Below are 57671 nucleotides of genomic sequence, written 5' to 3' on the forward strand. Positions count from 1 at the left end.
TTTGGATGTTCTCTGATGGATGCCAGAAGAAGTTCTTTCAGTTCCAGCATTTTGGGAATATTTTTCCAGTTAAACATGCATCTCATAAGAACCAGAATTGCAAGCGGATATTCTTTTAAAACGGAAACCGGACATCTGTTCAAAACTTCCAGAACCTCTTCCGGTTTTAGAGAAGCAAGTAAGATTCCGGCATCTTTTTGCACCACCCGGAGAATAGCTGCAAAATTCTGATTTCGCCGGTATGCTGACAAGGCATGGATATAGGCACCATATTTTTCATACCATGCACCATATCTTTCATAATAGAAAGCCTGTCTGGAATCATCCAGTGTTCTGAACGCACGAAACGCGCACTCTTTCATCATATGGTGAAAGCGGTAAGTCTGCCCGTCATTCAGGCAGGTGACAAAAGCATTCTGCCTGGTGAGCGTTTTCAGGATCTGGTGTACGTCTTCTCTTTTTGTAATAAATTCTGCCATCTCTTCCGTGAATTCATCTGCAAGCCCCATGGCACTTAAAAATTCTTTTCTGTCTTCTGGCAAAGGATTCAGCATGGAAGCGGAAAACATCTGGTAAATATCAGATGTTTTTCCTGGCAATTCTCCTGATTTTGAAAAAGAACACAAATTTAGGTAAACAGCTGCGAACCATCCTTCGCTGGATTTCAGAAGCTGCTCAAGCTGGCTGTCTGTCAGGCTAGTTCCGCAGCGGCGAATATAGGCTGACAGCTCCCCAGCGTTTAGACGCAGATCGTCTATTTCTATTCTGTGAAGTCTTCCTCCAAGTCTTACAATCCAGTCATCACTGATAAAATGATTTCGGCTTGCTACGATCAGATGCACATTTTCCGGAATCCTCCCTGCCATTCTGCACAGGAAAGTGGCCGCCCGGTCATCTTTTAACAGATGAAAGTCATCTATAAAAATATAACAATTTTCACATTTTTCCAGTTGATAGCATAGAATTTCCGTCAAGAATCCAGCGGAAGCTTCATCTTCCGGGCAATCGTAGTTTTCCAGAAAGTTAAGACCTGCGAAGGAAAATGCATTTTGCACACTTTTCCAGAAGATGGAAAGGTTTTGGGAGTAAATACTGATCCGGATCAGCAAAGCCTGACTGTCTTTCGCCAGTCTGGACAGATACCAGTTTACGGCGGTTGTCTTCCCATATCCCATAGGGGCTGTTATGGCAGTCAGTGCGCTGTTGGAAACAGGCTGCAGGGATTTTTGTAAACGGTCTGATATGTAAATGGAATTCAGGCTGATTTTTTCTTTAGGCATTTCATACCCTCACTCTCTTGTTTTATAAGTATATTGCTGTTTACACCGTTTCCGGAGTATGATTTATAGGAATAATTTTTCAAACACGCTCTAATGATTATTCTATATTTAATTATAGTGGAAAAACCAGGAAATTCCAATGGATTCTTTTGCTTATGTTTGACTTGTTCTTTTTCTTCCGCTATACTAAAATGTGTTTAAAAAATGCTTTCTGCAAGATGTGTTTCACTGTTTTCGTGAAATTTACGCAGTAAATCTGACACTCATATCATTCTATTTCAGTACTAAGGAGATTTTTCTATGGATTCAGATAGATTATCAGCTCTGCCTCAGGCTTTTCTTCATCGGATGAAGGATATGCTTGGGGATGATTTTGAACCTTTTCTGGCAGCTTATGAACAGCCGCGTACTTATGGGCTCCGGGTAAACACGGCAAAGATTTCCTGTGAGGAGTTTGAACAGATCGTGCCCTTTGAAGTGAAAAAAATCCCATGGGTTTCGAATGGTTATTTTTACAATGAGGATGTAAGGCCATCCCGGTGTGCTCTTTATCAGGCTGGACTTTATTATCTTCAGGAACCAAGTGCCATGACCCCCGCTTCCCGTATTCCGGTGGAGCCAGGGGAATATGTGCTGGATATGTGTGCAGCTCCTGGAGGAAAAGCAACTGCAGTTGGTTCCGCCCTAAAGGGTGAAGGACTTCTGGTTGCAAATGATATCAGCACTACCAGGGCAAGAGCACTGCTTCGAAACCTGGAACTGTTTGGGATTCCCAATCTTTTTGTTTCCAATGAAAAGCCTGAAAAAATGGTAAAGAATTTTCCGGAATTTTTCCATAAGATCATTCTGGATGCACCTTGTTCCGGAGAGGGGATGTTCCGTAAGGAGGAAGCTCTTGCCAAAGACTGGACTCCTGAGAAGTCTGAGGAGCTTTCCAGAATTCAGAAACAGCTTTGTCTGAATGCGGCAGACATGCTGCAGCCGGGAGGACAGATGCTTTATTCTACTTGTACCTTTGCACCTTGTGAGGATGAGCAGATCATTTCCTGGCTTCTCAGGGAACGGCCGGAGCTGTCTCTGATTTCCATGGAGGATTATGAGGGCTTTTCCACCGGAAATCCTGAATGGGGAGATGGGAATCCACAACTGAAAAAATGTGTGCGCATTTTTCCCCATAAAATGCAGGGGGAGGGGCATTTTCTAGCCCTCTTGCAAAAGGAGGGAACGGCTGGACCTTCCGCTGGTACTTCTAAGACCAGTCGTCTGGCTGCAGATGTCCGGAAGTATATGGAAGAATTTTTCAGAGAAATCGGGTTGAAAACTTTAGACGGCCAGGAGTTTGACTGGAACCGGGTGGAGGTCCGGGCAGATAAAGTTTATTATCTGCCGTCTGTTTCCTATAATTTCAGAGGACTTACGTTTATTCGGAACGGACTTTATCTGGGAGATCTGAAGAAAAACCGGTTTGAACCGGCTCAGCCGCTTGCACTGGCTTTCCGGAAAAATGAAGCTGAAGCTGTGATTTCCCTTTCTGTGGATGATCCAAGACTGGAGCGGTATCTGAAAGGGGAAACTCTTACAATTGAGCCTGAGGAGGCTGCTCATTCTAAAGGATGGCATTTGCTTTGTGTGGAAGGGTATCCCCTTGGGTTTGGAAAACTTGTGAATGGGACATTGAAAAATAAGTATCCAGCGGGGTGGAGAGTGTAAGTTTGTCAAATTTTCGCTTTCCCTTCCGCCTGCGACGTGCGTGGATGTGGCGTGCCTGGTCTGAGGGCTTTGCGGAGGTTCCGAGAAAATCTTAGAGGACAGGATTTTGCGTTGAAGACATGAGAGGACACTGTCTGAGCTCCGAAGGAGCGAGTTTGGCCTCTCATGTCTTCGCTTTTAGCAAAATCCTGTCCTCTTAGATTTTCCGGGTTCTTCGCACAGTTCTCAGATCAGGCACGCCACATCCACGCACCTTCTGCGAACACAAGCAATCATCCTAACAATATCTCTTTTTTCAACGTAAAGGAATAAATATACTTCTCTTTCACCCTGCGCCCAGTCATTCTATGAAGTGCCTGAGCATAATCCTCCAGCTGAGTGTGATACAGATCAACCAGCTTCTGCTCTTCCCCCCTGCGCACACGATCCGTCTTGTAATCAACCAGCACGATCTCATCCCCTTCCAGAAAATAAGCGTCTATGATTCCCTGCACAAGCACACGTTCCTTGGGATCCCATGCCTCATCTATTTCAGCAGCACTTCTGGAAATGACAAAAGGCTGTTCCCTGAAAAGAAGCCCCGATAATGCAGCGACTTTCATTCTCTGCCCCAGTGCCCCATTCACAAAAGACTGAATATCTGAAATTCTGATACATTCTGCTTCTGCCTCAGACATTTTTTTGCTCTGAACCAATGCGTTGATCTGCTCTTTCAGCTGCTGTGCACTATCCGTTTTATTGTACTCAAGACATTCCATCACACGATGGTAAGCAGTACCTCTTGCCGAACCTGTGAACGCCTCTTCCGTTTCCTTCTTTTCCTCAATAAATCTTGGAACCAGCGGAACAATGTCCGGTTCGAAATATACAGCTTCTTCAATATCCGTATCTTCATGGTAACTCTTCTTTTTCAGATCCGATACGCTGACCTTCACCGGAATATCTTTACGATATTCATAAGGATATACAAATCCAAAACGCTTTTCCAGTTCCGCTTTGATTTCAGGATCCACGATTTTCTCACAATCCCAGTTATCCAGAATATCGTCTTCCATCTGCCCGACAGCCTGTTCCACCACTTCAGCCTCCGTTAAAGTCCGCGCTGTGATCCTTTTCACCTGAAACTCTGCCGGATCATCATAAAGCAGATTATCATGGGATGGCAGCAATCCAAACTCCTCAAAAAGTTCATCCATGCAGCGGTGCCTTGCAAGCGCAGGAAGCACATAATCCCAGTAAGTTTTTCCATTCAGTCTCGTTTCTGCCGGAAGAAGTTCCTGTTCATTTTCGCGGAATCTGTATAAAGAAAGCAGCCTTTTTTCCAGATTTCCTATTGTTCCGGTCATGATCAGTTTCTCCTTGGCACGCGTCAGGGCAACGTAAAGTACTCGGATTTCCTCCCCCAGAGTCTCTTCCAGAAGCTTACGGCGGATCACCTGCTTATACAGTGTTGACACAATCATCCGCCGGTCTGGCAAAATGGCGTCAGCGCCAAGACCGTAATCCGGATGAATCAGAAGTCTGGCGTTCAGATCCTGCATATTGAACTGTTTTCCCATACCGGCAAGGATTACAATCGGAAACTCGAGTCCCTTGCTCTTGTGGATCGTCATGATTTCCACGGAACCTTCTCCTGCGCCAGAAAGATTTACTTCGCCATAATCAACTTCATATTTTTGCAAATGTTCAATATATCGGACAAAATTAAATAAGCCTCTGTAACTGGTCTTCTCATAATCCATTGCCTTTTCCACCAGCATAGCGAGGTTGGCGCTCCGCTGTGCACCATTTGGCAGAGCTTTCGCATAATTACCATAGCCGGTTCTGCGGAGAATCTCAAGAATCAGCTCATGCACAGGAGTGTACACCGCAAGATCACGCATTTCATTCAGCAGGACTATAAAACCATGTAATTTGTTGTAAAGAGTTCTTTCCTGCCCCTCATATTCTTCCAGGAAATTCAACACGCTGTCATACAGCATCCCCTTCGGATGTTCTTCCCGCAAAACGGCAAGCTCCTGGGTAGTACATCCCACCAGCGGCGACCTCAGCACACCCGTCAAAGGAATATCCTGAAGAGGATTATCGCAGACCTGCAGATAATTCAGAATCGTAACCACCTCAAGTGCGGAAAAATATCCCGTCTTTGAAGCGGCATACACAGGAATTCCGTGGGCAGAAAGCACCTCTGTAAAGGTTTCTGACCAGCCGGAGGCGGTGCGAAGAAGGATTACAATATCTCCGTATTTCGCAGGACGATATTCTTTGGTTTCTTTATCAAGTACCAGCTCTTTTCCCACAATTTCCTTAATTCTGTGGGAAATAGCAAGAGCCTCCAGTTCCCGGGCATCCTTTCCTTCCATCAGATCCTCCAGTTCTTCAGAATCCTTTTCTACCAGAAGAACTTCTGCAGGAAGAAAGCTTTCCTTGTTTCCTTCCGGAAACACAGCTCCAGGATAAAGAGCTGCGGCTTTATCGTAGGCAATTCCACCAAGATCTGTTCCCATAATCTGACGAAAAATAAAGTTTGCACTATCCAACACCTGGGACCGGCTGCGGAAGTTTTTATGAAGATCGATTCGCTGTTCCGTACTGTCCGTTAAACTGTACTGTTCATACTTTTCCATAAAAAGCTCCGGTCTGGCAAGGCGGAACCGGTAAATGCTCTGCTTCACATCACCTACCATGAATATATTTTTTCTTCCATCTGCCCAGCCGGAAACACAGTTGGTGATCATTTCCTGTACCAGGTTACTGTCCTGGTACTCATCCACCATGACCTCGTCATATTTCAGGGAAAGTTCACGTGCTGCCGGACTCATGTGATAAATGTACTTGCTCTCTCCAGTCCAATCACCGTCGTTTTCGCCATTTTCTTCCGCTGCATGAACCCTTTGAATCAGGATTTCCAGTGCAAAATGCTCCATGTCCGTAAAGTCCAGAATATTTTTTTCCCGCTTCTTCTCTCCATACATACGGATAAATTCCCTGGTAAGCTCCACCAGCATTTCTACAGGCTCCCGGCAGGTTTCCAGAAGCACTGGAAGTTCCTCCTCCTTTACGGAAAAATACCGTGTTCCAATATCCTTTAAAATATCCTTTGCATTTTCCCGAAGAGATTTTACCTGCTCTTTCAGCGTATCATCTACAGGATCTTTTGGTTTCTTTCTGGAAAGAGCGGCAAAAGCCGGTTTGCCAAGAAGCTCTCCTGCTCCGTCAAAATCACCGGCGGCGGCTTTCTCTTCTGCTGCACGAATGAGGATGAGATCACTTTGCAGTGCTTCATCATACAGGTATGGTCCTCCTGGCGCATTGCAAAAGCTTCTTGCCTGGGTAATCAGTTCCTTTGCCTGGCAAAGATCCTCCGTAATGTTTTTCCATAACAAATTCATCCATTCTGATGATTTTACAGACTCTAAATCCGTATTTCTATAACTATCTATGCATTCTTCCAGCCAGGTATCCGGATATGGATTGCTCATGGCAGCATTATACAGAGAATAAATCAGTTCTTTGATTCCATCATCTGTTTTGCCTGATGCGTAGCATTCGATAAAATACTTAAACTTTTTGTCATCTTTTATGTAATAGTTCTCCAGAAGCTCCTTCATCACGTCCTCTTTCAGAAGCTTCAATTCTCCCTCTTCTCCTGTCCGATAACCAGGATCCAGACCAATAAGATGGAAATAATTGCGGATCACATAAGCACAGAAGCCATCTATCGTGGTGATCTGCGCCGTATGGATCAAGGTAGTCTGGCGCTGCAGATGCTCATTGTCCGGATTCTCACAGAGAGCATCCTCCAGGGCATTTGCAATTCGTTCCCGCATTTCCCCTGCTGCTGCTCTTGTGAACGTCATGATCAGAAGCCTGTCAATGTCAACGGGATGCTCCGGATCCATCACCTTTTTTAGAATTCGCTGCACAAGCACCGCAGTCTTTCCGGAACCAGCTGCTGCACTTACCAGAATATTCCGGTTTCTTAAATTGATAACCTGCTCCTGCTCTTTCGTCCAGTTCACTGCCATTATTCATCCACCTCCTTCACAAAAGCATCCCACAGCTCTTCATCTGTAAAGTTTTTCAGCCTGCGGAATTCATAGCCTGGAATATCCATGTCAAAACCGCATACGCCGCTGTAAGGACAGTAGGTACAGGCATTTTTCTTTCCCATCATATAAGGGGAAACCTGGGCATCTCCGGTCATAATGGACTGTCTGATATGAGAAATCTTTGTTTTTACATAACGGTTTAAAATATCAAACTGCTCTTTTGAGGCTACAGAAGAATTTTTCCGGAAGCTTCCGTCTTTGTTAAAGGATACTGGAATTGACACAAGGGAACTGTCCATCTTTTGTACCAGTTCTTTATCTTTCAGAACCAGTCCGTTCATCTTTAGTTCCTTCAGCACCTTTTCCTGGACAGTCTCTATATCTGCATCTATTTTTTCCTGAATCATAGGATCCTTGATATTGTAATAAAATACCCCTGCAGGAATCACCTCTTTATCCTTATGCTTGTTTTGCTCTACGGTAAGGGCACCGTCCATGTAGATCATCAGCTGCAGCTGCAGACCATGATACAAAGAAACCAGATCAAAAGAAGTATTCCCGGTCTTATAATCAATGACCCGGACATACAGCTTCCCATCATCTGTCTCCATAGTATCCACGCGATCGATCCGACCGCCCTGAAAAACAACTTCCACACCTTCCGGCTCAAATTCCCCGGATTTCAGCTGTTTCTGAATTGCCCACACAGTTCTTCGTACCATTCGCTTGGTGCGCTGAATCATATATTCATTGCGTGCACTGCTTTTTAGAATGGTATTGCCATAATCTGCACTTATTTCATCTACCAGGCGGTCTGCCAGCGCATCCCGCTCTTCCTCAGAAAGCTCTGCCAGAGAAAGCTTTTCTTTGTTCACTTCCTTTATCAGAGACTCCAGCACCTTGTGCATAATATTTCCCATATCCATGGCGCGGAATTCATATTCTGCACGCTCCGTAAGTTTAAGACCATACTGGAGGAAATGGGCAAAAGCACAGGCAGAATAACGCTCCAGCCTGGTGGCACTGTAGGGCGACACCTCTCCATAGAGAACCTTTGCCACACTTTCGCTGATAATATCAGCAGGCTTTCTGGTTCTGGAAGCCTCCACCAGCTTTTGGGCTAAAGTCCTATATTTAGGACTTCTAAGATACCAGCTGTAAAGCTCGCTGTACAAAGGACTTCCCTGTCCCACAGCGCCCTCTCCAAGACCTTTCAGGAAGCATTCCAGACTGGTTCCCGGAAGCTCCATGGCGTTCAGGCTGAATTCCTCATCACCTGCATTTTTCACCTCCAGTCCGGGATATAGAGCCTGTATACTGTGGATCAGATATGCAGGACTTATAGGTTCTCCTTTTCCATTTGATAAACTGTAGGAAAGGCACAAATGCTCACTTGGCTTTGTCAGATTCAGGTACAGGTAAAAGCGCTGGGTGTTCATCAGCTCTTTCGGACCTGGTGCAAGCTCCATTCCCTCATCTGCAAAGAATTCTCTGTCCATCTGGGTCAAAATTCCGCCAGAGTCTGTATTTTTCGGAATATTCCCCTCGTTTACACCTACAAAAAACAATGCCTTTATTTCTTTCAGACGGGTTCTTTCCATATCTCCAACAAGGACCTGATCCATACTGGGCGGGATCAGCGCAACCTTTGACTTGGCAAAACCAGTTTCCAGAAGCTGGACAAATTCCGTTCTTGTAATTTCTTCCTCTCCAAGGATCTCTACCATGCGGTCAAGAAGTTCCATAACAATTCCGTATATCTGGGCGTATTCTTTTTCCAGAGCTTTTTCTCCTTTTTCTTTAAAGAAAAGCTCCTGTTTCTTTAGTTTTTTCTGTATTTCACAGCTTGCGATAAACTGATATAAACTATAACAATATTCACATACTTTTCTCTTTCCACTGGAAAATCCCTGAGCCAGGATCTCAGCCTCCCTCACAAATATTTCCCGGTATTCGTTCAGAACCTGAATATCCTCCGGATCCATGGTCCGGTAAACTCTCACCCACTTCTCGGACCACTTTTTGTAACCGTGAATTCCAAGGGCAAGCACATAATTCTCCAGCATATCCACCTGTTCCCTTCCAAGGCCGGACATATCGCAGCGCAGATATCGGAAAACACTTTCGTAGGAAAAACCCTTTGTAACCATTTCAAGAGCAGCACGAATATATTCTATAAATGGGTTCATCAGAATGGTGTGCTTCTCATCCAGGAAATACGGGATCCGGGATTCCTCGAATACCTGAGATGCAATACTTTTGTACGCCTCCAGATTTCCGGTAATCACAGCGATTTCTCCGTATTTCATATTTTTTTCACGGACCAGACGGCGTATTCTCCTGGCTGTCTCTTCCAGTTCTTTTACAGGGGATTCTGCTGCAAATATGCAGATTTCTTCCTGTTTCTTCTCATAGGCAGATCTTCTGTAGCGGAAAAGATGCTTCTCCAGGAAGTCAAGGGAGGTGGAATTTCCAAAGCGGCCCTTTCTCTCATCCTTCAGAAGAACGGGATCATCCAGATTGCTGGTCAGACCGGACAATGTGTGGATCATTTTCCTGCTCATATAGAATAACTGATGTGGTTTTCCCATCTGTAAGGGATTTTCTCTGGCATCCATGGTGACAGTTACCAGAACCTTATCGCAGACATTTAAAAGTTCCCGGATCACGTTCATCTGCACCGGAGTAAAACCGGTGAAGCCATCCAGAAGGAGTACAGATTTTTTCAGTTTATCAGAAAAAGGAATAGCTTTTTTCAAAGCGTCCATCACGCCTTCGCCAGTCATATAATGACCTTCCAGATACTGAAGAAAGGCCTGATAAAGGACACCCACATCCTGCATTTTCATATGAAGAAGAGAGTCTTCCCCTGTTTTTCCCAGCATGTCCTGCAGTTCTTCTTCCCGGATATCATACTGCATAAATTCTGAAATCAGAGATTTCACTTCGTCCAGATAGCCCGGTTTGTTCATCTGGCTGCCAAGATAGGGCAGATTTTTTCGATGCTGCTGCACCAGCTTCTGAAGAACCATACTTTTTCCAGTGTCATCCAGAAGCACTTCCATGGCACCGCCTGTCTCCTCGAAAATACGATAGGCAAGGCGCTGAAAGCTGAGCACGTCGATATTCAGGATTCCCTTTCCGGGGTGCATTTCGACTACGTTTTTCTGTGTCTGCATGGTGAACTGTTCCGGGACGATAATATAGTACAGGTGCTGTGGATTTTCCATAGATTCCCGGATGATCTGTTCACATGCATAATGCGTCTTGCCAATACCGGAGCTGCCGATGATGAATTGTAGGGACACGTTTTTTCCTCCTTCTGCCAATTGTATGGAATAAAAAAAGCCTGTATCTGATAAAAAAAAATTCTGCTTTATATTCTATCATATTTTCCATGCTTTGATAATAGGATAGAATAAGAAGATTAAAGCCTGGTTTTTGCGGCCAGGATTATTTTTTTCATTATCAGTGCGATACAGGAGGCGCAGTCCATGAGTTCGAAAACCAGGATCATCGTGTTACATATGAAGGAAGTGGTATATACCATCGCCTTTCTGATTCTTGCTGTTCTTCTGGGAATCCTGATCTACTTTATGTTCGGGCCTGGAAAAAGCCAGACCACTTCTGCTGCTGGAGAGGGGCTTTATACGCCTGGCGTTTACCGCAGTTCCCTTACTTTGAATAAAAATACTTTTGACGTGGAGGTTACAGTAGATCAAAACAATATCCAGTCTATTGAGCTGGTAAATTTAAGTGAAAGCACCACTGCCATGTTTCCGCTGGTAAAGCCTTCCCTGGAATCACTGGCCAGCCAGATTGTTGACAGCCAGTCCCTGGACGACCTGAAATATTCCACGGACAGAAAATATACGTCACAGCTGCTTATTTCTGCCATTGAAGATGCATTAAAAAAGGCGGAGAACCATGTAAGTTCTCCGCCGTCTGAGCAATAAACAAACCTAATTATTTCCTACCTTTACAGCTGTATGCTACGCGAAATACAGCTGCAAAATGCATAAAAAGCGTACCGCACAATAGTTTTATACTTCAAGCTTCTCCAGAGCTTCCATCCATACCGCTGCGCTTGCATCACTTGGCATACGCAGGTCACCTCTTGGAGACAGTGCCACACTACCTACCTTCGGGCCGTCAGGAAGACAGGAGCGTTTGAACTGCTGGGCAAAAAATCTGCGGTAGAAGATTTTCAGCCATTTCAGAATCGTAGCCTTGTCATAGGTACCCTCAAAGGTACAGCAGGCAATGCGATAGATCTTATCCGGTTCAAAGCCTGCACGAAGCATATAATACAGATAAAAATCATGAAGTTCATAAGGACCAACCAGATCTTCTGTTTTCTGTGCGATCTTGCCGTCCTTAGGTGGCAGAAGCTCCGGACTTACCGGAGTATCCAGAATATCCAGAAGAACTTCTTCCAGCTCTTTCTCTCCGCAGGTATCTGCATAATAGCGGACAAGATGTCTTACAAGCGTTTTGGGAACAGAGGCATTTACACCATACATGGACATATGGTCTCCATTATAGGTTGCCCATCCAAGAGCAAGCTCGGAAAGGTCACCGGTTCCCACAAGAAGTGCTCCCTCCTGGTTTGCCATATCCATAAGAATCTGCGTACGCTCTCTGGCCTGACAGTTCTCATAGGTTACATCATGAACGGAATCATCGTGACCGATATCACGGAAATGGATATTTACCGCCTCTTTAATATTGACCTCCGTCAGAGCAGCACCAAGGCACTGGCTTAATTTGCAAGCATTCTGGTAAGTTCTGTCTGTGGTACCAAAGCATGGCATGGTAATGCAGCGGATATTCTCAGATGGCAGTCCCATCAGCTGGAAAGTACGTGCAATTACAAGCAATGCCAGTGTAGAATCAAGTCCCCCGGAAAGTCCGACCATTGCCTTTTGGCAGTGGATGTGGCTCATTCGCTTCTTAAGTCCCATAGCCTGAATGTTCAGAATCTCCTCACAGCGCATATCACGCTCTTCTTTTACAGAAGGTACGAAAGGATAGGGGGCAAACTTCCTGGTAAGAAAGGTCTCTTCCACTTCCACATCAAAAGGTACGATCTGGCAGTCAGCATCATCAGATGCCGGATAGGTGGAAAGTCTTCTTCTCTCATCTGCCAGTCTCTGCACATCAATTTCTCCGTAAATCACAGTGTTCTGGAAGCGCTTCGCCTCTGCCAGCATGGTGCCATTCTCTGCGATCAGGTTCTGTCCGCCAAATACCAGATCCTGGGAGGATTCACCCTCTCCTGCTGTGGCGTAAATATAGCCGCACACCAGTCTGGCAGACTGACCCTTCACCAGATCACGGCGGTAGGAATCCTTGCCAACCATCTCATCACTGGCTGAAAGATTGACGATAATATGGGCACCGCCCTGTGCCAGATTTACACTAGGCGGAAGTGGAACCCACAGATCCTCGCAGATCTCCGCGCCAACTGTCAGCTCCGGCAGTCCTTCACATGAGAAAATCAGATTGCTGGCAAAAGGTACGCTTTCCTCCCCAACTGTCACATCTGTCCACACATCTGCCCCGGAAGCAAAGTGTCTCTGCTCATAGAATTCATTATAGTTTGGAATATGAGTCTTAGGTACAAATCCAAGAATATTTCCGTGGTTCAATACTGCTGCCACATTGTAGAGCTTGCCGTTCATCCGCATAGGAAGTCCCACAAAGATCAGCGCATCCACATCCGCAGTCTCCTCTGCAATAGTCAGAAGGCTCTCCCATGCACTGTCCAGCAGTCTTCTCTGAAGGAAAAGATCCTGGCAGGTATAGCCTGTGATGCAAAGTTCCGGCAGTACCATCAGCTTTGCATGCTGTGTCTCCATTTCACGGATTACTTCCAGAATTGCCCTGGTATTGGCCTTACAATCAGCAACTGTAACCTGCGGCGTTCCTGCCGCTACTTTAATAAATCCCTGATTCATATCCTAGTCCTCTCTTATCCTACCATTTTCACGCCTTAGAGTGTGTTTGAAAAAGGCTTTCTGCAAGATGTGCGTCACAATTTGTGGGAGATTTCGCTCGGATGAGGGCGCCGTAGCGGGCTACGGCAACCGAATTCGGGTGAAATATACCGCAATCTGCATGCTCTATGACGGAAAATAGTGATTCTGTCTCAATTCAGCTTATTTGCAGCATCTTCTCAGAATTTCTTTCAGCTCTTCTACTGTGAAATTGTAGTTGGTATTACAGAAATGGCAGTTCATCTCGATTGGCTTGCCTTCCTGGATCATTTCGTTTAATTCTTTTCTGCCGATGCTGATCAACGCTTTCGCTACTCGCTCCTTGGAGCAGTTGCAGTGGAAACGGGTGTCCATTTTCTCGTTAATCTGCATTTCAAAGCCTTCCAGCACTTTCTCCAGCAGACTCTCCGGGGTATGTCCCTCCTCTAACAGGTTGGTGACAGAATTGATCTTCTGTACGTTCTGTTCTAACCTGGAAATCACTTCTTCCTCTGCAAATGGCATCAGCTGTACAATAAATCCACCAGCCTGACGTACTGTATTATTCTTATTCATCAGGACTCCAAGTCCAACTGCGGACGGTACCTGCTCACTTGTCGCAAAATAATAGGTCAGGTCTTCTGCGATCTCACAGGTCTGAAGCATAACCTGTCCGCTGTATGGCTCTTTTAGCCCCATATCCTTAATCACAGTCAGGAATCCAGGACCAACTGCTCCTGCAACGTCCAGCTTACCTTTGGAATTTGCTGGAATGCAGACATCTGGATTTCCTACATAGCCCTTTACATTTCCCTGGGAATCGGCAGTTACCGTAATTCCCTGAAGGGGACCGCCGGCCTTGATCTGAAGGGTCAGAACATCTTTTTCCCCCTTCATCATGGAGCCCATCATGGCTCCTGCAGTCAGAAGTCTTCCAAGCGCTGCCGTAGCCACCGGACTTGTATTATGGTGCTCTCTTGCAGTCTCCACCATCTCAGTGGTCACTGCCGCAAATGCACGGATCTGGTCGTTAGCTGCAGTCGCGCGGATGATATAATCATTCATGTGTATTCTCCAATCTATACTGTTATAATGTTAATCGTAATCCTATAGCTATTTATCTTATTATTATATTATCATTTACCATGTTCCCTTACTACAAAGGTAAGCCTGCCGCTATCTTCCTTCGGTGGCTCCAGTGTATAAGCATCATACACTGCCAGAAGCTCCATCCCCGCTTTTCCAGTAAGTTCCTTGATCTTCTCCAAAGAATAGGCTCTCTGATAGTGAACCTCCTCATCCTTCTCATAAAGTCCGTCCTCTCTTGGAATAAACAGAGCCAGCTCATATGTATTAATCCCGGTCTCCTCATCATAACTGTTCTCCCAGATAAAGCTTCCCTCATCCCGGTTCTCAGCAATCGTAGTATTCCCGATCATAGTCTGATACTTATAAACCGTATTCATATCAAACAGAAAAATCCCCTGAGGATCCAGATAATTATTTACCAGGGCAAACACATGCTCCAGCTCCTCTTCCTCTGTTATGTAATTCAGACTGTCACACACGCTTACCACAGCCCGTACGGTTCCATAAAGTTCAAACTCCTGCATATCCTGAAGAAGATACAGGATGTCATGCCCGGACTCTACCCGCTTCTCCATGGCCTCTGCCAGCATTTCCCCGGAATTATCCACTCCGATCATGTCATAGCCAGCCTCTGCCAGTATCTCAGTCATGGTTCCCGTGCCGCAGCCAAGATCCAGCACAAGTCCGTCTGTGATTCCCTGCGCTGCAAGCTGCTGCTTCAGCCATTTGCCCCAGGTCTGGTAGTCCACATTGTCCTGGAACATATCATATACTCTGGCAAATTCGCCATAAGCCTGAAAATTATCCATATTCCCTCCAACTGTCACGGACACAGCCATCCATCCCGGGTAGCTGTGTCCGTGTAAGTCAACATTCTGCTTTTTCTGTTATTACTCTACAGGCATATAATATACGTCTGCACCTTCTCCATGCCAGTAATAATCCACATCATTCTGATCGTAAACGTCCTCATTATTTACAAAACGATAGGTATTTCCATCAAAGTCAACCCAGTTTCCATTTCCATCCGGAGTAATTACAAGGGGATGGCCATCGGAGTTACGGTAAATAGTTCTGGTCTGGTTGGTGTCTGTAAGCTGCTCCTGGGTAAATCCGCCGGAGTTTGTGATTGTTCCATCACTGCTTCCATCACCTGAGGACGCAGAATCAGTACCTGCACTCTGTGTTCCGTCAGTGGAACCATCTGTACTTCCCTCAGTGCTTCCGTCTGCACTGTCAGAAGACTGTACCGGTGCAGCAGCTTTCAAAGAAGACTCTCCTGCAATTCCGAAGGAATCAACTGCAGCCTTAACTCCTGCATAAGAAGCCTCATCCACAACAGATCCGCAAATATTGTAATACTCATCAGAGCTCTTATAAATTTTATGGATCGCATAAACATATCCGCCGCTCTTGGAAGCATCTGTGTACTTCACAGTGTAAGAATAAACGCCTACTCCCTCCACATCACTGGCGGTATAATCCTGGATCTCAAAATCAGTACCTTCTGCAAGGTCAGAAGCCTGCTCTAATGCCACAGCCAGATCCTGCGTATCCGGAAGCATAGCAGAAGACATGTCCTCTTCTCCCTGTCCATGAAGGATCAGGATCTTACCCTGCTCCGGGGATTCGAAGCTGAGCATATCTGCCTCATCCGCCTTATTGGACCAGGTAGCATCTGGAAGCTTAATGGAGACAGCCCCATTGCTTGATGTATAGGTGCTGTCCTGTACGTCTGGCGCGATGGTTGGCTCCGGAGTTGGTGTAGCGGTTGCTTCCGGAGCAGGTGTCTCAGTTACCACTACCTGTTCTTCCGGCTCGTCTCCGCCAAAACTGCAGCCTGTAGCAGCTGCAGAAACAATTGCTGATATCGTTAAGATTGCTAAAATCTTTTTGTTCTTCATAGTATCCTCCTTATTTCTTTTCATAAGTAAATTTTGTAAATCTACATTATTCTATTTCATTAACAAAACGAAAATATTTCTCGTTTATAAAAATCTCCCGAGCTGTATTTTACAATTTTATTACAATCCTGTCAATGGATTTCCCACTACAGAATCTAAATTTGCTGTGAAAATATTATAAACTTTCGTGACGAACTTTATACATTTTTTCAAAGAGTGTTGGTAAAATACTGTCTGCAAAATGTACGTTGTATTTGACAGCATATTTTACTAACCTGAATTTCTTTTTTATTTTACGCTCTGTTTGTCATACTTTTGTAATATTTATTTTCCATATTCGTACATATGCAATTTATGAAGCGCTCTGGTAGCTGCAATATAACGTCCCTGTTTTGCAATCGGGCTATGATCTGCTGCAGGGAACAGGGAAAATACCTGGTCAAATTCCAGACCTTTTGCAAGATAAAACGTAGTAACTGTAAGGCCTTTGCAGAAGCTGGTACTGTCACGATGCAGGTACGAGAAACGATTTTCCATATCAAACCCTGTATTTTCCAGTTTTTCTTTCAGAATGCGGGCGGCTTCTTTTGCCTCAGATTCCGTGCGAAGGATCAACGCAGCTGTCTCAAACTGTTCTGCTCCCAGCTGAAGCTTATTCACAAGCTCATCCAGAGCCGCTTCCATTGCCTGCTGTTTTTTCCCTTTAAAAAATAATTCTTCCACCGGATCGCCATGACGATCAAACAGATCCATATCTGTAATCCCTGCAAGCTGATTCGCATAAGAAGCAATCTCCACAGTGTTTCGGTAGCTTTTGTTCATGACGATCCTGCGGATCTCTTTTCCGAAAATTTTCGGTAAAAATCCCAGGACATCCTGAGCCTCATCTTCCATAGTCTGGGCTTTGTCCCCCAGAATGGTCATGCGGCAGGGGAACATCATTTTAAGGATCAGATACTGAAGCCTTGAATAATCCTGCATTTCGTCTACTACCAGGTGCTTGATACCATTGTGACTGGTCTGGCGAAGAAGGCGGTACTTCATGTAAAGTACCGGATAGACGTCCTCGTACCGAAGCTTTCGCTCCTGAAGCTGTACATGGGGAAGTCCCGGATAGCCGCAGCTTTCCAGAAAACGGCTGTAGATCACATAGAGATCCTGTGTCTCATACATATTCATGAATTTCTCCATTACAATGGCACGTTCTTCCTCATCCATATCATTATCCCGAAGCGTCTCTACCTCATCAATGAAATTCTCTGCAACTGCCTCCATACGTGATAACAGAGGGATATCCTGAAATTTAAAGTAAAAAAGATCAATGATCTCCTCTTCCTTTTTCGTAAAGCTCTTATATTCCACATCCTGAAAATCCATCAGCTCATCTTCTAAGGAGGTGAGATACCCCTCCATCTGATTCAAAAATCCCCTGGACTGTTTTTCCTTATATAAGGAAGGCATATCCGGGAAATTCAGACTGCGCTCAATCTGGTCATAACGGTCTTCGCAGTCAGATACCGTATCTTTCAGCTGTCTGTAGGCAAAAAGATCAAAGCTCATTTCTTTAATATTTTCCTCTCCCAGTTCCGGAAGTATATGGGAAATATAATCAGAAAAAATGCTGTTGGGAGACAGGATCAGGATATTGGAGGATTTCAAGTTCTTGCGGTCGTGATACAAAAGATAGGCAATTCTGTGCAAAGCAATGGAGGTCTTGCCGCTTCCGGCTGCGCCCTGGATTACCATGATCTTATCCCTGTTGTTTCGGATGATGGCATTCTGCTCCTTCTGGATGGTGCGGACAATATTTTTCAGCGCAGTGCTGCCTCCGCTGCCAAGCTCTGCCATAAGAATCTCGTCATCAATCTTCACATCACTTTCAAACTGGTAAATCATACGGCCATTTCGAATCTTGTACTGCCACTTAGAAGCAATTTCACCGCAGATGGTTCCCAGCGGTGCCTGGTAAGACGCCGGACCTTTATCATAGTCGTAGAAAAGCCCGCTGACAGGAGCACGCCAGTCATAGATCAGCGGCGTATGCCCTGCCTCTTCTGCGAAATTTCCGATTCCAATATAAAAAATCTCCGGCTCCTCATCCCCTTCAAATACGAAATCCACTCTTCCAAAGAAAGGGGAATCCAGCATTTTACGAAATCTTTTTCGCAAATGGATCTGCTGCTCGTTGGCGTTGATCTGGTGAAGAAGTGCCTGCTGGTTATCGAAATTTTCGTAACCATACTGGTCCATCTCCGTATAGTTCTCCCAGTAATACTCATGCATTCCTTCGATATCCTTCTGTCCTTCCAGAATGGACTGGCTGATATGGGCGATCCTGGTTTCTAATTTATCTGTAACGTATGCAAGAAAAGCTGCTCCGTCTTTATTATCAATTGTCATTGGGGGTATACTCCTTTAACATTCGCGTTGCAGCCCTTTCTACCAGTCTTGTAAAAAGACACCTAGGGCTGCTGCAATAAATGAGTTTTTTCGTTGTCATGACTTTGTCCCTGCCTTCCTTTCCGGCAGAAACTTTGCTCCATTATACATTATCTGCGGGTAAAAGTACAGACAGCAAATCCCTGGATTTTTTCTCTCTGAAGACAAAAAAAACAGCAGTTTTTCCGTATATTTTCCGAAAAAGCTGCTGTATTTTTTTATCTGTTTCACTTACTTTTATGCAGTCTGCATCTTATCAAACTGGCTGTTGTAAAGATCTGCGTAGAAGCCTTTCTTTGCAAGCAGCTCTTCATGGCTGCCCTGCTCGATAATGTCGCCATCCTTCATAACCAGGATCAGATCTGCATCCCTGATGGTGGAAAGTCTGTGAGCGATGACAAAGCTGGTTCTGCCTTTCATCAGGTTATCCATAGCTTTCTGGATCTGTACCTCGGTTCTGGTATCAACGGAGGAAGTAGCCTCATCCAGGATCAGGATCTTATTGTCTGCAAGAATGGCTCTTGCGATTGTCAGGAGCTGCTTCTGTCCCTGGGAAACATTGCTGGTCTCCTCATCCAGAACCATGTTATAGCCTCCCGGCTGCTGCATGATAAAGTTGTGGATATGAGCAGCCTTTGCTGCTGCGATCACTTCCTCATCGGTAGCATCCAGCCGTCCATAGCGGATGTTTTCCATAATGGTTCCGGAAAACAGCCAGGTGTCCTGAAGCACCATTCCAAACATTTCATGAAGCTCGCTTCTGTTGAAATCTTTTACATCATGGCCATCTACTTTAATAGAACCACTGTTTACATCATAGAAACGCATAAGCAGCTTAACCATGGTGGTTTTTCCTGCACCGGTAGGCCCTACAATCGCAATTTTCTGACCATCTTTGACCTTTGCCGAAAAATCGTGGACAATGATCTTTTCCGGATTGTAACCGAAGCTTACATGATCAAATTCTACATTTCCGCTGAGCCCGTCAATAGAAACAGCATTCTCTTTGGTGGTCTCCTCTTCCTCCTCATCCAAGAACTCAAACACACGCTCGGAAGCGGCTGCTGAGGACTGAAGCAGGTTGGTTACCTGTGCGATCTGCTGGATGGGCTGGGTAAAGTTACGGATGTACTGGAAGAAGGACTGAATATCACCTACTTCAATAGAACCCTTGATCGTGAACCATCCTCCAAGAAGGGCTACCATAACATATCCAAGGTTTCCAACAAACTGCATGACCGGCATCATGATTCCGGAGAAAAACTGGGATTTCCATGCTGATTCGTAAAGCTTCTGGTTGTCTTTTTCAAATTCTGCAACTACGTCTTCTTCTTTATTAAATACCTTCACTACATTGTGTCCACCGTAGTTCTCTTCAATCTGGCCATTTACCTCACCCAGATACTTCTGCTGTGCCTGGAAATATTTCTGGGAGTGCTTCATAACGAAATTGATGATAAGCATGGACAGCGGAAGGATCAGAAGGGCAGCCAGAGTCATCCACACATTGATGGACAACATCATCACAAACACACCGATCAGGGTGGTAACTGATGTGATCAGCTGGGTAATACTCTGGTTCAGGCTCATCTGAAGGGTATCCACATCGTTCGTTACGCGGGAAAGGATTTCTCCGTTTGTCCGGCTCTCATAGTAGTTCATTGGGAGGCGGCTGAATTTCTTTGAAATATCTTTACGTAAATTGTAGGTGACATCGTTGGAAATTCCGGTCATCACATAACCCTGGATAAAGGAGAAGCAGGCACTTGCCAGATACAGTCCTAATGTCCATAACAAAATATAGCCGATTTTTTCAAAATCAATGCTTCCGGTGCCGTTTACCTTGGCTACCAGACCGTTAAAAAGCTCTGTTGTTGCCTTTCCAAGGATCTTTGGTCCTACAATGTTAAAAATGGTTCCTGCAATTGCAAACAGAAACATGAGAACGAAACGGAATTTGTAGCGTTCCATGTATTTCAAAAGTCGTTTCATTGCTCCTTTAAAGTCTTTTGCCTTTTCCCCGGAGTTCATTGCACGGCTCCGATGACCACCCATCATAGGGCCTCTGGCTTTGTTTTCACTCATGCTAATTCCTCCTCTGAAAGCTGTGACATGGCGATCTGGCGGTAAACCTCGCAGTTCTTCATCAATTCCTTGTGGGTGCCGATGCCTGCCATATTTCCGTCATCCAGCACAATGATCTGATCTGCATTCAGGATAGTGCTGATTCGCTGTGCTACGATAATCGTGGTAATATCCTTTGTCTTTTCCTTCAGAGCCTTGCGAAGCTTGCTGTCAGTCTTGAAATCAAGTGCGGAAAAGCTGTCGTCAAAGATCAGGATTTCCGGCTTTTTGGCAATCGCTCTTGCAATGGAAAGACGCTGCTTCTGGCCACCGGATACATTATTTCCTCCCTGGGAAATAGGTGCTTTGTAGCCTTCCGGTTTCGCTTCAATAAAGTCATCGGACTGGGCAATCTGAGCTGCCAGTTTTACATCTTCCTCTGGCATATCCGGCTTACCGTAACGAATGTTGGAATCGATGGTTCCAGAGAACAGGACTCCCTTCTGAGGTACATAGCCCAGACGGTCACGAAGCTCATGCTGTGTCATATTTCGTACATCCACACCATCTACTTTGACACAGCCCTTCGTTGCATCATAAAATCTGGGGATCAGGTTGACCAGTGTACTCTTACCGCTTCCGGTACTTCCGATGATAGCAACCGTCTGGCCTTTTTCTGCCTTAAAGGTAATATCGTTGATGACATTTTCCCCGGCTTCCGGATAAGCGAAGCTTACATGGTCAAATTCGACCGTTCCTTTTTCCTGCTTATCTGGCATTACCGGTTCCTCCGGATCATTTACAGATGGCTCCATTTCCAGGACCTCACAGATTCGGCCGGCTGCCACGTTTGCCCTTGGGAGCATAATGGAGATTGCTGTGATCATCAGGAAGGACATAATAATCTGCATTGCGTACTGGATAAATGCCATCATATTTCCTACCTGCATAGTTCCATTGTCAACGCCATGTGCACCGAAATAGATAATCGCTACAGATACACCGTTCATGATCAGCATCATGATCGGCATCATAAATGTCATACAGCGGTTTACAAACAGGTTTGTCTTTGTCAGATCCATATTTGCTTTTTCAAAACGCTCTTCCTCATGCTTCTCACGGCTGAACGCGCGGATAACCGGGATTCCGGTAAGGATTTCCCTGGTTACCAGGTTCAGACGGTCAATGAGAGTCTGCAGCCTGGTGAATTTCGGCATTGCAATCTGGAACAGTACAAAAATAACAATCAAAATGATAGCTACTGCGGCTCCAAGGATCCAGGTCATGGAGGAATCGGTCTGGAGAACCTTGAGCACGCCTCCGATGCCAAGGATGGGCGCATACAGAACGATTCTGAACATCATGGTCATAACCTGCTGCACCTGCTGCACATCGTTGGTACTTCGCGTGATCAGGGATGCAGTGGAAAATTTATGATATTCGTTGCTGGAGAAATGAATGACCTTGCGGTATACATTATCTCGCAGATCATGTCCAAGGGCTGCTGCCACTCTTGCTGAAAGGAAAGTAACACTTACAGCGGCCAGCATGATCACCAGCGCCATCAGGACCATCTGGATTCCGGATGTCCGGATGTAATTCATCTGAATTGCATCCAGATCCTCGCCCATAGCTTCGTATTCTGCTTTCACACCACTGACAGCGGCCTGTGTAAGAATAGATTCCGGCATGTCGGAAAGCTTCTCATCTGCAGCCTCCAGCATCTGTTTTTTTGCATCCTCCGGCATTGCTGACAAAACCTGCATTGGGTCCGTTCCTTCCGATACCTGCATCTGGGAAAGCATTTTCTGGCTCTCTTCACTGCCAGAGGTAAAAGAGGTGTACATCATCAGAGGTTTGCACAGAAGATCGTTTAATTCCTCACGTTTATCCCCTGTAATGCCATCTTTCAGTTCATATGTGTCTCCATCCAGGACATAAGAGTCCTGAACTTCTTTCTGTGTGTCTTCGTCCATAAAAATCTGCAGATTTTCCATTGTGCTCTGACGCATTTTTTCCGGAACACCATCTGGTATTCCCCCCTGCTGGATCCCTACGTTAATTACCTTGGAGGTGTAATCCGGCAAGGACAGATCACAGTATGCCTGCAAAAACAGCAGTCCAATGATCAGGACGATATAGCCTGCTGATTTTTTCAGATACTTCATTAATTTAATCATGCTTGGGTTGTCCTTTCTACATTTTTTCAAAACATCCGGGCTTTTCTGCCTTTTGCTTTGTTTTTCAGTTTCCTGTGCTACTTTTTATTATGGCAAAAATGTCCCATGCACATTTCTTCCGGTGAAAACTCTGGTGCTGGCATTGCCGCAATATTTTCCTTGATCTGTATGCAGAATCGTTTCATCAGACATAACTCACTTTCGGAAAATCCGTTCAGAACCTGTTTTTCTCCTTCCTTTGCCATGCGCATACCTTCATTAATTATTGCTTTTCCTTCTTCTGTAAGATAAATCCGGCTTATGCGTTGATCTTTTTCATCCTGTTTTCGAACTATAATACCGATTTTTTCCAGGCGTTGGATACTTACGGTAACAGTAGGCGGCTTCACGCCTAACTGGCTGGCCAGTTCTTTCTGGCTACATCCGTCTTCTTTCCACAGAACAGCCAGAATCGGCATTTGTCTTGGATGGATTCCCAGACTTTTAAGTTTACCAAAGCATTTTTCCATATACATGCGGCTGATTTCCATAATCAGACGTTGAATGCTTTTCTCATTGTTGTTTTCCAAATTCTCACCTCACTTGCTGTCTGAAACTGAGATACAAGCTTTGGAGTGTGTATTACAGTTTCAAGTTCCTGTTCAGCTTTCTCATATTAGTTAGCCGACTAATTTTATAGTTTACACTTTTCCACAAGAAACGCAAGTGTTTTTTGTGCAGTTTATATTTTTTTTAGATTTGTGTCTTAAATTTATTGAATTTAAAATATGTATTTATTTTGTCGGCTAATTATTATGTATAAGACCACATTATCTGTTGTCCGGAATTTTCATGGTAAAAAGAATCCTGCTTGCAGGATTCTCCATTTGCGGCGGGTCGCCTGGAGCGACAACACCCCTTCCGCCGCAGTGCAATCCTGCCCGGCAGGCTTTTTATGTAATGCGTAACAGGAATTTCCTGTTACAAAAAAATACCGCCTGCCAAGCGGTTTTCACAGCTTTGACAAGCGGTATTAAATTATTGAATATTGTGATTTCAAATAAACTGGTTGGTCTCTTCGTCGTAGTGGTAGTCGATGGAATCCATCTTATCCAACAGGGATTCCCTGTTCAGTCCGCGGCAGGTGCACAGGGCTTCCAGAGAATCGTAATAATCTCGAAGCTGGGTATTTACATAACTAAGCAGAATCATAGGATCTTTTGGTATCATAAGACTGGGACTCCTTTTCTTTTACTTCACTTTAACCACATACTCTCCATTCTCCACATCCAATACCAGTGTATCGCCGGTATGGACTTCGCCTGAAAGAATTTTCCTGGCGGTCAGTGTCTCTACGTACTTCTGAAGATAACGCTTCAGAGGTCTTGCTCCATAGACAGGATCGTAACCATTGTCAATGACATCCTTCTTGGCTGCATCTGTCAGCTCCAGGGAAAGCTCCTGGTCGGCAAGACGGTCATTCAGCTCTTTTACCATCAGATCAACGATACTACCAATATTATCTTTTGTCAACGGCTTAAACAGAATGATCTCATCAAGACGGTTCAGGAATTCCGGACGGAAATGTCCGCGCAGATCATCCATAACCTCTTTCTGGGCTTCTTCCTTGATCTCACCATTTTCATCAATACCATCCAGCAGATAAGGAGATCCGATATTGGAGGTCATGATCAGGATCGTATTCTTGAAGTCTACAGTACGTCCCTGGGAATCGGTAATACGGCCATCATCCAGTACCTGCAGAAGTACATTGAATACATCCGGATGTGCCTTCTCAATCTCATCGAAAAGTACAACGCTGTACGGTTTCCGACGAACGGCTTCTGTCAGCTGTCCGCCCTCCTCGTATCCAACATATCCCGGAGGAGCTCCGATTAGTCTGGATACAGAGTATTTCTCCATGTACTCGCTCATGTCGATACGAACCATATTCTGCTCATCATCGAAAAGAGTCTGTGCAAGGGTTTTGGCAAGCTCTGTTTTACCAACACCGGTTGGTCCAAGGAACAGGAAAGAACCGATTGGTTTGGTCGGATCTTTGATTCCTGCTTTGGAGCGAAGGATGGCATCGGTTACACGGCGTACACCCTCGTCCTGACCGATAACACGTTTGTGGAGCTCATCTTCCAGATGAAGCAGTTTGGCACGCTCTCCCTCTGTCAGCCTTGCTACCGGAATGCCGGTCCAACGGGAAATGATCCTTGCGATCTCATCGTCTGTTACTACTTCGTGGACAAGGCTTCTGTCGCTCTCTTTTGTATTGCGCTCTTCGATTTCCAGCTGCTGCTGTAATTTCGGCAGCTCGCCATACTGCAGTTCGGAAGCTTTCTCCAGATCATAGTTCTGTCTTGCGATCTGGATCTGTTTGTTCATATCCTCAATCTGTTCACGAAGCTTCTGAAGCTTCTCTACAGAATGTTTCTCGTTCTCCCACTGAGCCTTCTGGGTGTTGAAAGAATCCTGCATTTCCGCAAGCTCCTTCTGAAGCTCTTCCAGACGCTCTTTACTTAAATTATCGGTCTCCTTCTTCAGAGACAGCTCTTCCATTTTCATCTGATCGATTTTACGGCGCTGCTCATCCAGCTCTGTCGGCATGGAATCCAGCTCTGTCTTGATCAGGGCACAGGCCTCATCTACCAGGTCAATTGCCTTATCCGGAAGAAAACGGTCTGTAATATAACGATGTGAAAGTGTTGCAGCTGCAACAAGTGCGCTGTCTGTGATTTTAACACCATGGAATACTTCGTAACGTTCTCTCAGGCCACGAAGGATAGAAATGGTATCTTCCACAGTTGGCTCATCCACCATAACCGGCTGGAAACGACGTTCCAGGGCAGCGTCTTTCTCAATATACTGACGATACTCATCCAGTGTGGTAGCACCGATGCAGTGAAGCTCACCACGGGCAAGCATTGGTTTCAGCATGTTGCTGGCATCCATTGCGCCATCCGTCTTACCTGCACCTACGATCAGATGAAGCTCATCAATAAACAGGATGATCTGACCTTCGCTCTTTTTCACCTCTTCCAGAACTGCTTTCAGACGTTCCTCAAATTCACCACGGTATTTGGCACCTGCTACCAGTGCGCCCATATCCAAGGCAAAAATTTTCTTATCCTTCAGTGCTTCCGGAACATCTCCTGCTACAATTCGCTGTGCAAGACCTTCCACAGCGGCTGTTTTACCAACACCGGGCTCACCGATGAGAACCGGATTGTTCTTGGTCTTACGAGAAAGAATACGGATCACATTCCGGATCTCACTGTCACGTCCGATTACCGGATCCAGTTTCTGGCTTCTTGCCTTTTCCACAAGATCTTCGCCATATTTATTTAAAGTATCATAGGTGGCTTCCGGATTGTCGCTTACTACACGCTGGTTTCCACGTACTGTGGAAAGTGCCTGCAGGAAACGCTCTTTGGTAATGCCAAATTCGCTCCAGATTTTCTTCATGCTGGGGCTTGGATATTTCAGCAGGGACAGGAAAAGATGCTCTACGGATACGTATTCATCTCCCATTGCTTTAGCTTCATCTTCTGCATTTACCAAAGCCTTATTCAGATACTGTCCGAATCTGAGTTCTCCGCCGGATACCTTTACCTTGGCATCCAGAGCTTTCTTTACAGTATCAATAAAATAATCTTTATTTATTTCCATTTTCTCAATCAGTTTGAGAATCAGGCTGTCTTCCTGTGTCAGGAGGGTATATAACAGATGCTCCTGTTCGATTTCCTGATTGCCGTATTCGTAAGCAACCTTCTCCAGATCCTGAACAGCCTGTACGGATTTCTGCGTAAATTTGCTGATGTTCATAGGCTCTCCTCCTTCAGCTTGGGTGAATGAAAATAATTTCACCCACCTATTTTTATATATAAAACGCAGCTGCCGCGGCTCTTTAAAAAAGTAACTCGCAGGGGCTGCGTTTTGTATAGGTAGTTTCTTATTACGGTTTTTAATATAGCATGGATTGTTAGCACTGTCAAGAGGTGAGTGCTAATTTTTTGAGATTTTTTTTGCAAACCCTTTAAAATCAATGGTTTGCAGTATCTTATTTCTTTTGAAATTGTGATTTTTTCTGTTTTGACACCAATTTGACACCAATTTCTCTTTTTGTGGTGTCAAGCATTTAACACCATACTATCTAGTCTTGCAATCTCATTTTCAATCCTTGTCAGCTCTCCAATATGGTTATACACTTCCATTGTTACATCTATATGAGCGTGTCCCATAATATATTGAAGAACTTTTACGTCCATACGGCACTCTGCCATTCTGGTACAAGCTGTGTGACGCATTACATGAGCTGAAAACTTTGGTAACAGCTCTGCTTTCCTATGCTCTTTTTTTGCTCTCTCTACTTCGGTTTTGTTATATGCGTCTACAATGTTGTATAAAACACTATTTACGCCATTCGGCATAAGCGGTCTGCCCGATTTTGCTGTAAAGACAAACCCCGAACACCCGTCCACCTCAATGCTCTTATCCTTTGCAAGCATAAAATTGATTTTTCTTTGTTCCTCAAAGGCTTTTGCAACTTCTTGTGTCATAGGTATAATACGAATACCCGACGACGTTTTTGGTGTTGAGATATGGAACTTGCAACCGTCGCCTAAATTCTTATAAATGAGCTGGTGGTCTACATTAACCGTTTTTGCCTTGATGTTTATATCTTTCCATGTAAGACCAATAAGCTCCCCACATCTTAACCCCGTACCAATCATTATGGTAAACATAGGATAATATGTGTTATAGACATTGCTCTGTTTTACAAACTCCATAAACTTTTCTTGTTGAGAAACTGTTAAGGCTTCTTTTTCCTCTGCTGGTTTTCCATAATCACTAATGGAACTTTTTGCAGGGTTCTTTCGGATAATATCATCATCAACAGCCATTTCTAATGCAGGATAAAGCAGGTTGTGAATATACTTGATTGTAGAATAAGCATATCCAGCTTTGGAAAGTTTCGCATAATACGCTTTAATATGTGAGGGTAAAAGCTGAACAACTTTAATATTTCCAATCTCGTCTTTTACTCTGTTTTCCCAAGCACGAACATAACTAACTCTTGTAGTATCAGCCAGCTCACGAGTTGCCATATAACGCTCAAACAACGTGTTAAGCGTCATTTTTTTGATTGCTCCGTCTGTCAATATATTATCTTCCATATCTTTTGCAATCTGCTTCTCTTTTTCTCGAAGCTCTGGTAAATCTTGTGCATAGACTGTCAATCTCTTGCCTGTTCTTACATCTGTATAACGATAACTGTATCTTCCATCATTACGCCAGTTTTCGCCCTCTCTTAATTTTCTTCCTTTTGGGTCTTTTCTACTAATTGCCATGAGAACCATTCCTTTCTGAAAAAGCCTCTTTTCTTGTTCTCACAGCGTGCTTTGTCCTTTCTTATTATACTACACACGCCAGAGAACATAAATAGAAAATCGCTCTATTCTTCCAAATATAACAAGTATTTCTTGACTTTTTCTATGGAATAAAGAACCCTGCGACCTATCACAATTTTTGCTCCTGCCTGCTCGCCAATCTTTCTTGCAGTAGCACGACCACAAGATAACCTAGCAGACAGTCCCTCTATATCAACAGCAATCGGCTGTTCCGTTGCTCTTATCTTCGTTTTATTCATATTCCAACACCTTACCTCGCTGGAACATCACATCATTTAACACATCAGTATTTAACATAATGTAACACCCCCTTTACTGTGTGTCTATTTATAAGTTACATAAGCAGACAGACGGCTTTGGAAAGCTCCATTAGTATCTCAACTATTCCCATTCTTGTGGGCAGAACCGCACCATGCGGACGTATCATTATTCTGTGAGGATAGGTCATGGCAAAACGACTTTTCCAACAGTCGCTCTCGGATCACTGCGTGAGTCGCTCGCTTTCTTTTGGAAAGGTCGTGGCGTACAGTCCCCGTGGCTCGCTATCTCACAAACGTATCTGTCTGCTTTATTCAGTTGTCAAAGAGCTGTGGCGAAAGCGTGTTGCTTTCATGTAAAAGCAGGGCAGAGCAGGAAAGAGGGGAACATTAAACCATGCTCTGCTAAAAACTGCTTATTCTTCTTCGATTTCTAAGGCAATATCAAACCCTAAAATCATTTTGATAAGTGCTTCTCGGATAAGTCCCTTTAACTCCATATCTACAACAATATAGACATTGCCGTATTCATCATAGAGTGGGCGCAAACAGCACTTTGATATGTACGGGTCATAAAATGCCAGTATTTTTTCAATCGCTTTTTCGTCCCCGTCCATTGCTTGCGAAAGCAAATAGTAGGACGGCTTCTTAAATGTTTGCTTCATTTTACTGCTTCTCCTTTAGTATTTTTTTCATAGTTTCCAAAGCATGATGTCGGTTTCTAAATACACCGCTTTGCGTAATCTTTTGTAAGTTGGCAATTTCACTTTCTGTCATTTCCAAGAAGTAATACATTAACAGAGTATTTCTCTTTCTTTCTGGAAGTTTTTTCAAGGCTTCTGCCAGCTCATCATCAAGGACACGAATATCAATGCCACATACTGAAAAGATTGTATAATCTGTTTCGTAGTCATCCCACACAGCAAAATTTTCAACGAAAATTTCTGGAAGTTCACAGAATGGAATTTCTTTATCTTTTCGTCGTTTCAATCCTTGTTGGTAGTCCTTTACAATATGACGGACAACTTTCTTCAAACAACTTTCAAAGCGACATTGAACTGTTTTCTGGAAGTCAGACGGTTTCATCAATCTCACCCCCTTTCCACTATGATTTGAAAAGTGTTTATCCCTCTTTCCGCACCATATAGGGAATGAAAGGTGTGATTTAATGACCTCTTTTGAAAAATTTTTAAATTTTTTTCGGGTATGAAAAAAGCCCGCACAAAACATATAGTCTGTACGAGCCTTTAAAGCTAAAACATATTCAATTTTTAATAGTGTGCTATTAGGTGGAATTTGATTGCAAAGAATTGTACTTAAAGCTTTCCATAATGCAAGCCCCCTTAAAGCACCGTATCAATGTTGGCATGGTTTTCAAATTACTCTGAAAAATTATGAACTGTTCCTTTTGGAAATGTAATGGTCAGTCTTGTATATTCTTTTTCCGTAGAAGCAATATCCAATTTCAAGCCCAACCTATCGCATAATTTTTTCGATAGATACAGTCCCATACCCGTTGCATTTGCCTTGTTTCTATTTGAACCCGTAAAACCTTTTTCAAATACACGGGATAAATCAGACGCTTTTATTCCACAACCATTATCTTCAACCACAAGTAATATATTTGTACCATTGTCTTGACTGTATATCGTCAGCTTATTTTCTTGCTTATCAAAATACTTAATCGCATTTTGCACGATTTGAGATAGAATGAATGTCAGCCATTTTTCATCAGTATAAATGACATTTTCTATGTCATGGATATTGATAATTGCTTTTCTTTCCATAAGCGAATGACGGAATTTCAGAATGACATTATGTATCACTTCGTCTAACTGCAACTGTTTTACAAAATAGTCCTTTTCCGTATTTTCGCTTCTTGCATAGTAGAGCATTTGTTCCACTAACTGAAATATTTTGTCTGTTTCTTTTTTTAATGTGTAATTTTTTGTATTGTCAAACGTCAAAGACAATGCTCCTATCGGTATTTTAATTTCATGGACGAAACTTTCCACATATTCTTGATAGTCCTGCTTTTCCTCTGTGATTTTGCCGATTTCATCATTCATAGATTTGCAGGCTTTTTTTAGTGCGTAGCAATAGGCTTTATTTTGAAATTCTTTTGGCTTTGGTAAAACGTCTGCAATATAATAGGTTTCTTCCAGTCCGTCTACTAAATCAATAATATGTTGTGAAGCGTTACGTTTCTTCCGATACAAACACCATTGAAAAAGCCCTTGTATGCTGATGAACAGAATTACCAGCGATACAACAAACAGCGTATCTACACCGTAGAAAATCAAGAGAAATGCTACTACGGCAAGAAAGAAAAGCTGAAACAATATCTCTGTTATTTTTTCTTCTAAGAATGTAAAAAAACTCACAGTTTCCAACCCTTTCCTCGTATATTTTCCAATAAATGAACAATACCGATTTCTTTCATTTTCTTTTTTAGACGGGTCATATTAACCAATAATACATTTTCGTCTATATAATATTTGTCATTCCACAGCTTTTCCAATAGTTCTTCTTTGCTAATAACTTTATCTTCGTTCATAAAGAAGTAGTACAAAATACGAAATTCATTTCTTGTCAGTTCAATGCTTTGCTCTTGATACTTCAAAATGGATAAATGTAAATCAAGGGTACAATCTTTTTTGACAAGCTCACGGAAATTACTCGGGTTTGACAACTGCAATGCACGCTTGATCTTCTCAAGAAGAATAAGCGTGTCATACGGCTTTGTGATGAAGTCAATTCCGCCCACTTGAATACTTTTCAATTCGTCAGCATTTGTATCTCTGCTTGTTACAAAGATAATCGGTACTGGCATGACTTGTTTTATTTTCCTGCATACTTCGTAGCCATTCTCATACGGCAGGTTAATATCAAGCAGAACCAGTTCTATGGAATATTGCTTTAATTCCTCTGTCAGATTTCCAAAGTCAGTCAATAAAACTGTTTCATATCCTTGTGTGTTCAATAGTTTAGAAAGCTCCAAACGAGTGATTTCATCATCTTCGATAATCGCTATTCTCATTTCAACACCCCCTTGATTTACCATTATAATAATTCCACAGCAGGAGAGCTAGAAAAATCTAACTCTCCTCATTGATATTTCGTTTGAAACCGATATACGTCGCTATCCAGTAAATACTATAAATTAGGAAGAAGATAATTAAATTCAAGCCAAAGTACATTAGATAAAGGTGTTTATCTCCCAAAATTTGTTGATACACATTATTCAATGACGACATCATCACAAAAGAACACAATATTGCTGATATTGCAGGGACACAAAATAATATCAATAATTGTTTTCTGATTGTCTTAAATAGCGACTTATCATTTATTCCTAATCTTCGCAAGGTCAGGTAGCGATATTTGTATTTAGTAGAGTCGCTCAATGATTGAACTGCCAAAATTGTTCCTACTGCGGAAATCAAAATAAATGCAATGTACATAAACAGACTGACTACTATTGCAACCATTGCTTTTTGTTGTTCTATTTCTGCACCTCTTACGTTTACTCTATACGACTCATCATTTATTTCTCCATTTTCATCAACCTTTACTAATTGATGTTGCATATCTTCTTTTATCTTATTTTCTAATTCTGCGTCTGTATCTTCTTTTGTATCTATAATCAAATGATTTTCTGATACTTCAAGTCCTTGAACATATTTATCTGGAAGTACAACAACAAATCTGCCAGTATTAGTTATAGAGTTCCAATAAGACTTAGTGTCATATCCTTTTAATTTCAAATTTTTATTTGCTACTGTTATGGTTTCAATGTCTTTGTTATCTTCAACCTCATATGCAAACTTGCTATTTGTAACTATATAGTATTCGTTATCATTTAAAGAAAGCAACGGCATCTTTCTTAATTCTAGTAACCTATTATAATCACTTAACTTCAAGACTGGGTCAAAATCATAATATTCTGATTGGAAGAATTTTTGTACCTGATGATTCGGCTCTTTATAAATGTCGTACTCAATGGTATTATCAATCGTATATTCTTCTTCAATTACTCGAATATATTCATCAAATACCTGCTTATCATCAAAGAGTTGTATATCATATGGTGCATTTAAATTCACGCTGATATCATACGAAGCTTTGTTGATACTAGAATAATTCAGAGCCAGCAGTGAAGTTAAAATCAACATAGACAATGTACCAAATGTGAAGCTCATTGTTCTTGCTTTAGAAGCAAATGTTCTTGCTACAAACAGATTGTCATTTTGATATTTCATTTTTTTATTCTTTAACAAAACAGTCAAGAACATATCTGCACAAGTTGTAGATATACCATAAATGCTGATAATCAACATGATTACGCTTACCATCAAACAGGTGAGTGTTTCTTGCTTATTAAAATTATCCATAGTACAACGTGAATTCCAGAGAAAAAGAGAAATCACACCAAGAATAATACTTAAAACAAAAATGACATTTCTTTTTTTACTGTCACGGAACATTTTCTTTTCATTTTGTTTATCAAAGTAAAGAAAATCACGTATCGTCATTTTACTTATTCTTCTTAATAGATTAAGTAAAACCAAAACATAAATAGTTAAAAAATAAATTATCAATAGTCCAATAGAAACAAAATTCAAAGAAATAAAGAGAGTTTTTGGAATACCCAGTAAGTTTACAATTACTAACGACACAAACTGGCTGAATAAAAAGCCAATAGGAATAGCTAATACAATTGCTAAAATTCCCAACAGTATATTTTCAATTACAACTAAGTGGGCAATTTCTTTTTTCTTAATGCCAAGAAGCATATATGTTCCTAATTCTTTACTTCTTTTTTCAAACATAAATTTCGTTGTATAGTTGATCAAAAAGCATATCACAAAAATAATAAGAATATTTACAGCGAACAATGAATTCTTAAATGCATCCATACTGGAACATAACTTTACAATTTCATCAGAATTTGCCACCAAATTAAAAGCAAATATAAGAGAAAAGGATGCAGTAACGGTTATCAGATAAATCAAATAATCTTTAATATTTCTTTTTGTATTTCTATACGCTAACTTACCTAACATTTCCCACTTCACCTCCGAGCAAGGTTAATATATCCAGTATTTCATTGAAGAAATCTTTTCTGCTTTTTTCCCCTCTGAAAATTTCATTGAATATTTTACCGTCTTTCAAGAACAAAATACGTTCACAGAAAGACGCACTAAACGGGTCATGTGTTACCATTAAAATAGTAGCCTGCATTTTCTTGTTGATTTCAGACATTGTTTCCAGTAATAATCTGGAAGCTTTTGAGTCCAAAGCTCCCGTCGGTTCATCAGCTAAAATCAGTTTCGGTTCATTGATTAAGGCTCTAGCACAAGCACAACGCTGTTTTTGTCCGCCAGAAACTTCATAAGGAAATTTCGATAAAATATCACGAATACCCAATTTATCGGCGATAGCATGAACTCTTTTCTCAATATCAGTAGGGTTCTGTTTGTTGATAACCAATGATAAAGAAATGTTTTCTCCAATCGTTAAAGTATCTAAAAGGTTGAAATCTTGAAAAATGAACCCTAAATTTTCACGTCTGAAATCAGCAAAATCTTTATCCTTGATTTTGGTAATATCTTGATTATTGACTGTAATGTGTCCGCTGGTTACAGTATCAATCGTAGAGATACAGTTTAATAGGGTAGTCTTTCCAGAACCACTAGCTCCCATGATTGCGACAAATTCGCCCTTATCTACATACATAGAAATACCGTCTACTGCCTTTGTGATATTTCCAGAGTTACCCCCGTAGTATTTTTTTACTTGCTCTAAATTTAAAATGTGTTCCATTAAAAATCGCTCCTTTCTTCCTGCCACATTTATTTGTTTTGGAATACAATTAAATTATAGCAAGGGCAGTATTCAATTACACTTACAGTTTTGAAAGTAAACAGAGAGTAAAAGAGCCGTGATAATGCAGATCACAATTTTGTGAAGCATTTCCACGACCCTTTTATTATAATTTTGCCTTTGTCTTTTTCGTAATGATATAAATATATTCTTCTGGTGTAGGGCGTTTATTCCCAAAATACTTTTTGAAATTTGCCTGCACCTCTGGGTCGGTGCTATTCATAGCTTCATCAATCGTAGCTTCAATATCCGCCCGAACATCAGCCAATGATACACCGCCAGCTTTTGCACCAGCTTTCAATGCCTTTTTTATATCTCTTTTGTTCAGTCCTATCATATTCATACCTCAATTCTACTTTTTAAAGCTAATAAGTTTTCCGTTGTATTTTACAATGATGAATATGATATAAAACACTCCTACAAAAATCAAAATAAGACCTATGTAATAGCCTAATTCAGAATGAGAGATTAAATTGATAATCGGCATAACAAGAATACCAATACTAACCAGTAAAGTGCCTATTCCTATTTTTTTTGTAAACACCTTTTTATCTTTAGGGTCAAGTTGTGTATAATGATAACCATGTAATAAAGTAATATTCTCTTTTATTCCTATTTGATAAGATATAAAAAGTAAAAACAATCCTATAACTATTTCAACAATCAATTCCTCTAATTCCATAATCGTTCTCTCCTTTAATCAAAATAAAATAATTCTTCAAATTTTTTATCTAAAGCTATACAAAGCACTAATGCCAATTTTGCTGTTGGATTGAATTGTCCAGTTTCAATAGAACTAATTGTATTCCGAGAAACCCCGACTAGTTCAGCTAATTCTGTTTGTGATAATTTTTTTTCTTTTCGTACAGTTTTTAATCTGTTTCGCAAAATTAAATGTTCGTCCATTCTATAAACCTATCATTAAAAATTTATAAAAGTAATACCCCATAAATAGAAGAAAGAATAAAGCAATAACAAATTTGGATTTATTTTTTGAAATATGTGCTTCATAACCCATAGAGCCAAATGCCACAGACCCAATAATTGTCATTATGTCATAGTAAGGTTCTTTACAAACTGCTTTAATGAAAAGAATTAAAATGCAGATAAATAAAACAAACATTAAGCCAAAAGATTTCCCTTGAAGTTTAATATGTTTTTCGTATTCATCAAGATATAGATTCTCTTTTTTGTTTTGTGATAGTATTTTTTCTTTATCCATTATATAACGCTCCTTTCAAATAATACCAAGTACACTTGTCATTTATATTATAGCATTCGGTCATTACAAGTCAATATTTTTGCACAGTTTTCTTGTCGTTTTGTAAAAGCGTGCAAATCTGATAGGAAATGCACGCTATATCATTTATCCTACAATCTTCCAGTTACTATCCTTATGTAGCACAAGCTCATACTGCGATACCTGCGTCGCTTTTGTCTGATTATCAATGAATTTTACCGCAACCTTGACTTTCACATTGTCGCCGTCCTTTATAAAGATAGGGTTTACCAGTTCAGAATAAAGGTAGTCCCTGCCGATAGGTTCAATCACATTTCCCAATACATAGTAAGCAAGCTCTTTTTCCGTCGCTGTTGGGTACAGCTTAAAGAATGTTTCCAGAAAAGCGGTAGCGTCATTTACCGTATCAGCGTCCACGCTTGCGTCTGCTTCTGGTGTCTTAGGCTCATAGTCTGATTTTTCAACTGCTGGTGCAAGGGTAGGGTTTTGAACGATTACCATATCCCCGTCTGCGTCCACATAGACTTTTACAGTATAGGTTGCTTTCACATTGCTTGTCTGTTCTCCCTCTTTTATCTGCTGATCTACTTCGTAGGTAGCAGAAAAAGTGTCCGTTCCCGACTGTTCGATACTCCATACAATCACATCTGTAACCGTGGAGCTGGTTGGTATATCGGTTCTAATGGTATCCACATTCAAGCCCTGCAATTCCTTTGTCAGATAACCGTTGATTGCCTGCGTCCTTGCTTCAATCGCTTCTTTGCTGTTATTCCATGTGTAATAGGACTTCGCAAAATTCTTCACGAAATTTTCTATCCCGTTGGTGTCCTGCAAGCGAAGTTCAATGATTTCTTTTTCATGGGTGGTGTGCTGGTCGATAGCCGTAAAATTCTTATACACCCCAAAGCTCACGCTTGCGACAAGCACCACCCACAACGCAATCACGGTTTTCTTATGTGTGCCTACCTTGACAGTACGCACCTTTTTTTCTTTTGGTTCTTTGATAGTTTCTGTCTGTTTCTTATTCTTCTTAAACATATTTTTCAAGTCCTTTCTATTGTTTTACTCGTCCTGCACCGATTAAGTGCTGTTGCCAGTAACTACTACTTAGGTCTGCATATCCTATCGGGTCGCCTGCATGGTACATCTGGTTATTTCCTACATAAATGCCGACGTGGGTTACATACGAACCAGCGTTATAGGTAGAATGGAAAAACACCAAGTCCCCAGCCTTTGCCTGCGAGAGTGGGAGATGTTGGGTAGCGTCATACTGTGCTTGTGCCGTTCTCGGTAAAGAGATACCAGCTTTTCCATAGCACCATTGCACAAGTCCGCTACAATCAAAGGAAGTGTTCGGGTTACTGCCACCATATACATACTTCCAGCCTTGATATTTCAACGCTTCATTCATAATCGCTTGTGCCGTCGCATTATCAAAATGTGCCACGGTCAGATATTGATTGAGTAATTCGACGTAGAACATATTTCCGTAACCATATCGCCAGCCCCCGTTCTTCGCAACGGCTATCGGGTTAGTATAGGTTACTTTCTTTCCACCCGACTTTTCACGGGCGAAGCTCTCTGCAAGATTAAAAGTGTGTTTCTTTCCTTTTCCAGCTACATAACCCACATAGCCACCGCCATAGTTATAAGACTGTATTGCTACATTCAAGTCGTCGATACCTTGATTTTTGCAGGAAGAAAGCAGGGACGCAAAATACTTACACCCCTGCTTGATTGAGCTTTCCGTATCTAAAGAGTTGGGCGGTAAACCCAGACTTTCCGAACTCTGCATAACATCTTCTGCCGTACCGCCACTTTCTACTTGAATGATAGCAAGTAGCACATTGACATACTCGGAGATACCGCTTTCTCTGGCGTACTTTTCCACCATAGGCTGATGTTTCAAGACTTCTGCGGATAAGTTCATACCCGTAATGCCAGAAGAAAAGTTGCTGTTCTCATCGTCGCTGTCCGCACTAATCAGCACCCCAAAGAAAAGCACCAGAGAAAAGAGGATAGGAAACAGACTGCCGATAAGAGCGATATGTTTCAGTTTCATTTTTTCTTCTGTCCTTTCTTCGTTACAAGGTTACGAGTTTTCTCTATGGTCTGTTGGTTCTTCTGGACGGTTTGCGTTTGCTGAACCTTTATCCTGCGGTCTTTGGTGTCATTCTGGTGTGTTTCCTGCGATACCACTTTTTCTACATTCTGCCTATGTACTGGCTGTGCAGGCTGGGTCGCTTTTCTATCAGAAGCACCAGAAGATAACGGACGCTCTTTTACAACATTCGTCTTGACTGGCGCACTTGCTTTTGAAGTGGTCGCTGTGGCAGGGCGTTTCACTTCCTGCATTTTTTCCGCACTCGGCTTTGGAATGGTTGAAGCTGTGGCTGGTCGCTCATGGGGACGGGTAGCTCCCGTTGTCGCTGATCCGTCCGTCTTTCGCTGTGCCTGCCTTGCTTCTTGTGCCTTTTGAAGCTCAATACGCTTGTCAGCGATACTCTGTCTATGCTGTGCCTGCCTTTCCAATCGTCCCGACTGTCTGGACTGCTGTTCCTGCACCATGCCACGCTTGAAGTCGGACACGCTGGACTTTGCCTTTTCCTTTGTGGAATACACCGCATAAGCGGTCTGTGTCGGCATATCCTTGATATTCTCTTTGACAGCATTTGCCTTGTCTTTCACTTTATTTTTCGTATCTAAGACAGCACCCACCTTTGAGCCTGCACGCTGTCCCACGCTGGAAGTGGTATTGCCCCGATTTTCTTTAGAAGCGGTATTTTTTCTTTCAGCCCGTTTGCCAGCAACGGCACTTCCAGCAACCGCACCAGCGACACCGCCCGAAATACCGCCAGCACTTACCGCCCTTGCAATACGGTGTTCCATACGCCTAGCCCGATGTCGCATAAACAGATACGGTCTGCGGAAAATCCTGTGTCCCATGCTTTGACTGTCGCCAGCATTAAGTGAGAACATACTCATTAAGTCGCCCAGCTTCATGTAGATACCAGCGAAACACACTATCTGCAAGAACGCCACCATAAAAAACGGATAGTCCGTGGAGATGTTATAAAACATACTGGAAATGCTGAACGCTACTGTTACAATGAGCGTTATTCCTGCCCGTGTCATTATGGTATTAAACACCCTCACGATTGCCTGCTTTGCCATGCTTTCATAACTCGGTATCATGGAAAGTAGAAAACTGATAGGTAAAAACATTGCAAAGATAATAAAAAGTATCTGGCTAAACAACATCATGCCCGTAAGCAAGAATACAAATATCGTTATCCCTAAATTGAAGAACAGTAGGAAGAACACCATACCTAAACGGTTCACTACCTGCGGTATTGTCAGATTGTTGTTGTCGTTGTCCTCGATTTCTGTTTTCACGACTTCCTCTCTGGTTTTCCCGTCCTCGTCCTCTGGACTTGCCGATACAAGAGCTTCGACACGGTCTGCCCCGATTTCTTCTGTGTTGCTGTTACCGAATTGCAGAAGTAGCCACGGCTGTTCCACTTGAATAGAAAATAGGCTGTCCCGTATCAAGTCCACGCTGTCCTTGCCCTCGCTGTCAGAGTTGGGGAGCATGATTTTTGTTCCCAAGTCCAAAGAAGCGGTACTGATGTCTGATGAAAATTCATTTATCTTCTTGATATAGTCGGGAGCGTAGGCAATAAAAGAAGCGGACAGCACGAACACCACCACAAAGTTGATAACAGCGTGAAGTGCCTTGCTGGTTTCCCGTTTTATCAGTCCTGTATAGGCAACATAAAGTCCCACCACTAAGATAATGAGAAGCAGGAAACCGACATAAAAGCCAGAGCTGGAAAAACCGTTCTGTGTTACGCCTGCAAGGGTCTGTATGCTTTTTCCGATACTGTCTGCCATATCGTTAATAAAATCAAGTTTATAGGTTTCCTGCACCACATAGCCCGTGGCATTGCTTAAATAAAGGCTTATCGTCCAGACAAAGTTGGTAATGCAGTAAAGCCCGTACTGTACCGATTTTCCAATGCCGTCCAGCCAGTTCCACGGCAACCACGACCAGCTATTATCCACATAAAAATCAAGCTGGTAGTTAGATAACGGATATTTTGAGTAAAGATTTTCTGCATTGATAGTATCGTCTACAAGTCCCGTTGCATGAGCCACCGTCCCCAAAAGTGAAAGCAGGATAAGGGAGAGTGCCACCATGAACAGAGCCATTTTGAGAAAGTGAAGTATCTTCCTTTTTGTGAACGCACCTTTTATCCTTTCTTTCATCACTCCACCTCATTTCTCTGTACGGGCGGTCTGGTATCAAAGGCGTGTAGCAGTTCTTCAAAAACTGGGTGTATCTGTACCACACCGACACGCCCGTATAAGTCCTGCAATAAGCATTGTCCGTTCTCCAAATCACGAAGCCGTTTCTGGTTGTTTTCATCGTCCTTGTCGATACCGAAAAATTCTAAGGTCTGTTTTATCTCGTTGATGTCAGTAGAACGGAAAGCGAATTTTAAGCCGATATTGTTTTTCAGACTTTCCTTTGCCACGTCCCCAGAAGATTGTGTAACGAAATAAACGCCTGCCTGCATAGCTCGTCCAGCACGCACCAGCTTATTTGATAAGGTTTCGCCTTGTGCCACATTTAAGAACGCCCACGCTTCGTCCAAATCGACAATCTTAAAAATGCTTCTGTCCGAATGGATAAAATCAAGGGCAAAAGTACTAATCACAATCAGCATAGACACCGACAATAATTCAATGGTCGTGTATTCCTCAAAGGTCGTGTCCTTATCTGGCAATACTAAGTCCGCTACTTGAATGATATTGAGTTGGTTATCCAGACTGATTGCATTTTCTACCGTACCGTCTGAAAACAGCAGGTGTGCAAAGTCGTAGTCCGTGAAGCTGTCGATATGGTCTGCGATATTTCTTGCTATGGGCGTATCTTCACGGCGTAGCTCGTCTATCACATGGAGCAAGCCTCGTTTGTCGCTCTGGGTAACGGAACGAACCGCCTTACGTAACACAGGAAATTTTTCGCCGTCCCTAGAGGAAATACCCGTAAGGAATGTTAAGATGTCGATTGCCAGACTTTCAGCGTCTTTTACATTCTTCATAATCACAAACGGGTCAAGAAGTCCTGCATTGCCTTTATCGCTTGTTAGGTTTACGATATTGATTTCATGGGCGATTTCTGGAAGTGTTTCTTTCCAGTTGCCACGCTCACTTTTAGGGTCTAAAATGACTGCTTGACCGCCAAACAACACCGAATAATACACCAGAAGATTGTTGCAGAACGACTTTCCACCGCCAAGCGAACCGACAAAAGCAGACGCTAAAGCGTTGGTAACTGTACCTTTTACGCCCTGCGAAGCTAAAGACGGTTGCAGGTACACATTTCTTCCCGTATCAACGGAATAGCCCATATAGATACCCGTAGTTTCCCCTAACTGCTGGGTCGCTCCAAAGCCAAGCCCTGCCAAGAAGTCTGATTTTACATACTGCACATAGTCATTGATATATCGCTTGCTGGCAGGTAAAAATTCAGAATGAAGCCCCAGCATATCCCCAGCAGGACGTACCAGCTTTACATTGAGGTCGTCGTAAAAGTCTTTGACTTCATCACAACGGCGTTTCAGCTCGTCAAGATCGGGTGCAGACACCCGTATAACGTAGCTTAACTTATACATACTTTCTTTTGTCTGGTCTAAGTCCGTTTCCAGCTCGTCCACGCTGTCTAAAGCGTCCACCACATTTGAGCTGGTTTCACTTCCTGCTTGATAAGCGTGATTGTCAAGGTCTTTCAATTCCTTTTTCTTGTTGCGTACGGTTGTTAATGCTTTTCGGTTCTCCACGATTTCTACATTCATAGAAGTATCAACGGGGAATGTGAATTGCTGTTGCTGGAAATAGAAGATTTCACTTGACGGAAAATCAAGCTCGCCGACAATCGCATTGACGGTAAAATAGGACACATAACTTTCCTTGTCCTCATGTTCCAAGCGTAAATACCGCTGGCTTTCTTCAATCACACACCTTGTCGGACGGATAAGGTCGTAGTATTTTATCAGCGTTTCTTTGTTCAATTTTTTCTTTGGTAGCTGGTACTCATAATCTTCATAAGCGATACCGTCCCTGCCGTAAAGATGTTCCATGAGATACCCAAAATCATTGATTTCCAAGCGACGCACCTTAAAGCGACGGGAGATTTTATTTTCCAGTAACTTTTCCATTTTCATGTAACGGTTGATTTCATCATTCGGCATGGAAACAAAATCATTCATCAGCGTGTGGTTCACTTCATGGAGAAATTCTGTGAACGTCAGCCACGCCGATTTTTTGATGTTCTTCAGATTGAGCTGTTCTTCCGTAACCATGAGCTTAAAGCCAAGAAAAAAGCGGTAGTCCACTTGATTGTCCCCAATCATAGATACTAACGCTTCGGTCTGTTCGTCTATCTTCTGGCAGGCAACTTCCTTTAATTTTCCAGTTACCAGTTTCTTTGACTGTTCCTGCATACTGCGGATTGAGCTTTCTGTGGCAATCTGCAACGCATGAATTTTACCCTCACGGGACTGTGCGATAAGCTGTCGGAAACTGTCATGCACGATAAATTTCTGCTCTGCGGATAGAAAAGAATAGTTGTATGGTATCAGCTCATAGTAGGCGAACACCTCATTGTCCTTGTTCCAGACAAGGTTATTGTCAATATATTTTATCGGGAACATCGTTCACACTCCTTACTGCCGTGATTGTTTTATTCAATATCTGCTTATGCAGTTTTACGGCTTTTCCTGCATAAGTGATTTTTGGTCGCAGGGCATAGGTTATCTGTGATTTCAAAAAGCAGTACGGCTTCTTTCCGTCAAAGGTTTTCTGCGACATGAACCAAGTGAGAGCAACGGGAATACCAAAGTATTTGAGAAATGCTCCCTCAATCATGGAAAGTGGGGGAATATCCCCAAACAGAATGATGATAAATTCCGTAATCACAAACCATGTAATCTGTGTAAAAGTAACGGGAAAGGGTAAGTTAAAGTCATTGATTGCATATAAGACTTTTTCCACGTTCCAGATACCCGTGTAGCTTTTAATCTTTTTCAAGTTCTTTCAGCTCCTTTCAAAATAGAAAAGGACAGCCATTTTCAGACTGTCCCTTAAAAGAGAAATACGCTGTCAGTAGCAACAATGCTTGTCGCTGATCTTCCAGCGTTAATATGGTATCTCGCACATACCTCGGCTTGTTTCAATAAAGCAACCGCCCATATCCAAATCTCGCCCGTAGGCTTCATAGTCAATGTAATTCTGTAAGCTGGGTGGAATGTCCCCAAGTGCCTGCAATTCGTCTATGTAGTAATAGGCAACGTCTGTCATAGTTTCACAGTCGGGATAATAATAAATGTCGTCCTTGTGTTCCACGACTTCTTCCAGCGTCCCGTAGTGACTGATAAATTCGTCCAGACATTCTACGATATAGTCGGGAAGTTCCTCTATCATTTCATACATAGAGTTCAGTTCTTCAATGGAAACATACTCGCCAATCGCAATGGGAAAGTTATCGGTATCATGGATTGCGTATTCCTCATACTGTTCATTCAAGCCGATTTTTTCTTTCACATCTTCCTCGTCAATAGGAAATATGAACCAAGCACCAACTAAATAGCCCTCATTGTATTTGCCAAGATTAGCAATGTAAACCGCCATATCATCAATCATAAGCACCACCTCATTTCTTACTATGGCAGTTCAAAGATACCGTGTTCTGTTACTAAAAATTTCCCGTGTTCCTGCAAGTGAGAAGCATAGGCTTCAAAGTCAAAGTAATATTCTTGACAGTCCTCGGATAAATGCTTAAATGTCGGGTCGTTCATCAGCTTTTGCCTTGCAACATCAATCATGCTTTTGCAGTCGGGATAAACCGTAATCACGTTCCTGCAAATATAAAGTGCTTCTAAATTCTCATATACGGTCAAAAGTGCTGTATATTCTTCCTGCATATCGGCTGGTAGTTGGCGATACATAAAATCTAATTCGTTGAGCTGGTACACGCTGGTATGTTCGTGGACTTCATCAGCATAAGGCAACACCTTTTCGATAATGCGGTAATCCCCACTTTCTGCACCGACACCTAACTTTTCTTCAAACTCTGCAACATCTATCGGCAGGTCGAACCAGTACGATATTGTTTCTTCGCCAGTTGTTCCTCTCGTTTCCACCAGCACCCTTGTTTCCTGCATTGTTCCTCACGTCCTTTCTGTTGTTTCATCACATCTTTTAAGGTCTGGTACGACATACCAAACACATACTTTGAAAAATCTTCTAACTGTCTTCCTTCATAGTCGGCAGGGTTCAGTCGTTTCATTTCATGCCACACCTTACGCTTGTAAGAGGGCAGGTCGGAAATGTATTCACAGCCGACGTTTGCCTGCATATCCTTAAAAATATCGTTCATGTAATCACTCCAATCTGAAATTTTAGGTAAGAAAAAAGCAGTCAATCCTAAGACCAACTGCTTTGCATATAAATATAAATTTGGAAACTAAAATTTTCGGAAGTTTTTTTGTATTTTGTGTAGCCATAGTCCAGCAATACCAGCTATAATTGCCAAGAAAAAAACTGCGGTAGGAATAGAATGATTTTTTACTATAATCGCAATTACCCCAGATACTAAAATACCAATCCCTACGAATAAAACAGGTTTTCCTAATTCTTTTGCATATTCTTTTTTGTTATCAGTAGTATCAAATACTTTACCATGAACAAAAGAGTAATTTCCCTTTAATAAAGAAATACTCACGAATATAAGGATAGCAGAAACAAACCACATCATTATACTAAATCCTAACATAACATATCGCTTCCTAAAGTTGTATTTTTACATCCATATTATATCACCCAATTAACAACATCACAATAAAAATTTATGCACCGATAATCTTGTTGAACAGCTCTAACAGTACATCTTTCACACCACCAGCATTGAACACCAAGCCAACAGCAATCAAGGCAACTACCAAGAAACCGATAAGTTTGGAAAACTCACGCTTGAACCCTAAGTAGATACCGATAACCACAATCGCCATAAGCACTAAGCTCTGTGCGTTTGATAAAAACCATTGATACAAATTTTGTCCGAAATTCATTTAATTGTCCTCACTTTCTTCTAATTGTTTCATTTCATAGTCAGCTTCTTTACCGACATTCAAAATACACATCAAGACTACGCCGATACCCATTCCCATAGATACCAGCAGGAAGTCTTTTAATAATACCCACATTTTTTATCACTCCTAACTTTCCACCAAATCTTTTGCAGGGGTCGTCTGCTGTTTGATTATCATTTCATGCTTTTCTGTGAGCTTTGCCTGCTGTTCGATTGTTTCCATGTAGTCTGTACCGTTTCCTTTATCAATCTTTTTCAGCATTTTCAAGGTCGGTGCTACCTGCCGTTGTACCCACCGCAATGTACGGTCTAAGGTGTAAGGCTCTGGCTTTGTCGTCAGCTTCAAGCTCTGTCTGTTATCGCCGATAAACCAAGCCCAGCGTTCATTGAGTTTCCAGTCATTTTTTCGCTTGTCTGGTTCTTCATCAACAAACCTCACATACTGGTTGATGATAGAAAAGGCGGTCTGCTCTGCGTCATAATAGGTCAGCAAATCTCGTACTGCATAATAGGCTCGTTCATTTCTAAGCCGTATCTCAAAACGATTGATAATGTCGGCTTCTTCAAGCGGTGTCCCTAACTTGACATACTGCTCATAGTCCTTTTCATAGATACAGAAATACACATCTGATTTCAGCGAACCAAGATAAAGGGTATGTCCCATATATTCTCTGTCGTCCTCTCTGTGCTTAATAAGCTCGCCCGACTGGTAAAACTTATAACTTCTGGATTTTCCGATATATTCCCGTTTTCTGCATTTCTCCGCAAGCTCTGGTATATCCAAAATGCCCGTATGGTCGTTGATAGCAAGGTCGATACGCTTCATCACGCCACCGTCTACGAGTGCGTCCATGAGAAAGTCATACCAGCTTCTTTGCTGTGCCAGCAGGTAACTTTCAAACTGTCGGCAACCACGCCCTTTTAACTCTAAAAGGACACCTTTTTCTTCGTCAGCCGACGTATAGATAAAGATGTCCCCAAGAGAATAATGCTCCGTATAGCTGTAATGTCCGTAATCTTCATGGAGCATATAATTGATATTCAGTTTTAATATATCTTTGATAATGTGCTGTATATCCAGCGTGGGAAAACGAATTTTCACATAATCAAACAGCATGGTAAGCGGTGCTTCTGGATTGAACCTTGCCAGTTCTTTATGCAGAGTTTCCAGAAGCTCCTTTGACGGCTTCATTTTTCCGCTTTCTATCTTATTGAGATATTCTCTTGTGATACCAGAAGCCACCGCCAGCCTGCCTTGTGAGATACCGTAAGCAACCCGCTTCTCCCGTAATTCTTTTATCCATTGTTCTTCATTCAGAACCATACCCCCAATCTATAAAGTGTGAAGTTTTTTAAGGCGACTTCACAGCCGATTTTTGTTAGGAAACCATGTCAGAAGCCTTATGTTTCCTATGCTTTTTGTCTATTGTCTATTTGCAAACGTACCCCTCTGTTAGATACCGAGGGGTTTTACCTGCTGGCGTGGCTTACGCCACACCAGCAACGGCTAGTCCGTGCCGTCGCCTTTCGCTTCGCACGTCGCCGTCCCGTCCTGCCTTGCTTGTGCAAGAGAGCCGATAGTCTGCAAAAAATCATGTCCTTTCGGGACTAAAGGCGTGTAAAATTCACTTATGACGCTTGTTCCCACATCACAATAGCCACGCCCCTTGATACGCTTCTGGAAAAACTGCTTTTTCACATCTGAACCGAACAGCATACCGTAGCCTAATTCGCTGATACGCCCAAGCCCCACACGGAAATTGAAGTTATCTCTGATACCGTCCGAGAAATACTTTGCATCTGGACGCTGGCAGGCAACGATAAGGAAATAACCTGCTTGTCGTCCTAACATAACGATTTTCTTTAACTGGCTAAGTAAGCTCACGCTTTCTTTCGTCCCAAGCATTTCAAAAAATGCTACATATTCATCAAAGATAAGAAAGCAGGGTGCCAGTCCAAGATATGCGTAGTTTTCGCCCGTCTTATAGTTCGGGTGTCGCTTCATTTCCTCACTTCGCTGTACCATGCCCTCATAAAAGGCATTGACGCAATCTATCATTTCTTCTTTGGTATGATACACATTTCCCATAACTGTTCCCAAGTCTGCAAGGTCAGCGTTCTTCGGGTCTAAGATATAAAGGACAGCGTCGGTATGCAGTAAGGCTTCAATGAGCGTCAGCAGAAAATAGGTTTTACCGCCACCAGTCCCACCAGCAATCAGAGCGTGAGGGAGTGCGTCATATTCCCAGACAAGATTTTTCATCAATCTAAGACAGCCGTTTTCTGCCCGTACTTCATCAATGGTAATGCGGTTCGCTATCATATCATAAAGCAGGATATATTCGATATAGCCGTCATGCAGGGTCTTGTCGGTCAGCTCACAATACAAGCCACTTTCCAATTTATCCTCTAACCGCAAAAGCTGGTCTTGATATTTTCCCAGCGTAATTTCACAGCGGATATGAAGCAGTCCCTTTTCCATTTGATAGTAAATCTTTGGAAACCAGACGATTTTTTCCCTTGATCTGCTTTGCAGGTCAGTAAAAAAACCGCTGTCTTGTACGGTATCGGCTTCATACCACTTATTTTCCAGTATCATTCTTGCCAGCTTTTGACGGTGCAGGAGCTTCTTGAAATTATCGTAACAGAAGCGGTAATACAGAAAAGCGACCAATGCACAAACACCAGTCGCTATCAGTATGGTTATGAAGTTGTATGTGGAAAGCGTCAAGCCGTTCTCTAACAAGCTGAAATTTTCCCAATCGGTACGCATGAGCTGTTTCATATTCAGTAGCAGGAGAACCGCCACGAATACAAACAGAAGCGTCCCTATGGAAAAATTATAGACAAGGTGTTTGTCGCTGGCTCTGATACGGTGTCCTTTGTTCCAAATCTTACGCATAAATCAATCACTCCTTTCTGGGTATGAAAAAAGCAGTCAATCCTAAGACTAACTGCTTATATCATTATTCGTATTTTTTCCCAACAATATAGGTTGTTACTAACATTCCTATCAGCAAAATAATTATAGCTGGATATTTTACAGTATTCCATAATGAAATGCCACCAACTAAAAAACTGATATAGCAAATAATAGGATATAGAATAGCAGTTCCTAATGTAAATACTCTAAATACTGTTAATACATATCCCCAGTTTGCATTATTAAAAGATAGCCCTGCCATGTGTATTCTGAAAATTCCTTGTGATACAAAATTAACTTTATTTGTATCATAATATGTCGGTAATAATTCTTTTGCAAAAATGCAAAGCCAACTTGCAAACAAAAGCATTAACAAAGATATATACAAACTATCTCCCATTTGTTCTATGGAAATTCCAGAAACAGTTAATAATATTGCTTCTATAACTACCACACCGATTGAGATAAGAAATGCAAATATCCAGTTCTTTTTTCGTTGACGAATTGTATCACGCAACGACAAGTCTAACGAGTTTACAACAAGAGTTTCTACCACATCACTATTTAATGTCTTGTTCTCTTTTAATTTTTCTCCTTGTAAAAGTTCTGTTACTGTAATACCAAGTACATCAGCAATAGGGATAAGTAATGTAACATTTGGCATACTGTTTCCACGTTCCCATTTACTAACTGTTTTATCCGACACAAACAACTTATCTGCTAAGTCCTTTTGTGTCATTTGTTTTTCTTTTCGCACTTCGGCTAAAAAGTGTCCGAATTTTTCATTGTTGATTTGATACATTTGTGCCGTCGAGTAGACTTTGTCTCGACTTTTTCACATCCTTTCATCATATATTGTTTTGCGATGAGAGGTTCAAGTCTCAAAAGCCCCTCACAGAACCGCACGTGCCCTATTAAGGCATACGGCTCTTCAATAAGCCATTTACCTAATACGCACTTTTCAGATATATCCTTGGATACTCCAGTGGATGTATCTTTAGAATATTCATATATTTCTTCCACGTCAGCCAATACGTTTGGTCTCTGCGTCTCTTGCTTTTCCATAACTCCTGTCTCACATATTTGTAATATTTTTGCAAACCTATGTAGTTCCCATAGATTCCATAATATCTGTAATGCCCCGTCAGTTTCACATTCAACGCTTCTATGGTATCGGCTATGCTTTCGTGCATGTGCTCCCATAACCATTTCTTGACTGCTTCTCTTTTCATTTTCAGCTTCTTCCTGCTTGTTCTATGCAGTACACAGTACTTGCCCCAGTGACTTGTCGCATTGTAGTGTGTAAAGCCGAGAAAGTCAAAGGATTCCTTTGTTCCCTTGTATCTGCCAAATGGTAGAATTCTGCTTTTATCCTCTGCAATTTCAAGACTGAATTTACGCAGTCTTTCTATCAGAAGCTGATAAAACCTTTGTGCTTCATTCTCGTATTGGAACAGACATACAAAATCATCTGCATAGCGTACCATGTACATTTCTCCCTTAAACTCATACTTTTTCACATAATCAAACCATGTATCTAAGGTATAGTGCAGATACACATTTGCCAGCACTGGCGAAATCAGACCGCCCTGTACTGTTCCAGCTTCTGTATCCAGTCGCTTACCATCCTCCATAACTCCCCCTATCAGAAATCTCTTGATATATCTGATGAAGTTCTTATCTGCTATGTCATGCTCAAGAAATTTTATCATCCACTCATGGTCTAGGTTATCAAAGAATCCCTTGATGTCTGCATCTAAAATGTAATTGACCTTGTCTGCCATGATGTGTTTGTTTACTCTTTGAATGGCATCGTGACAACTTCTGTTTGGACGAAACCCAAATGAAAACTCCTTGAACTTAGGCTCGTAAATCGCTTCCAGTATCTCTTTAAAGACACCTTGAACGACTTTATCCTCAAATGACGGTATGCCGAGTCCTCGCATCTTGCCATTACCTTTTGGGATATAGGCTCTGCGCACGGGATATGGTTTATAGGAAAACTTCTTCATTCTGACAAGCAGACTCTCTATGTTTTCCCCTAAGTTCTCTCCGTATTGCTCCTTGGTTATTCCATCCACTCCTACTGCTTTCCCTTTGGGTTGTTTGTTGTAGGACTCTTTGAGTGTGTCACTGTTGACATATTTCATTAGCGACTGAACTCTGCCATATCTTTCTACGAGACTGGCTATTTCTGCTTTCTCTTTTTCCATAGATTTTATGCCTCCTGTGCTCTCTATGTTTTGATTGCAAAAGCAACTTATTGTCCGTCCCTTCCCTCCAGCGTCATTACTGCTTTCATCAGTACTATGGACGAATCCGACTCCTCAATGGTCTTCGTTCATACTCACCATTGCATTGGTCGATATTCCCTACTGTCTCATGTACAGAACCATCCAGGTCTCCCAGGTATGTCAAATATAACGATATCAGGTATGCCATGCTCTAGGACTCCGGTGTGTTTTCATAGTCTCGCTTTAACGACTAATCCTTGTTGGTGACCCAAGGAGGTAGCAGACCACCCCACACAATTGATATTTCTAACGAAGCTCAATCACTTCACGCTTACGCATTACGGCGTTCCTGTTCCCTGTCCTACGCTTAAACACCATTGTTAGCCTTTGGTGTTCCAAGGACTCGGTACTGGCGACTTGCTAAGTCTTACCAGACTGGATTCCCACCAGTTATATATTTGGCACCGAACTGGCGCACACCTCCTATCGTTATTTTAACCATTTACGATAAGGTAGGCAATCTACTAACGGGAGAGTACCGCTATTTTTCTAACCTATGAGGAGAATTTTTATTTTTTCGGCTGTCCCTGCGGTGTAGGGGACTGTGGACTGCCTGCGTTCTGGTTGCCTTTATTCTTCAATACAATATCCTCTGCCTTTACATACCAGTCCACATCTGCACCCGTATAGGTTTTTCGTGATACCGTATCAGCTACGGGATTGACAAGCTCAACAACTGCATTGTACGGAAATTCCCTTAACGGTACTTCTGGCGGTACAGACACGGGGATAATTCCACCATGCAGACTGCACTTCAAATCATAGATACGCTTTTTAAGCTGGGTACTCGGTGTCCCGTCCTCATTCTGCAAGAACACATCACGCACCGCTGTAAATTTTAATTCTCCAAATGTTTTCTCTTTGTCAATAACAAAACCGTTTGATAATCTCATAATTTTTTCACTCCTTTACTTTTCTTCAACTGCTACAATATCATCAGCAACTAACACATAATCGGTATGTCCCATATCCCCGATTGCGTAACCTCTGCCATATAACTTCGGATTGACAAGTTTTACTTTCTGCTCATACTTGAAATGCTTTTCGCCAGCCTGCACGGGAATTTCCACGACAACATTTTCGCCTTTCTGTACGTCAGAATAAAGGTTATAGCTTCGTCTGGTTAAGACCCTGCGGTTATTTTTATCTCTTTCAAAGACTGGCTCGCTTTCGCCTGCAAATTCAAGAGTTCCAAAAGACTGTGCCATATCTGGCACGACATATTTCATTTCCATAGTGTTTTACCTCGTTTCTTTCTATTTTTGATAAGTTTTTTGATTGTGATTTCTTATTCTGGCGGTTTGGGAAGTACCAGCAATCCCCCAGATAGTAAAGGGTAAAATCAATGCTTACGCACCCTTGACTATCCGTGTTCTTGCAGGTTGTAGGCAGACAAGCCAGAATAAGCGGAAGTCTGCCGTTTGACAGCTTCGGCGGAGAGCGTGATTTTTCTTTCCTCATACCGTTACCGCCTTATGATTTCTTCATTTTACGGCGTTTGTAAAGATATGTTCCAGCCAGTCCACCAGCAGACGCAAGCAACATCACGATAAATGCCATTACATTTGTACTGTCGCCCGTTTTGGGACTGTCGCTAGGTCTGTTAGGCTTTTCTGGTGTCGGTGGTGTTTCGGGTTTCTCTGGTTCTTCTGGCTTTTCCTTAAAGGTAATTGTCTGTCCCTTATCCTCAATATCCTTATGCTCGGTAACTTTCTTCGGCTCGTCTGGATTGCTTAAATCGTACAATTCTTCAAAAGTTACAAGCTGTTTGCCGTCAAGAGAAGTAGCGTCAAAGGTAAAGGCAACTTCCACTTTCATAGTTTCGCTGTCAGCGGTAAACATATAATCACTTTCCACACGCTTTCCATTGATAAGAAGCTCTGCGTTTTCTTCTTTCAACATCTGCCAGCCCACAAGTTTGTACTGTGTACCGACTTCTAAGCCCTCTAAGGTTACGGTATCAATGATTGTAACGTCTTTTCCTGCTTCAAGTTCTTTGTTGCCGTCCTTATCGGTAGCAGTCGTATGAATTTTGATGATACGCTCTGTGATAAGTACCGTTTGCCCGTCGTCCTCAATGTCCTTATGTTCTGCAACTTTCACGGGTTCGTCTGGATTGCTTAAATCATACAATTCTTCAAAGGTAACAAGGTTTTTGCCACCTAAAGCAGACGCATTGAATGTATAGGAAATTTCCACTTTCATTTCTTCATCATCAGCGATAAAGGTATAATCGTTTTCTACACGTTTCCCGTCAATGATAAGCTCGGCGTTTTCTTCCTTTAACATCTGCCAGCCTTTGAGCTGATATTTTGTGCCTTTTGTAAGTCCGTCCAATTTTACAGTATCAACAATCGTAATCTCTTTTCCTGCAAGGATAGTCCTTTCGCCGTCTTTGCTGGTCGCTGTGGTATGGATAGAAATTTCTTTTTCGTATTCATCAGTCAGCGTTCCTAAATCAATCACAAGGTTATTTCTTGATACCACGATTTCAAAAGGTGGGATAAGTTCAAAGCCTTTGTTACTATCGCAACGCATTTCTTCAATGATGTAGGTATCATAGGGTAATGCACCCTTGCTGTCGTCTGGTTCAGAAGTTCCAAACCACACACCGTCCTCGCTGGTCTTGCCTGCGTTGGTATTGTGCTTATGAGAAGCCCAGTCAGCAGAAGTGGAGAATTGCCCGTTATCATCAGTTACCACTACATGATTTTCGCCCGTTGTCTTGCTTGTGATCCTAAAGGGAACATCAGCAAGACGCTTGTGTGTGCCTGCACCGATTTTTACACCCTCAATATCTCCACGCTTAATCTGATTGTAGATAGAATGGGCTTCGTCTGTTAAGTCCACGATTTTTCCATTTTCTGTGATTGTAAAATCAATCGGTTTTGCACCGTCAGTTAAGTAACCGTCGGGAGCTTCACTTTCAACGATACGGAATTTTCCATAAGGTAAGAGGTCAGAAGAAGTAGAAGCGATACCCTCAATATCTGTACGGATTGTCTTTACTACTTCATTTTTCTTGTATAGCTTGCCCTCAACCAATACCGCATTATCATTTAAGGAAATGATGTCAAAAGCAGTATCTTTTAATGTGGCACTTCCTTGTGGCTTTGTATCGCCCGTTTCTAAATCTCGTTTCTGAATTTTCACACCGCCACGGATAACCTTGTCTGATACGGAAAACTGGTTACTTCCAGATAATACGGCAAGGTCGCCGTCCTCGGTAATCTGTGTTACATATAAGCCCTTAATCTGTTCGGACTTATCGCCAGCCTGCATATATGCACCCTCTAATAAGTAGCTGTTTGGAGCTTTCGTTTCCTCAACGGTTAGCGTTCCAAGTGGAAGAACCTCCTTGCCGTCCTGCATATAGAAGCTATCGCCAGATACCTTGTATGCGTCCGCTAATTTTGTGATGTAGTGAGTTGTCCCGTCGCTGTCTGTTTCAGCGATTGTCTTTGTAACCCATGTACGAGTAGCTTCGGCAGGGAGATTGTCTTTAGTATAGAAGCCTGCATAATACTTCCATGTAAATTCCGCACCTGCTAAAGAAGCGTTCCCTTGCGGATTGTCTTTCTGTGTTTCCATATCAATCTTGAAAAGCTCAATCAAAGTGTCCGTTACTTTTGGCGTATCAGATACTTTCAATGTTGCTGTCTTTCCAGCTTCAACCTTTAAGGAATATACAGTTTTATCCACTTTATATCCTGCTGGTGCGGATAATTCCTTGATATAGACTGTGCCTGCTTTTACCTCTACAATATCTGTATTTCCGTTTTCATCAGTCGTAAGGGGAGCAAGCTGTTTCGTGCAGTCCTTATCAGAAAAGACACCATAGGTTGCACCTGCAATAGAGTAATTCCCGTTACCGTCTGTAATGCTAGTATTACTGGAAGTCTTTTGTAATTTCGCATTTCCGACATTCAGCTTCGCCCAGAATTGTCCCAATTCCTGCCCCTCGCCAGAGTAGATATAACCGCCACATTCATAGCGTCCTTTATTTTTTTTGACAAAGGCTCTTGCACCAGAGAAAACTTCGTCCTGCGTTGCCTTTGGAATTTCATCATAAGAAGCTCGCACGTTATCACATTGCCAGCCAAGATGTACGCTCAATCTCTGCCAGACCACACATTGTTCCAACAGATAGACTTGCTTGTAGTTCAATTCCTTGTGAGTTTCGCCATACTGTTTGACATACTCTAAGGATAACGCCACATCTGAAATCTGGTCGGCACTCATGCGTGAGCTTGCGTCAGCTCTGGTCTTGTAGCCATTCTTAAAATCTGTATTGATGTCGATACAATAGGCAGTTTCGCCCTTGACTTTCATATAGCCCTCATTGAATGTCGAACCGATAGAACCGTCATTCATTACTTTTTCAATGATACCGACACGCTCTGCACTTTCCGTCCAGTATTGCTTACTTTCTGCATGGACAGGTGTAGTCGGTAAAGCAGTAACGACAGTTGCAAGAACTAAGAAGCCCGTACACAATCGTTTCCATGTCTTTTTCATAAATCTAATGCTCCTTTCATTTTGGGTAATAAAATAGCCGTCCAATAAGAACGGCTGGAAATAGAAAAGGAACGTCATTTTAGGCGTTCCATAGTCTATAAAATATTCAATTTTTTTACTGATGTGTTACTCATCAAAATCTCAAATCAAGGTTATTTGACACCAATTTTGACACCAAATTTTTGTATATTGACGATTTTTGATGAAATGTGATAAATTCATAAAACCCGTAAAAAGCCTGTAAATAAGCACTTTACGGCACTCTATGAACTAAGACAAAAGCTACGCTGTAATAACAAGAGGTGAGTGCTAATTATTTATGAAGATTGTGTGAACTCTACGAGCATGCAATTTCCGAGCTGTGCATGACGTATATCACAGCTTCACATGGCTAATAGTTGTTCATTCCTTAATTTTACTATGTTCAATGGATGTTTATCAGGACTAATGCAGAGGTGACTTTATGAATTTTAATCTGAAGCTAAAAAAAATCCGGACATTCCGGAAAATGACACCAAAAGAACTGTCAGAGAAAATTGGACTGACCGATCAACATAGAATTGTACAATATGAAAAAGGCGTTCGTGTTCCCCAAAAAAGATCTGGTCGATAAAATGGCACAGGCTCTTGATGTTAATCCTTATACCCTCTATGATACCACTGGACGTGACGCTTCCGAAATGATGGAACTGCTTTTCTGGCTGGATGAATTTAATCCATCTGCCCTGCATCTGTTTCTCCCTCGGATATTTCCCGGTGAAAAATGCAATGAAGTAGCTGACACTTCCGTTTACTACCATGACAATGATAGCTGGCCTGCCCATGCTCCTGTCTGTATGTGGTTTGATTATGGGGTTCTGAATGATTTTCTGAAAGAATGGGTGGTTCGGATGGATGAACTGAAATCCGGTGAAATTACCAGAGATGAGTATTTTGAGTGGAAAATCAACTGGCCATATACCTGTGATGATTGTGGAAAGTTTGAACCTAAGAAACAATGGCGCTCTGCAAAATCAGAACTCAGTGAAACTTAACAAAACTTAAATTCACTGCATTTTTCCTCTTTGGCAAAAGAAAAAGCACTGTAAAACCAATACTCAAACGGTTTTCAGTGCTTTTTTCATGTTTTTCCTATTAAATTTTCCTCAAACACCCATATAAGTGAAACTTAGCGAAACTTAAATTATGCCAATACACAGTATTATTACTTATAACAACTAAATTACTTCTTGTCGTGTAATCTATTATTTATTCCAATACATCAGGTGTCCACTTTGTTCCAATATCGTTAGATGGAAGTCGTTTTGTCTTGTATACAAAAGCCACACTATACCGTGCTCTCGTCACTGCAACATAAAACTTAGAAAGACTTTCATCCTTCATATCTTTGGACTTTCCTGACAACCACTCCAGCATTGGTTTCGTCGGGTATATCAAGACTCTATTAAAAGTAAGTCCCTTGGACAATCCAAAATTCATCGTTTTTGGGATGGGATTTACCTTGGTTCTTTTATCATACCGCAACTGAACAGGATTATATATATCTACATATTTATCAATATCATTCTCGTGAACCCAAAATATTCCATCATGTCCCGTTTTTTCATTCATGGCAGAATTGCATGGCTTCATATCAGGATACATCTGATTTGCAAGATCACATATAATCTGATTATTTCTATGAGATGTCGATAATGTTGTGGTATCAATATTCATTCCGGCAATATTATCCTGCACAAAAATCACTATTTTCCCACCTGCATATTTTTTATATTTTGCTTCGTAATGAGTTCGATACGTCGTCTGACGGGGATCTCCTACTAAAGTCATGTTGCAACCAACCTCATGCAGCTTTTTTATAACTTCTAAATCATATCCGGCAAAATCTTGTATTTCATCTACAAAAACATAAGAAAAAATTTTTCGTATTCTGCGAAATACACATCCATTCGATAATTCGTCCAAAACACAGGGCAATTTTGAAATCATATTTGAATATACATTACCGGAAGCCGTGACATATTTTTTCTCATTTGTATCCTTTAGTCTCAACAAATTTTTATCTGCCATATTCACTAATAACACACCGGATACCCTATTATTTATAAGATAGCTTTGGTAAGGTCGTATACCATGCTTGATTAGCAGCGAAAACCACGGCATAATAGTTACATTGGATGGAATACAACCATTTATTTCGTAAAATTTGTCTCTAATGCTTTGTTCATTAGCATCGGTATAAGTTGTTATCAAAACATTTTCAGAAATCTCCAATGCCTTCTTTACAAGAAATGTTGTTTTTCCTGCCCCTGCCGCCGCAATAATTAGACTACTCATTTTTTATCGCCCTCATTATATACTCAGGATATTTAATTCTCGTAGCCGATTCAAAAATTGCTATGGCACAATCCGTCTTATGAGCGTGCATATATTTGTGCATCTCATCATCCGTATCGTAGTTAGTTCCAAAAATATTGTTCATTGCTTCTCGTCCATTTTCTTTTAATATTTTCGGCTCTAAGGTATTATAATTAAAATCCTTATCTGACAGTTTCAAATCACCTGTATCCACTACCTCATCAACACATATATGAATACATTGTATTTCTTCATATTCTTTGTACTTTTTCTTAACAGCTTCAATATTTCCATCATTATCCGTAACAACAGCTGTTTCTTTGTTTAGTGTCTGTGCAATTTCAAGATACCGCTTAAATGTCACCCCACCTACGGTCATTACATCTATTCCATCTTGGATAGGAAGCCGCCCCTCATGAGTATCCATATATGCCCGCTGAACAACCAGCTCATCTGAATCGCCCTCTACTAAGATTGATTTTTTACAAAGAATCAATCGCAGTGTATCATAACCTGCCACTTTTTTGAAAAATTCAAAAGTTTCCTTTTTGAGCGATTGCATCAAGCAACAATTATCGCCTGAAAGCAAAATTAAATTTTCCAGTCCGAGTTTATTAGCGACAAAGCTACTATGCGTTGATGCTATAATTTGTCTACCAGATGCAGCCTTTTCAATAACTCCCATTAGTTCGCTTAATCGAGAAAAAGACAAATGACTTTCAGGTTCTTCAATCAAAATAATACTTGCTTTTTCTGCCTGTTTATGACTTAAAGCTAATTGTGTTTTTATAATACATTGTGCACCTTTTCCAGCATGAGCAAACGGGATTCCATCCACCTGCGTAACCAAACTTGACTCCCAAGAATTTTGAACTCCCTGATCAGCACTCAATGATAATTTTCCATTCATAACAGTAGACGCTGCACTAATTTTCTCATTGATTGA

50 protein-coding genes (2 of these 50 cut by a window edge) are annotated in these 57671 nt (G+C 42.0%); 4 read left to right on the top strand and 46 right to left on the bottom strand.

Annotation, left to right across the window (positions count from 1 at the left end):
* Window positions 1-1280, bottom strand: the 5' portion of a protein-coding gene (locus tag AB5170_RS00520; protein WP_173770645.1) for a LuxR C-terminal-related transcriptional regulator. It extends 1222 nt beyond the left edge of the window; 1280 of the gene's 2502 nt are visible here — the first part of the coding sequence; it begins with the start codon at window positions 1278-1280; its stop codon lies off the left edge, out of view.
* A gap of 300 nt (window positions 1281-1580) precedes the next feature.
* On the opposite strand from AB5170_RS00520, the gene AB5170_RS00525 reads away from it, so the two are divergent.
* Entirely contained in the window at window positions 1581-2990 is a 1410-nt protein-coding gene (locus AB5170_RS00525) for an RsmF rRNA methyltransferase first C-terminal domain-containing protein (protein ID WP_148461241.1), read from the top strand.
* A 272-nt stretch (window positions 2991-3262) separates the two neighbouring features.
* Here AB5170_RS00525 and addA read toward each other — a convergent pair whose 3' ends face one another.
* On the bottom strand, window positions 3263-7018 hold the full coding sequence (gene addA / locus AB5170_RS00530) for a helicase-exonuclease AddAB subunit AddA (protein ID WP_173770646.1): 3756 nt from the start codon (window positions 7016-7018) through the stop codon (window positions 3263-3265).
* A complete protein-coding gene (gene addB / locus AB5170_RS00535; RefSeq protein ID WP_173770647.1) occupies window positions 7018-10350 on the bottom strand; it encodes a helicase-exonuclease AddAB subunit AddB in 3333 nt (1110 codons plus the stop codon). The genes addA and addB overlap by 1 nt, the downstream gene beginning before the upstream one ends.
* 186 nt (window positions 10351-10536) lie before the next feature.
* On the opposite strand from addB, the gene AB5170_RS00540 reads away from it, so the two are divergent.
* Window positions 10537-10998, top strand: coding sequence for a hypothetical protein (locus AB5170_RS00540; protein ID WP_173770648.1), 462 nt, complete (start codon window positions 10537-10539; stop codon window positions 10996-10998).
* An 87-nt stretch (window positions 10999-11085) separates the two neighbouring features.
* Here the strand turns inward: AB5170_RS00540 and AB5170_RS00545 are convergent, their stop codons facing one another.
* Complete coding sequence (locus tag AB5170_RS00545) at window positions 11086-13002, bottom strand: NAD(+) synthase (protein ID WP_173770649.1); 1917 nt, start codon at window positions 13000-13002, stop codon at window positions 11086-11088.
* 28 nt (window positions 13003-13030) lie between these two features.
* Window positions 13031-13105: a DUF6783 domain-containing protein gene (locus tag AB5170_RS00550; protein ID WP_334297736.1), complete on the bottom strand. Its 75-nt coding sequence runs from the start codon at window positions 13103-13105 to the stop codon at window positions 13031-13033.
* Here AB5170_RS00550 and AB5170_RS00555 point away from each other — a divergent pair.
* Window positions 13082-13183: a DUF6783 domain-containing protein gene (locus tag AB5170_RS00555; RefSeq protein WP_334297737.1), complete on the top strand. Its 102-nt coding sequence runs from the start codon at window positions 13082-13084 to the stop codon at window positions 13181-13183. The two genes, AB5170_RS00550 and AB5170_RS00555, sit on opposite strands and share 24 nt — an antisense overlap.
* 20 nt (window positions 13184-13203) lie before the next feature.
* Here the strand turns inward: AB5170_RS00555 and hslO are convergent, their stop codons facing one another.
* From hslO to AB5170_RS00750, 39 genes are all read right to left on the bottom strand, one after another.
* Window positions 13204-14085 carry an Hsp33 family molecular chaperone HslO gene (gene hslO / locus AB5170_RS00560; RefSeq protein WP_173770650.1) on the bottom strand — a complete coding sequence of 294 codons (882 nt, stop codon included), beginning with the start codon at window positions 14083-14085 and terminating at the stop codon, window positions 13204-13206.
* Window positions 14086-14156: 71 nt separating this feature from the next.
* Window positions 14157-14918, bottom strand: a complete 762-nt coding sequence (locus tag AB5170_RS00565) for a class I SAM-dependent methyltransferase (RefSeq protein ID WP_173770651.1) — start codon at window positions 14916-14918, stop codon at window positions 14157-14159.
* Window positions 14919-14999: 81 nt separating this feature from the next.
* Window positions 15000-16013 carry a hypothetical protein gene (locus tag AB5170_RS00570; protein ID WP_173717445.1) on the bottom strand — a complete coding sequence of 338 codons (1014 nt, stop codon included), beginning with the start codon at window positions 16011-16013 and terminating at the stop codon, window positions 15000-15002.
* Between the two features lie 324 nt (window positions 16014-16337).
* Complete coding sequence (locus tag AB5170_RS00575; protein ID WP_173770652.1) at window positions 16338-18413, bottom strand: UvrD-helicase domain-containing protein; 2076 nt, start codon at window positions 18411-18413, stop codon at window positions 16338-16340.
* A 276-nt stretch (window positions 18414-18689) separates the two neighbouring features.
* Window positions 18690-20537 (bottom strand): ABC transporter ATP-binding protein, encoded by a 1848-nt coding sequence (locus AB5170_RS00580; protein ID WP_368361532.1) that lies wholly within the window; start codon window positions 20535-20537, stop codon window positions 18690-18692.
* Window positions 20534-22696, bottom strand: coding sequence for an ABC transporter ATP-binding protein (locus tag AB5170_RS00585; protein ID WP_173717566.1), 2163 nt, complete (start codon window positions 22694-22696; stop codon window positions 20534-20536). The genes AB5170_RS00580 and AB5170_RS00585 overlap by 4 nt, the downstream gene beginning before the upstream one ends.
* A gap of 77 nt (window positions 22697-22773) precedes the next feature.
* Complete coding sequence (locus AB5170_RS00590) at window positions 22774-23265, bottom strand: MarR family winged helix-turn-helix transcriptional regulator (RefSeq protein ID WP_226815755.1); 492 nt, start codon at window positions 23263-23265, stop codon at window positions 22774-22776.
* Window positions 23266-23731: 466 nt separating this feature from the next.
* On the bottom strand, window positions 23732-23905 hold the full coding sequence (locus AB5170_RS00595) for a DUF4250 domain-containing protein (protein WP_118582984.1): 174 nt from the start codon (window positions 23903-23905) through the stop codon (window positions 23732-23734).
* 21 nt (window positions 23906-23926) lie between these two features.
* A complete protein-coding gene (gene clpB, locus AB5170_RS00600; protein ID WP_368361531.1) occupies window positions 23927-26509 on the bottom strand; it encodes an ATP-dependent chaperone ClpB in 2583 nt (860 codons plus the stop codon).
* Window positions 26510-26814: 305 nt separating this feature from the next.
* Window positions 26815-28035 carry a tyrosine-type recombinase/integrase gene (locus AB5170_RS00605; protein ID WP_055168668.1) on the bottom strand — a complete coding sequence of 407 codons (1221 nt, stop codon included), beginning with the start codon at window positions 28033-28035 and terminating at the stop codon, window positions 26815-26817.
* Window positions 28036-28139: 104 nt separating this feature from the next.
* On the bottom strand, window positions 28140-28334 hold the full coding sequence (locus AB5170_RS00610; RefSeq protein WP_055168632.1) for a hypothetical protein: 195 nt from the start codon (window positions 28332-28334) through the stop codon (window positions 28140-28142).
* A gap of 434 nt (window positions 28335-28768) precedes the next feature.
* A complete protein-coding gene (locus tag AB5170_RS00615) occupies window positions 28769-29017 on the bottom strand; it encodes a helix-turn-helix domain-containing protein (RefSeq protein WP_004613734.1) in 249 nt (82 codons plus the stop codon).
* Between the two features lies 1 nt (window position 29018).
* Window positions 29019-29438 carry an RNA polymerase sigma factor gene (locus AB5170_RS00620; RefSeq protein ID WP_044998991.1) on the bottom strand — a complete coding sequence of 140 codons (420 nt, stop codon included), beginning with the start codon at window positions 29436-29438 and terminating at the stop codon, window positions 29019-29021.
* A gap of 293 nt (window positions 29439-29731) precedes the next feature.
* A complete protein-coding gene (locus AB5170_RS00625; RefSeq protein WP_055057969.1) occupies window positions 29732-30736 on the bottom strand; it encodes a sensor histidine kinase in 1005 nt (334 codons plus the stop codon).
* Window positions 30733-31392, bottom strand: a complete 660-nt coding sequence (locus AB5170_RS00630) for a DNA-binding response regulator (protein ID WP_055057940.1) — start codon at window positions 31390-31392, stop codon at window positions 30733-30735. Before AB5170_RS00630 ends, AB5170_RS00625 begins: the two co-directional genes overlap by 4 nt.
* A 58-nt stretch (window positions 31393-31450) precedes the next feature.
* Entirely contained in the window at window positions 31451-33418 is a 1968-nt protein-coding gene (locus tag AB5170_RS00635; RefSeq protein WP_055057939.1) for an ABC transporter permease, read from the bottom strand.
* Window positions 33408-34178 (bottom strand): ABC transporter ATP-binding protein, encoded by a 771-nt coding sequence (locus AB5170_RS00640; RefSeq protein ID WP_003061398.1) that lies wholly within the window; start codon window positions 34176-34178, stop codon window positions 33408-33410. Before AB5170_RS00640 ends, AB5170_RS00635 begins: the two co-directional genes overlap by 11 nt.
* A 166-nt stretch (window positions 34179-34344) precedes the next feature.
* On the bottom strand, window positions 34345-34575 hold the full coding sequence (locus AB5170_RS00645) for a hypothetical protein (protein ID WP_003060191.1): 231 nt from the start codon (window positions 34573-34575) through the stop codon (window positions 34345-34347).
* Between the two features lie 15 nt (window positions 34576-34590).
* On the bottom strand, window positions 34591-34920 hold the full coding sequence (locus AB5170_RS00650) for a DUF3784 domain-containing protein (RefSeq protein ID WP_129981351.1): 330 nt from the start codon (window positions 34918-34920) through the stop codon (window positions 34591-34593).
* Between the two features lie 14 nt (window positions 34921-34934).
* Window positions 34935-35144 (bottom strand): helix-turn-helix transcriptional regulator, encoded by a 210-nt coding sequence (locus tag AB5170_RS00655; protein ID WP_005342572.1) that lies wholly within the window; start codon window positions 35142-35144, stop codon window positions 34935-34937.
* Window position 35145: 1 nt separating this feature from the next.
* Window positions 35146-35460, bottom strand: a complete 315-nt coding sequence (locus AB5170_RS00660) for a DUF6442 family protein (protein ID WP_055267761.1) — start codon at window positions 35458-35460, stop codon at window positions 35146-35148.
* A gap of 144 nt (window positions 35461-35604) precedes the next feature.
* Complete coding sequence (locus AB5170_RS00665; RefSeq protein WP_129981352.1) at window positions 35605-36516, bottom strand: conjugal transfer protein; 912 nt, start codon at window positions 36514-36516, stop codon at window positions 35605-35607.
* 16 nt (window positions 36517-36532) lie between these two features.
* Window positions 36533-37540, bottom strand: coding sequence for a bifunctional lysozyme/C40 family peptidase (locus AB5170_RS00670; protein ID WP_129981353.1), 1008 nt, complete (start codon window positions 37538-37540; stop codon window positions 36533-36535).
* Window positions 37537-39747 carry a CD3337/EF1877 family mobilome membrane protein gene (locus tag AB5170_RS00675; RefSeq protein WP_129981354.1) on the bottom strand — a complete coding sequence of 737 codons (2211 nt, stop codon included), beginning with the start codon at window positions 39745-39747 and terminating at the stop codon, window positions 37537-37539. The genes AB5170_RS00670 and AB5170_RS00675 overlap by 4 nt, the downstream gene beginning before the upstream one ends.
* Complete coding sequence (locus AB5170_RS00680) at window positions 39747-42197, bottom strand: ATP-binding protein (RefSeq protein WP_129981355.1); 2451 nt, start codon at window positions 42195-42197, stop codon at window positions 39747-39749. The genes AB5170_RS00675 and AB5170_RS00680 overlap by 1 nt, the downstream gene beginning before the upstream one ends.
* Window positions 42175-42573 (bottom strand): conjugal transfer protein, encoded by a 399-nt coding sequence (locus tag AB5170_RS00685; RefSeq protein ID WP_368361530.1) that lies wholly within the window; start codon window positions 42571-42573, stop codon window positions 42175-42177. The genes AB5170_RS00680 and AB5170_RS00685 overlap by 23 nt, the downstream gene beginning before the upstream one ends.
* Window positions 42574-42681: 108 nt before the next feature.
* On the bottom strand, window positions 42682-43185 hold the full coding sequence (locus AB5170_RS00690; protein WP_117660764.1) for an antirestriction protein ArdA: 504 nt from the start codon (window positions 43183-43185) through the stop codon (window positions 42682-42684).
* Between the two features lie 20 nt (window positions 43186-43205).
* Window positions 43206-43706 carry an antirestriction protein ArdA gene (locus AB5170_RS00695; RefSeq protein ID WP_368361529.1) on the bottom strand — a complete coding sequence of 167 codons (501 nt, stop codon included), beginning with the start codon at window positions 43704-43706 and terminating at the stop codon, window positions 43206-43208.
* Entirely contained in the window at window positions 43625-43921 is a 297-nt protein-coding gene (locus tag AB5170_RS00700; RefSeq protein ID WP_368361528.1) for a conjugal transfer protein, read from the bottom strand. Before AB5170_RS00700 ends, AB5170_RS00695 begins: the two co-directional genes overlap by 82 nt.
* Before the next feature lie 87 nt (window positions 43922-44008).
* Window positions 44009-44317, bottom strand: a complete 309-nt coding sequence (locus AB5170_RS00705) for a hypothetical protein (protein WP_021651359.1) — start codon at window positions 44315-44317, stop codon at window positions 44009-44011.
* Window positions 44318-44390: 73 nt separating this feature from the next.
* Complete coding sequence (locus AB5170_RS00710; protein WP_002323342.1) at window positions 44391-44612, bottom strand: hypothetical protein; 222 nt, start codon at window positions 44610-44612, stop codon at window positions 44391-44393.
* Entirely contained in the window at window positions 44613-44723 is a 111-nt protein-coding gene (locus tag AB5170_RS00715; protein ID WP_366459398.1) for a DUF3789 domain-containing protein, read from the bottom strand.
* Window positions 44724-44759: 36 nt separating this feature from the next.
* Entirely contained in the window at window positions 44760-45956 is a 1197-nt protein-coding gene (mobT, locus tag AB5170_RS00720; protein ID WP_055285970.1) for a MobT family relaxase, read from the bottom strand.
* 183 nt (window positions 45957-46139) lie between these two features.
* Complete coding sequence (locus tag AB5170_RS00725; RefSeq protein WP_368362035.1) at window positions 46140-47534, bottom strand: FtsK/SpoIIIE domain-containing protein; 1395 nt, start codon at window positions 47532-47534, stop codon at window positions 46140-46142.
* A 64-nt stretch (window positions 47535-47598) separates the two neighbouring features.
* Window positions 47599-48357, bottom strand: coding sequence for a helix-turn-helix domain-containing protein (locus tag AB5170_RS00730; protein WP_006857111.1), 759 nt, complete (start codon window positions 48355-48357; stop codon window positions 47599-47601).
* Between the two features lie 145 nt (window positions 48358-48502).
* The gene (gene ltrA / locus AB5170_RS00735; protein ID WP_368365030.1) at window positions 48503-49768 is read right to left on the bottom strand and encodes a group II intron reverse transcriptase/maturase; all 1266 of its coding nucleotides are present in this window, start codon (window positions 49766-49768) and stop codon (window positions 48503-48505) included.
* Between the two features lie 590 nt (window positions 49769-50358).
* Entirely contained in the window at window positions 50359-50742 is a 384-nt protein-coding gene (locus AB5170_RS00740; RefSeq protein ID WP_008393305.1) for a YdcP family protein, read from the bottom strand.
* A 15-nt stretch (window positions 50743-50757) separates the two neighbouring features.
* Window positions 50758-51084: a YdcP family protein gene (locus AB5170_RS00745; RefSeq protein WP_008393304.1), complete on the bottom strand. Its 327-nt coding sequence runs from the start codon at window positions 51082-51084 to the stop codon at window positions 50758-50760.
* 238 nt (window positions 51085-51322) lie between these two features.
* Entirely contained in the window at window positions 51323-54367 is a 3045-nt protein-coding gene (locus AB5170_RS00750) for an SrtB-anchored collagen-binding adhesin (RefSeq protein WP_368361729.1), read from the bottom strand.
* Window positions 54368-54951: 584 nt separating this feature from the next.
* Between AB5170_RS00750 and AB5170_RS00755 the strand changes: the two genes are divergently transcribed.
* A complete protein-coding gene (locus AB5170_RS00755) occupies window positions 54952-55401 on the top strand; it encodes an XRE family transcriptional regulator (RefSeq protein WP_368361728.1) in 450 nt (149 codons plus the stop codon).
* 214 nt (window positions 55402-55615) lie between these two features.
* On the opposite strand, the gene AB5170_RS00760 is transcribed toward AB5170_RS00755, so the two are convergent.
* The gene (locus tag AB5170_RS00760) at window positions 55616-56704 is read right to left on the bottom strand and encodes a UvrD-helicase domain-containing protein (RefSeq protein WP_368361727.1); all 1089 of its coding nucleotides are present in this window, start codon (window positions 56702-56704) and stop codon (window positions 55616-55618) included.
* A protein-coding gene (locus AB5170_RS00765; RefSeq protein ID WP_368361726.1) for an ATP-dependent endonuclease crosses the window boundary here: on the bottom strand, window positions 56697-57671 show its 3' portion. It continues 666 nt past the right edge of the window; the window shows 975 of its 1641 coding nt (coding positions 667-1641); its start codon lies beyond the right edge, outside the window; its stop codon occupies window positions 56697-56699. Before AB5170_RS00765 ends, AB5170_RS00760 begins: the two co-directional genes overlap by 8 nt.

The sequence above is a fragment of the Ruminococcus sp. RTP21484sp1_RTP21281st1_A8_RTP21281_210402 genome (assembly GCF_040914025.1).
Lineage (GTDB): Bacteria > Bacillota > Clostridia > Lachnospirales > Lachnospiraceae > Blautia_A > Blautia_A faecis.

Bases quoted from the DNA above. Each gene is read 5' to 3' on its own strand.
- AB5170_RS00525 (WP_148461241.1), top strand. From the start codon at position 1,581: ATGGATTCAGATAGATTATCAGCTCTGCCTCAGGCTTTTCTTCATCGG.
- addA (WP_173770646.1), bottom strand. From the start codon at position 7,018: ATGGCAGTGAACTGGACGAAAGAGCAGGAGCAGGTTATCAATTTAAGA.
- AB5170_RS00540 (WP_173770648.1), top strand. From the start codon at position 10,537: ATGAGTTCGAAAACCAGGATCATCGTGTTACATATGAAGGAAGTGGTA.
- AB5170_RS00545 (WP_173770649.1), bottom strand. From the start codon at position 13,002: ATGAATCAGGGATTTATTAAAGTAGCGGCAGGAACGCCGCAGGTTACA.
- hslO (WP_173770650.1), bottom strand. From the start codon at position 14,085: ATGAATGATTATATCATCCGCGCGACTGCAGCTAACGACCAGATCCGT.
- AB5170_RS00565 (WP_173770651.1), bottom strand. From the start codon at position 14,918: ATGGATAATTTTCAGGCTTATGGCGAATTTGCCAGAGTATATGATATG.
- AB5170_RS00570 (WP_173717445.1), bottom strand. From the start codon at position 16,013: ATGAAGAACAAAAAGATTTTAGCAATCTTAACGATATCAGCAATTGTT.
- AB5170_RS00575 (WP_173770652.1), bottom strand. From the start codon at position 18,413: ATGACAATTGATAATAAAGACGGAGCAGCTTTTCTTGCATACGTTACA.
- AB5170_RS00580 (WP_368361532.1), bottom strand. From the start codon at position 20,537: ATGAGTGAAAACAAAGCCAGAGGCCCTATGATGGGTGGTCATCGGAGC.
- AB5170_RS00585 (WP_173717566.1), bottom strand. From the start codon at position 22,696: ATGATTAAATTAATGAAGTATCTGAAAAAATCAGCAGGCTATATCGTC.
- AB5170_RS00595 (WP_118582984.1), bottom strand. From the start codon at position 23,905: ATGATACCAAAAGATCCTATGATTCTGCTTAGTTATGTAAATACCCAG.
- clpB (WP_368361531.1), bottom strand. From the start codon at position 26,509: ATGAACATCAGCAAATTTACGCAGAAATCCGTACAGGCTGTTCAGGAT.
- AB5170_RS00605 (WP_055168668.1), bottom strand. From the start codon at position 28,035: ATGGCAATTAGTAGAAAAGACCCAAAAGGAAGAAAATTAAGAGAGGGC.
- AB5170_RS00610 (WP_055168632.1), bottom strand. From the start codon at position 28,334: ATGAATAAAACGAAGATAAGAGCAACGGAACAGCCGATTGCTGTTGAT.
- AB5170_RS00615 (WP_004613734.1), bottom strand. From the start codon at position 29,017: ATGAAGCAAACATTTAAGAAGCCGTCCTACTATTTGCTTTCGCAAGCA.
- AB5170_RS00620 (WP_044998991.1), bottom strand. From the start codon at position 29,438: ATGAAACCGTCTGACTTCCAGAAAACAGTTCAATGTCGCTTTGAAAGT.
- AB5170_RS00630 (WP_055057940.1), bottom strand. From the start codon at position 31,392: ATGAGAATAGCGATTATCGAAGATGATGAAATCACTCGTTTGGAGCTT.
- AB5170_RS00635 (WP_055057939.1), bottom strand. From the start codon at position 33,418: ATGTTAGGTAAGTTAGCGTATAGAAATACAAAAAGAAATATTAAAGAT.
- AB5170_RS00640 (WP_003061398.1), bottom strand. From the start codon at position 34,178: ATGGAACACATTTTAAATTTAGAGCAAGTAAAAAAATACTACGGGGGT.
- AB5170_RS00645 (WP_003060191.1), bottom strand. From the start codon at position 34,575: ATGATAGGACTGAACAAAAGAGATATAAAAAAGGCATTGAAAGCTGGT.
- AB5170_RS00650 (WP_129981351.1), bottom strand. From the start codon at position 34,920: ATGGAATTAGAGGAATTGATTGTTGAAATAGTTATAGGATTGTTTTTA.
- AB5170_RS00655 (WP_005342572.1), bottom strand. From the start codon at position 35,144: ATGGACGAACATTTAATTTTGCGAAACAGATTAAAAACTGTACGAAAA.
- AB5170_RS00660 (WP_055267761.1), bottom strand. From the start codon at position 35,460: ATGGATAAAGAAAAAATACTATCACAAAACAAAAAAGAGAATCTATAT.
- AB5170_RS00665 (WP_129981352.1), bottom strand. From the start codon at position 36,516: ATGTTTAAGAAGAATAAGAAACAGACAGAAACTATCAAAGAACCAAAA.
- AB5170_RS00670 (WP_129981353.1), bottom strand. From the start codon at position 37,540: ATGAAACTGAAACATATCGCTCTTATCGGCAGTCTGTTTCCTATCCTC.
- AB5170_RS00675 (WP_129981354.1), bottom strand. From the start codon at position 39,747: ATGAAAGAAAGGATAAAAGGTGCGTTCACAAAAAGGAAGATACTTCAC.
- AB5170_RS00680 (WP_129981355.1), bottom strand. From the start codon at position 42,197: ATGTTCCCGATAAAATATATTGACAATAACCTTGTCTGGAACAAGGAC.
- AB5170_RS00690 (WP_117660764.1), bottom strand. From the start codon at position 43,185: ATGATTGATGATATGGCGGTTTACATTGCTAATCTTGGCAAATACAAT.
- AB5170_RS00695 (WP_368361529.1), bottom strand. From the start codon at position 43,706: ATGCAGGAAACAAGGGTGCTGGTGGAAACGAGAGGAACAACTGGCGAA.
- AB5170_RS00700 (WP_368361528.1), bottom strand. From the start codon at position 43,921: ATGAACGATATTTTTAAGGATATGCAGGCAAACGTCGGCTGTGAATAC.
- AB5170_RS00705 (WP_021651359.1), bottom strand. From the start codon at position 44,317: ATGTTAGGATTTAGTATAATGATGTGGTTTGTTTCTGCTATCCTTATA.
- AB5170_RS00710 (WP_002323342.1), bottom strand. From the start codon at position 44,612: ATGAATTTCGGACAAAATTTGTATCAATGGTTTTTATCAAACGCACAG.
- mobT (WP_055285970.1), bottom strand. From the start codon at position 45,956: ATGGTTCTGAATGAAGAACAATGGATAAAAGAATTACGGGAGAAGCGG.
- AB5170_RS00725 (WP_368362035.1), bottom strand. From the start codon at position 47,534: ATGCGTAAGATTTGGAACAAAGGACACCGTATCAGAGCCAGCGACAAA.
- AB5170_RS00730 (WP_006857111.1), bottom strand. From the start codon at position 48,357: ATGTATCAAATCAACAATGAAAAATTCGGACACTTTTTAGCCGAAGTG.
- ltrA (WP_368365030.1), bottom strand. From the start codon at position 49,768: ATGGAAAAAGAGAAAGCAGAAATAGCCAGTCTCGTAGAAAGATATGGC.
- AB5170_RS00740 (WP_008393305.1), bottom strand. From the start codon at position 50,742: ATGAGATTATCAAACGGTTTTGTTATTGACAAAGAGAAAACATTTGGA.
- AB5170_RS00745 (WP_008393304.1), bottom strand. From the start codon at position 51,084: ATGGAAATGAAATATGTCGTGCCAGATATGGCACAGTCTTTTGGAACT.
- AB5170_RS00750 (WP_368361729.1), bottom strand. From the start codon at position 54,367: ATGAAAAAGACATGGAAACGATTGTGTACGGGCTTCTTAGTTCTTGCA.
- AB5170_RS00760 (WP_368361727.1), bottom strand. From the start codon at position 56,704: ATGAGTAGTCTAATTATTGCGGCGGCAGGGGCAGGAAAAACAACATTT.